Raw genomic sequence first — 42,875 nt, 5'->3', positions numbered from 1 at the left:
AATCCCGGATTTGAGGGCATCAGCTGCCAGTTCGCGCCGGGGCTTAAGTGTTCGTTCGCGCTGGTCGTTCGCGGGGCTAGCTTGGGGGCTGCGGTCAGGCGGGGAGCAGGACCATGGCCGCTGCTGCTCCGGCCAGCATGAAGGGCCCGAACGGGATGGCCGACTTGAGCGTGCCGCGGCGCAGCACCAGCAGGCCGATGCTCCAGAGTCCGCCGAGCAGGAAAGCGGCGAACGTCCCCGCGAAAACGTGCGGCCAGCCGAGGTAACCCAGGTAGAGCCCCAGGACGCCGGCGAGTTTCACGTCCCCGAACCCCATGCCCGGCGGGTACACCAGCCGCAGCACGAAGTAGAACAGCCACAGCACCGCTCCCCCGGCCGCAATCCTCAGCGCCGGCACGCCGAAAAGCCGGGCCCCGCCGTCGGGCACTCCCGACGGATCCGCAACGGCGAGGGTCAGCACCGCCCCCAGCAGCAGCACCCCGGCCACCGCATAGGAGGGGAAGACGATCCGGTTCGGCAGCAGGTGGTGGCGGACGTCGATCACAGTGAGCCGCACCGCCATCACGGCGAAATACGCGCACGACGCCAGCAGCAGCCAGAATGCGGCTGGCGCGGTTTCCCAGAGTTCCCCCAGTCGTTGGATCACCCTCGGATGCTACTCGATTGCCGGACCTGCCGCTGGGGGCCTCGCGTAAACTGTGGATATGGGGACCTGGGACGCCAAGCACCGGCAGGAACACGGCGGTGGTGCTCCGCTTGCGTCGGCTGCCTCGTTCCGGAATCTTTGCCGCTCGTCCCCGTGGAAGTGGCAGTCCCTGCGCTTTGAATACACCGAGTTTTCCGGCGCCGGCAGTACCGGCAGTCCCGGCAGCGGCACCGTCCGCGCGTGGCTGCGCCGTCCCGGTGCGCTCCGGCTGGAGTCCGGCGACGGCACGCTGCTCGGCAGCACCACGGGCATCAACGATTCGCGTGACGGCCTGTACACGAGCGCCACCCGGAAGTCGTGGCTGCTTCCTGCGCACCTGGTGACCCCGGTCTACGACGACGGCGGGCTGGTGCGGCGCCGCCCCGAGGCCGCCTACGGTGAACCCTCGTTCGGAAACGGCCGGTTCGCTGCCGCGCTGGATCCGGTGGAGCTCGCGGGCAATGCCCCGGTGCCGCTGGAGTTCCCCAATGCCAACGCCGTCGAAGTGCTGGAGCCCGTTCGGGAGGTGACCCACGAAGGCCGGGCGGCGCTGGAAACTGTGGTGTCCCCGAACCCCGGGTACCGCCCGCTGGATGCGGCAGCACCCCTCTGCGGCGCGGGCCGGACCAGGATCCGCGTCGATGCCGGCACCGGCGTCTGCGTCGCGGCAGAACCGCTCGACGCCGAGGGGCAGCTTCCCGGGCACCGCATGCGGATCCTGGCCGTGGACGAGTACATGCTGGACGATCTCTTCGTGGCCCAGCCCATGAACCTCACTGATGTGCGCGAGCACATCCAGTGGCCGCTGCGGCCCAATCCCGCCAATCCCGCCTGACGGGCCACCCCGACTGAAAGGCCACCCGCCTGACGGGCCACCCGGAATGCGGGGGTCTGCGCAGGTTTTTTCCAACCTGGCGGCTTCACACTCGTCCCATGTCAACCATGGCTCCAGACGTATCGACACCTGACACGGCCGGCACCGGCAGGACCGGCGCCCGGCGCCGAAGGAAGCTGCTGCTGATCCCGGTCTCCCTGCTCTGCGCCCTGGGACTCGTGCTGGGATACCTCTTCCTGACGGCCAAGCCCGAGGCGAGCACCCCGCTTGGCGCGAGTGCGGTGATCCCCGGCGGCACGGCGCGGGTCAACGGCATCATCCCGCTGGAAAAGGACGGCTGGCTTCCGCCGGAACGCGTCCAGGTCCTGGACGAGGGCCCGTCCGCGGGAACCCACCGGGTACGGATACTGGTGCAGTTCACCGCCCTGGAAGGTAAAGGCGTCGCGGTGGACACGTCCCAGTTCTCGGTGACAGGGCTGGGCGCCAACAGCATTCATCCGCTCTGGACGTCACCCGGGAAGACGCAGCTCAAACAGGGCGATAGCCTGGACGCCACCATGGTCTTCGAGCTTCCCAACCAGGCGGTCGCCCTGGTGCTGGAAGGGCCCGCCAACACCCGGCTGTCCCTCGGCCTGTCGCACCACACCAGCTGACGGCAGCGGTGCCGGTGTAAGCCGGGCTGCATCCCCCGCCGTCTTGACAGGACCAGCCACCTATTAGACTTCCGGCATGACCGAGCTGATCTCCGTGTGGCCTCCGTTCGCCCTCACTCTGGGCACTCCCCGGCTCACCCTGCGGCCACTGCGCGACAGCCACATCCCCGCGGCAGTTGAAGCGGCGGCCAGCGGCATCCACGAGCCGGGCCGCAATCCGTTCAGCACGCCCTGGACCGCGGTCCCCGCCGGCGAGCTGGGACCCAACATGGCCCGCTGGTACTGGCAGTGCCGCGCCGCGTCCACGCCGGAGTCCTGGACGCTGACGCTCGGCATCTGGCACGACGGAACCTTCCTCGGCTGCCAGGACATCGCCGCGCGGGACTTTGAGGTCCTGCGCACGGTCACCACCGGATCGTGGCTGCGGAAAAGCGCGCAGGGCCGGGGCTTCGGCAGGGAGATGCGGGCCGCCGTCGCGCTTTACGCCTTTGACTGGCTTGGCGCCGAAGTCTGCGAATCCGAAGCCGCCCACTGGAACGCCGCATCCCTGGGAGTCTCCCGGTCCCTCGGCTACGAACCGAACGGCGCCACGCGCATGTCCTGGGGCGGCAAACAGGAAACAGTACAGAGGGTCCGCCTCACGCCGGCAACGTTCAACCGGCCCGACTGGCACCTAGAGGTGGAAGGCCACGAACGCACGGCAAAATTCCTCCTGGGGATCGCGGGCTGAGGGGTTCGCTCCCCGCCCGACCCAAGCTCAGCCAACAGAGAAGGGCCGTGGCCAGGCGAACCGGACCGCGGCCCTTCTCAGGTAGGAGTTACGCCCCTTCGAGCAGGTCCGTGACGAGAGCCGCGATGGGCGAGCGTTCGGACCGGGTGAGGGTGATGTGGCCGAAGAGCGGGTGGCCCTTCAGGGTCTCGACGACCGCTGCGATGCCGTCGTGCCGTCCGACCCGGAGGTTGTCGCGCTGGGCAACGTCGTGGGTGAGGACGATCTTCGAGTTCTGCCCGATCCGGCTCATGACGGTCAGCAGGACGTTCTTTTCGAGCGACTGGGCCTCGTCCACGATCACGAAGGCGTCATGCAGGGAGCGTCCGCGGATGTGGGTCAGCGGCATGACCTCCAGCATGCCGCGGTCCATGACTTCCTCCACGACTTCCTGGCTCACCAGAGCGCCCAGGGTGTCGAAAACCGCCTGTGCCCAGGGGTTCATCTTCTCCGCCTCCGAGCCCGGCAGGTAGCCGAGCTCCTGGCCGCCCACCGCGAACAGCGGGCGGAACACGATCACCTTGCGGTGCTCGCGGCGTTCCAGCACCGCCTCGAGGCCGGCGCACAGGGCAAGGGCCGACTTGCCGGTGCCCGCGCGGCCGCCCATGGACACGATGCCCACCGCGGGGTCCATCAGCAGGTCGATGGCCAACCGCTGCTCAGCGGACCGCCCGTGGAGGCCGAAAACGTCGCGGTCCCCCTTGACCAGGCGGACCTGCTTGTCGGCCCCCACGCGTCCCAGGGCGGAGCCACGGCTGGAGAGCACCACAAGGCCGGTATTGACCGGCATCTCGGCTGCCGCCGGGATGAAGACCGGTTCGTGGCCGTACAGCGTGGAGATCTCCTCGTCGCTCGCATCGATCTCGGCGACGCCGGTCCACCCGGAATCCTTGACGAGCTCGTTGCGGTATTCATCGGCCAGCAGGCCCATGGCCGAGGCCTTGACCCGCATCGGCAGGTCCTTGGACACCACGGTGACGTTGCGCCCTTCGTTGGAGAGGTTCTTGGCGACGGCGAGGATGCGGCTGTCGTTGTCCCCGCCGCGGAATCCGGCCGGCAGGACTTCGGCAGAGATGTGGTTCAGCTCGATCATGAGCGTGCCGCCCGCGTCGCCCAGCGGGATGGGCCGGTTGAGCCCGCCGTGCTGGATGCGAAGGTCATCAAGGAGCCGGAGCGCCTTCCGTGCGAAGTAGCCGAGTTCGGGGTCGTGCCGCTTCCCTTCAAGTTCGGTGATCACCACGATCGGCACAATAACTTCGTGCTCCGCAAACCGCAGCAGCGCGCGGGGGTCGGAGAGCAGCACGGAGGTGTCGATGACGAAGGTGGAGACTGATGGCTGGGTTTCAGTCTGTGGGCCGGAAACAGCAAGACCGGCTGCGGCGTCTTTCGTGTCCGCACCGGTCTTTGAAATGGCTCGCTTGGCGCGAGAGGTAGCCTTCTCACCCTTGTCCGTGATGACTTCGGGCAGTTGTTCAGAAATAGCCACATCGACTCCAGCCCCGGGGCACGTGCCCGGAATTGTTATTGGTGAGGCGGCTCGGCCACGAGGCCGGATCCGGCCTCCCATACAACCGGTGCGAAGAATCGCTCCATGTACTGGCCTCCCCGATCAGCCGGCGGTTTGCCTGCTGATGGGTTTAACGTAAATCGCCCCGAACTAATTTCCAACGTCTTCGTCCGGCGATTCCTGTTGCCGGCATGTGAATTCGGAGTGAACGACGGCGGCCCATACGGCGGCCGGCGGACGACGAAAATGCTAGGAGCCGAAGCGGCGCTGACGGCCGGCATAGTCGCGCAGGGCGCGGAGGAAATCGACCTTCCGGAAGGCGGGCCAGAGGGCCTCGCAGAAGTAGAACTCGCTGTAGGCGCTTTGCCACATCAGGAAGCCCGAGAGCCTTTGCTCGCCCGAGGTCCGAATCACCAGGTCCGGATCCGGCTGGCCGCGCGTATAGAGGAAGCGCGAGATGTCCTCCACACTCAGGGAGTCGGCGAGTTCGCTGATATCCGCCTTGTGCGCCACGGCGTCGTGCAGCAGCTCGCGCACCGCGTCCACGATCTCGCGCCGGCCGCCGTAGCCGACAGCCACGTTCACGTGTAGTTTCTCGCGCACCGGCGTCCGGGCGGTGAGCTTGGTCAGGCGCTCCGCAAGGTAGTCCGGGAGCAGCTCCGGGGCGCCCATGGCATGAACCGAAATGTCGGCATCCTCGTCCAGCCGGTCAAGAGTGTTGGCGATGATGCCCATCAGGAGGTCGAGCTCCTCGCCGGAACGGCTCATGTTGTCCGTGGAGAGCATGTACAGGGTGACCACCCGGACGCCCAGCTCCTGGCACCAGCCGAGAAACTCGTGGATCTTGTCCGCGCCGGCCTGATGGCCCTGGCTGGTCGGGGCATTGAACTGCCGGGCCCAGCGCCGGTTGCCGTCCACCATGACGCCGATGTGCCTGGGGATCCGTTCCGGTTCCAGCGAGCGCAGAAGCTTGCGCTCATAGAAGCCATAGAGGAACCCGGGCCATTCCATCCGGAGATTCACCTGACTTCCTGCTGTACGACTTTTGTGCAAGTCCTAGGCTACCGCCCGGAGGCGGCCGCCGCGCGCAGGTTGCCGTCCGGTGCCCCGCCGAACGGGCCGAAAGGACCAGACAGGCAAAACGTTACCAGGGAGTAACTTACTGAACCGTAGGTTATTCTGGAAGGCATGAAGAGCAATGCCCCGGACGGCGGACCGGAGCCGTCGAAGGCTGAACCCGCCGCCGTGGACCACGCCGCGGAACGCATCGCGGAACTGCTGACGATCAAACCCAAGTGGCGGGGCTGGATCCACACCGTCACCGCGCCGTTCGCCCTGGCTGCCGGGATTGTGCTGGTTGCGGTGGCTCCCACCGCAGAGCGCAAGATTGCGTCCGCCATCTACGCCCTTACCGGCGTGCTGCTCTTCGGCGTCAGCGCGGTGTACCACCGCGGCAACTGGGCCCCCGGCGTTAAACGCGTCCTCAAGCGGCTGGACCACACCAACATCATGCTGGTGATCGCCGGCAGCTACACCCCGCTGGCGTGGAGCCTGCTGGGCAGGCCGACGGCGGAGTTCCTGCTCTGGCTGATCTGGTCCGCCGCGATCCTGGGTGTCCTCTTCCGGCTGCTCTGGACCGACGCGCCCCGCTGGCTGTACGTGCCCATCTACATCGGCCTCGGCTGCGGGTCCCTGTTCTACCTTCCCGCTTTCTTCGCGGCGAGCGTCCCGGCAGCCCTGCTCATCTGCGTCGGCGGGGCCCTGTACATCGCCGGGGCTGTGTTCTACGCCCTCAAGAAACCCAACTTCAGCTACCGGCACTTCGGCTTCCACGAGCTTTTCCACGCATTCACGGTGCTGGCCTTTGCCGCCCACTTCGCGGCCATCCTCATTGCAGTCCTGAGCTGACGCGTTCCAGCGCCTCCGCAGCGGTCGCCACCGGCCGGTCGCAGACCATGCCGCGGCACACATAGACGAGCGGCGCACCTCCGGGGCCGGCCGGCCTCTGCCGCAGCAGCGGCACCTGGGCCGGCGTCCCGCCGTCGTCCGCCTCCCCTGCCGCCACCACCAGCCCCGGGCTCGGGGACAGCAGCAGTGCACGGTGGAGCGCGTCCCGTTCGGGACCGGCAGGTCCGACGACGGCGGCCTCCACCGGCCCTGCAAGCGCGGCCTGCGCTGTGGCCAGGAGCCAGCCAGCCACGCGCGGTACCCGCACCGCGAGCGGGGGCAGGAGGGCCAGGATGTTCCCGGCCATAATCCGGTGTTCCGCGGAGCCGGACAGCGCGGCGTAGCCCAGCAGGACGCCGGCAAAGGCGGCCGCGCCACTGGGCGTGGCGTTGTCAAAGGGGTCCAGGCCCGGCTTTCCGCCCTGGGCGCTGACAACCTGCGCCGACTCCCCGGCGGAATCGGCAAGCCTTCCGCCGTCGACGAACCGGGTGCAGGCCGTCCGGATCAGCGCCTCGGCGAACATGTACCAGCGGGGATCGCCCGCCGCCGAGTACAGCGCCAGGAAGCCACCCGCGCAGAACGCATAGTCCTCGAGCAGGCCGCCGATCCCGCGGGCCGCGCCGCCATGCGACACACGGACCAGCTCCCCGGGCGCCTGCGACCCGCCCGATGCCGCCCGCCAGTGGACCCGTTCCAGATAGCCGGCGATCCGGGCGGCCGCCGCCACGAGATCCGGCCTGTCCAGGACTGCACCGGCGTCCGCGAACGCCGCCACGGCGAGCCCGTTCCAGCCCGCCACCACCTTCTCGTCCCGCCCGGGCTGCGGGCGGCATGCCCGGGCTTCCTGAAGGCGGGGCCCCACATCCTGCCAGAGCCGCGCCTCGTCTCCGTCCAGCGCCCGGCCCGGGTGCAGCGGCGAGCCGAACTCCGACACGGTGCCCCGGGAGCCGACGTTCATCATCCAGGCGACGGCCGCAGCATCCTCCGTGCCCAGCTCCCGTTCCAGATCGCCGGGGGTCCAAAGATAGCTGGCCCCCTCGTGGTGCTCCCCGTCCACCACGGAGTCTGCATCCAGCGAGGACGCCAGTCCCCCGCCTGGCAGCCCCAGCGCGGAGAGCATCCAGTCGGCGGTCCGCGACGCGACGTCCGCCGCCTCGGCTGCCGGGAACCCGGCCGTTCCGCCCAGCCGGATCCAGTGCACGTAGACGTGCAGCAGCTGGGCGTTGTCGTACAGCATCTTCTCAAAGTGCGGAACGGACCAGTCGCGGGTCACTGAATACCGGGCGAACCCGCCGTCGAGCTGGTCAAAGAGGGCCGAGCGGGCCATGGCCGCGAGGGTGCGCCCGGCCATCTCCCTGGCCTCATCGGCGGTGTCCGAGGGCACCGCGGCGTGCCGGACCAGGAATTCCAGGACGGCCGACGGCGGGAACTTGGGGGCGCTGCCAAACCCGCCGTCGTCGGGGTCTTCGGAATCTGCGAGGGAACGGACGGCGGCGGGCAACAGCCCGGCGTCGAGCAGTTCCGGCGGACGGGACACGTCCACGGCAGCGGCGAGCTGCACCTGGCCCATGTTCTGCGCGAGGGATCGGGCGTTTCCCTCCACGGCGTCGCGGCGTTCCGTCCACGCCTCGTGCACGGCCTCGAGGACCTGGCGGAAGGACGGACGGCCCCGCATGGGATGGGGCGGGAAATAGGTGCCGGCATGGAAGGCCAGGCCGCCGGGGGTCAGGAAGACGGACATGGGCCAGCCGCCCTCGCCGCTGATGGCCTGCGTGGCGGCCATATAGACGGTATCGACGTCCGGACGTTCCTCGCGGTCCACCTTGACCGCAACGAAATGGCTGTTCAGGTAGTCAGCCGTGGCCTGGTCCTCGAAGGACTCGCGTGCCATGACGTGACACCAGTGGCAGGCGGCGTAGCCGATGGACAGGAACACAGGCACGTTCCGGGCCGCGGCCCCCGCAAAGGCGGCGTCCCCGAACGGCTGCCAGTGCACCGGGTTGCCGGCGTGCTGGCGCAGGTAGGCAGAGGGTTCCGCGCCGAGGGCGTTTTGCTCCCCCGGTCCGGGCTGCTGCCCCGGTCCGGGCTGACCCGGTGAAGGCTTCCCCGATCCGGGATCAGGTGTCGGCGCGGCCTGCATTGCCGTTGGCGGCATCGTCGCGGGCAATGTCCGCCGCCTCGGCGGCAGCCTGGCGTTCCTCCTCCACCTGGGCGCGGTACCGCACGCGGCGGATGCGGCGCACCATGTCCACAATCAGCAGCGCGGTGAGCACCACGATGAAGGCGGTCAGCAGAAAGCCCAACAGGCCGGGGGTGACCTGGTCCGGGGTCAGGCCGGGGCGCAACGACGGCGAGGGTGCCGGGGACGATGCCAGGGCGATGAGCAAATGGTGCACTGTTCAAACCTTCTCAAGGCTGGGGCCGCCGTCAGCCCCGTGGGCCAACGTCCGGCCCGTTGGTACGCGCGCGGCCGCGGCCATTCCGGCCGCCACACGGACTTCTACGCGGGTCTTCTACTGGGTAGTTCTACTGCAGTTTTTCTACTGTGTTGTTCTACACGGGATAGAAAATGTCTCTTGTCTCTATCTTAGCCCCGCGAACAGGTCCTTTTCGGGCAGCTCAGAGGACACCTTCGACTGGATCAGCGTGTAGTCCTCCCAGGGCCAGACGCGCGCCTGCATCTCCGCTGACACGGCGAAGAAAAAGCCCAGCGGGTCCACCTGGGTCCGGTGCGCGCGGAGGGCGTCGTCGCGGGCTTCGAAGAAGTCGCCGCAGTCCACCTGGGTGGTGGTCTCATGCATGGGCATCGGGGGCGTGTGCCCTTCGGCGTCCGCCTCAAGCCAGGCGGCCAGGCGCTGGGCGTAGGGCGACTGGAGTCCGGCCTCCTCCAGCGCGAAGTGCAGGGCACGGAAGCGCTCCGGACTGAAGGCGCGGTCGTAGTACAGCTTGCCGGGCTCCCAGGCCTCCCCGGTGCCCGGATACCGGGCGGGGTCGCTGGCGGCTTCGAAGGCCTCCACCGCAACCCGGTGCGCCATGATGTGGTCCGGGTGCGGGTAGCCGCCGTTTTCGTCATAGCTGACCATCACGTGCGGTTTGAAGTCCCGGACCAGCCGGACGAGGGGCGCCGCCGCCCGCTCCAGGGGCTGCAGCGCGAAGCACCCGGCCGGCAGCGCCGGGAGCGGATCGCCCTCGGGCAGGCCCGAGTCCACGAAGCCCAGCCAGCGCTGCCGGATGCCCAGGATCCGGGCGGCCTCGTTCATTTCAAGGCGGCGGGCACCGGCCATGTCCCGCTTCGGATGGGGCTCGGGCTCCATGGCCGGATTCTGGATGTCGCCGCGGGAGCCGTCCGTGCAGGTCGCGACCATGACGTCCACACCGGCCGCGGCGTACATCGCCATGGTGGCTGCACCCTTGCTGGATTCGTCGTCCGGGTGGGCGTGGACTGCCAGCAGGCGAAGCGTGGACGACTGGCTGGTGGACGCTGTCATCTGGGACTGCTCCTCTTTCTCCTGGGGCTGACTGCAATGCTGACGCCGGATATTTCCCCGGTTGATCGCCACTAAACTGAAAGGGTGACTACCGAGGACAAGTCGGGCACTTCCCAGCCTGCAGACATTAGCCTAGCCAATCGCTATGGCCGTCCAAAGCGCAGGCTGTCCCGAAAGGCCCAGCGCTGGGCGGTTATCGTGGCCCTGGCAATCGGCATGGGCTTCCTGGCCTGGGTCTCCACGTCCAACGCCACGGCGGCGGTGACATACAAGGACATCGGCTACCGGACTCCGGATGCCACCCAGGCCGTGGTGGACTTCCAGGTGACCAGGGAACCCGGCACGGCCGTCAAGTGCGCCATCAAGGCGCTCGATTCCAGGTTCGCAGTGGTCGGCTGGAAAGTGGTCGACATTCCGCCGGTCGGGCAGGAGCCGCAGGACGCGCAGGGCCAGAGCACCGACGGCGGGCGCACCTTCGCCCAGCGGGTTGTCCTGCGCACCGAATCCCAGGCCGTCTCGGGCGTCGTGGACAACTGCTGGATCCCGAAGCCCGCGGTTTCCTAGGGCCGGCCCAGGGCCGGCAGGAATACCGGCAGCAGAAGAAGCCGTGTGACCCACGCCGCTTGGTTGTTGGGTTTACTCCACAGGATTGACTACAATGGATCAATACCTTTACCCCGCTGAGATGGTTACTGAGTTCCACAGGTGGCCACCGTGGCGGGGTCTTTGTTTGTATGACCGCTTGTACACCCACTAGAGGAGAAGTCCGTGTCTACCACTAACAGCGCGCCTGCAGCTTGGCTTACCCAGGAAGCTTTTGACCGCCTGAAGGCAGAGCTGGACCACCTTTCCGGCCCCGGCCGTGCGGAAATCGTCCAGAAGATCGACGCTGCCCGTCAGGAGGGAGACCTCAAGGAGAACGGCGGTTACCACGCTGCGAAGGAAGAGCAGGGCAAGATCGAGGCCCGCATCCGCCAGCTGACCGTCCTGCTGCGCGACGCCCACGTCGGCGAGGCACCGGCCGACGACGGAATCGTTGAGCCCGGCATGATCGTCGTCGCCCGCATCGCCGGCGACGAGGAAACCTTCCTGCTCGGCTCCCGCGAAATCGCCGGCGACTCCGATCTGGACGTCTTCAGTGACAAGTCCCCGCTCGGTGCCGCGATCATGGGCCACAAGGAGGGCGACAAGCTCAGCTACACCGCCCCCAACGGCAAGGACATCTCGGTGGAGATCATTTCCGCCAAGCCCTACTCGGGCTAATACCGCGTCCGTCCGCGGTCCCAGCAAACGCACGACGCCGGCCTCCCCCACTTCCGGGGACGGCCGGCGTCGTGCTTTAAGCCGCCTTGGTTATCCTTCGCCGCCAAACGCAGATTGGCGGCGGGAGGCCCGTGCCCGCAGCACGACGGCGGCCAGGACGCCGCCTGCGGCGCCGCCGAGGTGCGCCTGCCAGGACACGTAGCCTGCCACGTTCGGAATGATCCCGAAAAGGATGGAACCGTAGGCAAGGAACAGCACCACCGACAGCAGGATCTGCCACCAGCTGCGGTTGAAGAACCCGCGCACCAGGAGGAACGCGAACAGGCCGAAGACCAGCCCGGACGAGCCCACGGTGACTCCGCCGGCGCCAAACAGCCAGACGGCCAGCCCGGAGCCCAGCCAGCTGCAGGCGACGGCCGTGAGGAAGACCCGGATCCCGGACAGAAATACCAGGAACCCGAAGATGATCAGCGGCAGCGCGTTGGACAGCACGTGGTTGAGGTTGGCGTGCAGCAGCGGGAAGGTGAACACGTCCAGGATGCCGTCGGCGCTTCTGGGCCGGAGCCCGAAGACGCCGTTCAGCGAGTGCAGCAGCGCCGTGTTGAGCAGCTCGATGGCGAACAGGAGCGCCACGAAGGATCCCACCACCAGCAGTCCGCGCTTGGCGCGGGCAGCGGCCGTTTCCCGGGTGGCGGGCGCCTCGCCCTGGCTGTCCAGCATGACGGCTCCTAGTGCACCACGATCGGCTGGAAACCCTCCGCGCGCAGGGCGCCGAGGACCTGTTCGCCGTGCTCGTGGCCCTTGGTTTCAAGGTTCACTGTGATGGAGACGTCGCCCATGCTGATGGAGCCGCCCACGCGGGTGTGGTCGAGGCCGGTCACGTTGGCGTCGTTCTCGGCAATGATGCGAGCGATGGTGGCCAGCGAACCCGGGCGGTCATCGAGCATCATCCGCACGGTCATGTAGCGGCCGGCGGCGGAGAGGCCGCGCTGGATCACTTTGAGCATCAGCATGGGGTCGATGTTGCCGCCGGACAGGACGACGGCGGTGGTCCCCGGGTTCTCGATCTTGCCGTCCATGAGGGCAGCCACGCCCACCGCACCGGCGGGTTCCACCACCATCTTGGCGCGTTCCAGCAGGAAGATCAGGGCCCGCGCCAGGGAGTCTTCGCTGACGGTGACCACATCGTCAACGAGTTCGCGGATGATGCTGAAGGGCAGCTGCCCGGGGCGGCCCACGGCGATGCCGTCGGCCATGGTGGACACCTTCTTGAGCGGCACCAGGGCGTCCGCCGCCAGCGAGGGCGGGTAGGCGGCCGCGTTCTCTGCCTGCACGCCGATGATGCGGATTTCGCGGCCGAGTTCCTTGGCGCGGGCCTTGACGGCCACCGCGACGCCGGCCAGCAGCCCACCGCCGCCGACGCCCATCAGGATGGTGTCGACGTTGGGCACCTGTTCGAGGATCTCCAGGCCCAGGGTGCCCTGGCCGGCAACGACGTCCACGTTGTCGAAGGGGTGGACAAAGACGGCTCCGGTGTCGTCGGCATACCGCTGGGCTTCGGCCAGGGCCTCATCCACGTTGTGCCCGTGCAGGACCACCTCGGCGCCGTGGCTGCGGGTCGCGGCGAGTTTGGGCAGTGCCACGCCGAGGGGCATGTAGATCCGGGCCGTGATGCCCAGGCTCTTGGCGGCGACGGCGACGCCCTGGGCATGGTTACCGGCGGAGGCCGCCACCACGCCGCGCTTCTTGTCGGATTCGGAGAGCCGCGCCATCCGCACGTAGGCGCCGCGCACCTTGAAGGAGCCGGCGCGCTGCAGGTTCTCGCACTTGAAGTAGACCTCGCCGCCCACCATGCTGCCCAGGGCCCGGGAGGACTCCACCGGGGTCCGCGCAATAATCCCGTCCAGCAGCTTCTGCGCCTCAAGGACATCGTCCAGCGTGACGGGAAGGCTTTCGGGGGTGTTCACTAACTATTCTCCTTTGGGTGATTCGACGTCGGCACCGGGGGCGGCGTTGCCGCCCGGGGCGCCGTGTGCAGTGCCGGCAGGGTTGCCGTGGCTTGAATGCGAGCCCGGCAGCCGGACTTCCCTGAAGGTATTGTCCTCATCGGCAGAGGCCAGGTCTGCGGTACCCGCGGCAGCCGGCACAAGTTCATGTTCCCACGTTCTGGCAGCAATATACCGAATCGCCGAATTTGCTACGGCCAGGATGGGCACCGAGAACAGCGCCCCGGGGATGCCCGCGAGGTAGGAGCCGGCGGCGACGGACAGGATCACGGCCACCGGATGCAGGGCGACGGCCTTGCCCATGACCAGTGGCTGCAGGATGTGGCTTTCCAACTGCTGCACCAGCAGCACGATGCCCAGCATGATCAGCGCGTTGACCGGACCATTGGCCACCAGGGCGAGCAGCACCGCGATGACGCCCGTCACGAGCGCACCCACCACGGGGATGAAGGAACCGATGAACACCAGCACGCCCAGCGGCAGTGCCAGCGGGACATTGATGATCGCGGCACCGACGCCGATGCCGACGGCATCCACGAAGGCCACGAACAGCTGGATCCGCGCATAGCTGACCATGGAGGTCCACCCGCGCCGGCCGGCGCCGTCGGCGGGGATCCGCGCCCGCCGTGGCAGGAGCCGGACCAGGAAGGACCAGATGCGGCTGCCTTCCAGAAGGAAGAAGATCAGGATGAAGAGCGCCAGGACCAGTCCCGCCGCGAAGTGGCCGGCGGTGCTTCCGAAGGACAGGGCGCCGCTGAGGATGCTGCTGCTGTTGTTCTGCAGCGCGGCCGTGGCGTCCTGGACGTACTGGTCGATCTGGGTGGCCGTCAGGTGCAGCGGGCCCTCTGCCAGCCAGTTCTGCACCTGCTGGACGCCGGCCAGCGCCTCGCCCCACAGCTCCTGGAAACCGAGGGCAAGCTGCCGCCCCACGAGGGCCAGGGCACCGGCGATGAGCCCGATGAAACCCAGGACCGTGATGGCGACGGCGGCCCCGTTGGGGATGTGCGACTTCCGCAGCCACCGCACCAGGGGACTCAGCAGGCCGGCCAGCAGCGCCGCCACCATCACGGGAATGATGAGGAAGCTGACCTTGGCCAGCAGCCAGACCAGGGCGCCGGTGATCAGCAGGATCAGCCCCAGCCGCCAGGCCCATGCGGCCGCGATACGCACACCGTAGGGAATGTCCTCTTCAAGGTCACGGTCGGTCCGGATGCGCCGCGGCTCGAGACGGCCGAAGGGCCGGGCAGGGTTTGTTGTGCTTGCCCTGCCTGTGGCACTGCCCGTCCCGCTGGCACTGCCCGTCGCGCCGGCACCGCCTGTCGCGCTGGCAATCGTGTTGGCTGCGTCGTCTGGTGTGGCGTCCTTTGCTGGCGTCATAGCCCAATACTTCCCTAGCCGTCCGGCTATTGGAAACGCGCCACGGCCCGACTGGGCCGCTTTGGTCACGGGGCACTCAGGTCAGGCAGCAGTCAGGTCAGCGCGGATGCCCCAGGTGATGGTGAACGAGTTCCCGGGCGCCAGCCAGCGAAGGCTGTCCCCGGAGTTGAAGGCGTTCGCCGGCCCTGTCATTGGTTCCAGTGCCACAGCCGCTGGCCGGCCAGGATAGGTGTGGCTGACAAACACGTGGACGAACGGGCAGGTCTCGTCCTGCCACAGGCTGACGCTGCGGCCGTCCGGTGCGGTCAGCGTGTGGCGGGCGATCCCGCCGTCGAACCTCAGATCCGTCAGGGCGGCGTCGAGATCAAGGTCCCCCACCGTCTTTCCCCGCCGCAGGTCGCTGTCGCCGGATACGGGTTCGGAGTTGCGCGGGATGAGCCGCTCGTCCGCCACCAGCCGCGTTGCGGCAGCCACGGCCAGGGTGAGCTCTTCGGAGGGAACATCGCCGATCCGAAGGTATGGGTGCGCGCCGAGCACAAATGGCGCCTCGGCCTCGGAATCGTTGACCAGCGTTTGCCGCACCTCCAGGCCCAGGTCCTCGGCCAGGGAGTACTCCACGCGGTGCCGCACCAGGAACGGGTACCCGTGCTGGGGGAATACCGGCGCCTCGAGGGTCACGGCAAACTCGGACTCGGCGACAAGGGAATACGGCGCATTGCGCAGGAGCCCGTGGCTTGCGTTGTTCTTGGAAACTTCGGTGATGTCCAGCTGCTGCTTTTTGCCGTTCAGGTGCCAGACGCCGTCCTCTACCCTGTTCGCCCAGGGCGCCAGGGTGATGCCAGTAGCGCCGGGCGGGATGTCGGAATCCCCGTAGGACTCCGTCAGCTGGACATCCCCGCGGCTGTACCACCGCAGCCCGGCAGCAAGCTCGGTGACCACGGCGAGCGCGTCGCCCCGCCTGAGCTCGTACTGCCTGCCCGTGGCGTAGCGCCGCTGAGTGGTGAGGGAATCGCTGGTTTCGGAAGTCGCGCCGGAAGTCATGGACCTACCGTACAACGCACGCAGCACAACGCATGAGTGGCCTGCCAGGACAACTTTTTGTTGTCTTTTGTTAGAAAGTATTTGTTTTTGATCGGTTTGTGCCACAATGGGAACAGCCGCAAATAGTGACCGGCCCCACAAAGAACAACCGAGCCCGCACACAGCTGAGCCCATCGACGGCTGAGTCAACAGGAAGGAGGTGCAACCGTGCTCGCAACACAGCGGCAGCACCTCATCCTCCAGGAACTCGACGCCGAGGGGACCGTCCGCGTCGCAGCACTCGCGGACCTGCTCCGCGTCTCCGAGATGACTGTCCGGCGCGACATCGACGCACTCGACGCCGAGGGCCTCCTGCTCCGGGTTCACGGCGGCGCCACCCGCGCTGGCGCCTTCAGCGCCTTCGAACCGGGGTTCGGCGCCAAGTCGGCCCGCGAAGCGGACGCGAAACGGGCCATCGCCGCCGAGGCGCTCAGGCTGCTCCTCCCCGGCATGACCCTGCTGGTTTCCGGCGGCACCACCACCCACGAACTCGCGCGCCTGCTCCCCCGGGATCTCGGGCTGACGGTGGTCACCAACTCCCTCATGGTGGCCAACGCGCTGGCGGCGGGCGACGGCGGCATCCGCACCGTGGTGCTGGGCGGCCAGCGCACGCCGTCCGAGGCCCTTGTGGGTCCGGTGACGGTGCACGCCCTGGATGGCCTGCACGCCGACCTGTGCTTCATGGGCGTGCACGGCTTCGACCCGAAGGCCGGCATCACCTCGCCGAATCTCCTCGAGTCCGAGGTCAACGCCGCCATGATCGCGGCATCGGACACGCTGGCCGTGCTCGCTGACGCCACCAAGTACGGCACCGTGGGCCTCGCCGGGATCGCCCCGCTGTCCGCGGTCGGCACCCTTATCACGGACGCCAGGATCAGCACAGGCTCCGCCGGACCGGCGGCCGAAAGTCTGCTCCGGCAGTCCGTCGGCGAACTGCGGATCACCCCTCTAACCCCGGCCCTCGCACCTCCAGCCTCCCAACTGGGTAGCAGCTCAGGGGCTTCCCAGCGCTGGGAACGCCCTGATCTGCTACCCAGTTGGGTCGCCGACCCCTTTCCTGCCCGCCCCACCAGCCTCCCGGACGGCCAAATGCCGCCCGCTTCCGCGTTCAAAGGACACGACGCATGACCCATATCACCAGCACCCAGCTCGCCGACGGCCGCGAATTGCTCTACTTCGACGATGCCGGCTCAGCCCGTGCGCGGGCCGTTGAAGAGGCGCAGGACCACCGTGACCTCCCGCCCCGCGGGGAGCCCGGCGAAGTCCGGTACGACGCACTGACCGGCGAATGGGTGGCCGTGGCCGCGCACCGGCAGACGCGCACCCACCTGCCGCCCGCGGACCAGTGCCCCATCTGCCCCACCACAGACGCCAACCCGTCGGAGATCCCGGCGCCGGACTACGACGTCGTGGTGTTCGAGAACCGCTTTCCCTCCCTCGGCCCGGCCCTGGGACCCGTCCCGGCCAACCCGGGCTGGGGCACCACCGGCCCCGCCTACGGACGGTGCGAGGTTGTCACTTTCACCCCGGAGCACACGGGATCCTTCAGCGGTCTCAGCGAAACCCGCGCCCGCACCGTGGTGGAGGCGTGGGCGCACCGGACGGCCGCCCTCAGCGCGCTCCCCGGCATCAAGCAGGTTTTCCCTTTCGAGAACCGCGGCGCGGACATCGGCGTCACCCTGCACCACCCGCACGGCCAGATCTACGCCTACCCCTACGTCACCCCGCGTGCCGCCGTCCTGGGCGCCGCGGCGCGCAAGTTTTATGACGACGCCGGCGGGCAGCAGACGCTGACCGGCTCGCTGCTGCGTGCCGAACGCGAGGATGGCAGCCGGATGGTGCTGGAAAGCGACAGCTTCAGCGCGTACGTTCCCTTCGCTGCCCGGTGGCCACTGGAGATCCACCTCGTTCCGCACCGCCAGGTCCCGGACCTTGCCGGGCTGACCGGGGAGGAGAAGGACGAGCTGGCCCACGTCTACCTGGACCTGCTCAAGCGCCTCGATGCCCTCTATCCCACTCCGACGCCCTACATTTCGGCCTGGCACCAGGCCCCGGTGGATGATCTGCTGCGCCCCGCCAGCTACCTGCACCTGCAGCTGACCTCCCCGCGCCGCGCCGCGGACAAGCTCAAGTTCCTGGCCGGCTCGGAGGCGGCCATGGGCGCCTTCATCAACGACACCACCCCCGAACAGGTGGCGGAGCGGCTCCGGTCGGTGACCGTTCCGGCATCCCCGGCCGAGGCGCTCGCTCCGGCTGCCCCCGGCCTGGTCGAACAAGGCCTCATCGAAGGAGCCCACGCATGACCGCCCCCGCCACGACCGACCTCGAAGCCCGGTTCCACGCCGCATTCGGCCGCCAGCCCGACGGCGTCTGGCAGGCTCCCGGCCGGGTCAACCTGATCGGCGAACACACTGACTACAACGAGGGCTTCGTGCTGCCATTCGCCATCGACAGGACCGCCCGCGTGGCCGTGGGGGTCCGTCCGGACTCAACGATCCGGCTGCTCTCAACCTATGGCGACCAGGGAGTCACGACGGCGGACACCGCTTCGCTGGAGGCGGGAACGGCAAAGGGCTGGACCAAGTACCCGCTGGGCGTCATCTGGTCCCTGCAACAGCGCGGCATCGACGTCCCCGGCCTGGACCTGCTGCTGGATTCCGATGTGCCGCTCGGCGCCGGGCTGTCCTCCTCGCACGCCATCGAATGCGCCGTGATCTCGGCACTCAACGACCTCACCGGAGCAGGCCTCGGCCCGGAGGACATGGTGCTGGCCACCCAGCGCGCGGAGAACGACTTCGTCGGCGCCCCCACGGGCATCATGGACCAGTCCGCCTCGCTGCGCGGCTCGAAGGGCCACGCTGTGTTCCTGGACTGCCGCGATCAGAGCGTGCAGCTGGTCCCCTTCGAAGCCGAGGCGGCCGGCCTGGTCCTGCTGGTCATCGACACCAAGGTTTCCCACTCCCACGCCGACGGCGGCTACGCCTCCCGCCGGGCCTCCTGCGAGCTCGGCGCCGAAGTGCTGGGCGTCAAAGCGCTCCGGGACGTCACGCCCGGCGATCTGGAAGAGGCCAGCGGACTGCTGGACGAGGTCACGTTCCGCCGCGTCAGGCATATCGTCACCGAGAACGACCGGGTGCTGCAGACCGTGGAAGCCCTGGGGCAGCAGGGCCCATCGGCCATCGGCGCCCTGCTCGACGCCAGCCATGCATCCATGCGCGACGACTTTGAGATCTCCTGCGCCGAACTGGACCTCGCCGTCGAAGCCTCCCGGGCAAACGGCGCCATCGGCGCCCGGATGACCGGCGGAGGTTTTGGCGGCGCCGCCATCGCCCTGACTCCGGTGAGCGAGGAGCAGCAGGTGCGCACCGCCGTCGTACGCGCCTTCGCGGAGGCGGGGTTCACGGCACCGGACATCTTTACGGTCACCCCGGCGGCCGGGGCAATGCGGCTGGCGTAGCCGTTAACACACACCGCTCCGGGCGTAGGCTGGTCGCATGCCTGAAGCAGTCATTGTTTCAACCGCCCGGAGCCCGATCGGCCGCGCCTTCAAGGGCTCACTGAAGGATGAGCGGCCGGACGATCTGGCGGCGGCCATGGTCCGGGCGGCGCTGGCCAAATTGCCGGCGTTCGACCCCGCCGGGGACACCGGGCCGGGCCTGGACGACCTGTACCTCGGCTGCGCCGAACCCAGCGGCGAGGCGGGCTCCAACATGGCCCGCGTCGTGACCATCCTCACCGGGCTGGACAACGTGCCCGCCGCCACCGTCAACAGGTTCTGCGCCTCCAGCCTGCAGACCCTGCGGATGGCCTTCCATGCCATCCGCGCGGGCGAGGGCCAGGCGTTCGTGGCTGCCGGCGTCGAAGCCGTTTCGCGCTACCAGGACTGGGCCGGCGCGGGCGAGACCGGGGCCCGGAACCACAACCCCCTGTTCGAGCCGGCGCGCCAGCGCACTGCCGCCCGCGCCGAGTCGAACACGCCCTGGACGGATCCGCGGCTGGGCGGCCGGATGCCGGATATCTACATCGCCATGGGCCAGACGGCGGAGAACGTGGCGACGTCCTACGGGGTCAGCCGCGCGGACCAGGATGAATGGGCCGTGCTGAGCCAGAACCGGGCCGAGGCCGCGATCGCCTCCGGCTTCTACGCCCGCGAAATCACGCCGTACAAGCGGCGCGACGGCACCGTGGTGGACCGGGACGACTCGCCGCGGCCGGGCGTGACCCTCGACGCCGTCAGCGCCCTGCAGCCGGTTTTCCGCCGGGAGGGCACAGTGACGGCAGGCAATGCGTGCCCGCTCAACGACGGCGCCGGCGCCCTCGTCGTCATGAGCTACGACCTGGCCCGGGACCTCGGGCTGGAGCCGCTGGCCAGGATCGTCTCCACTGCGGCCACCGCACTGTCCCCCGAGCTGATGGGGATGGGACCCGTGGAAGCCTCCCGGCAGGCGCTGGCCCGCGCCCGCCTGGACATGCATGACATCGACCTCGTGGAGCTCAACGAGGCCTTCGCCGTGCAGGTGGTGGCCAGCGCCCGCGAACTGAAAATCGACCCCGCGAAGCTCAATGTGCACGGCGGCGCCATCGCCCTGGGCCACCCCTTCGGCATGACCGGCGCCCGGATGACCACCACGCTGCTCAACGGCCTGCGCGAGAAGGATGGAACGCTGGGCCTCGCCACCCTGTGCGTCGGCGGCGGACAGGGCATGGCCGTGGTGCTGGAGCGCCTCACTTAGCCCGTCCCATTGGAGTTTTTGTCCACATAATGGCCCCAAACGGCCCCGGAAGTCCCAATAAGTGGACAAAAACTCCCGTCTTAACGCAGGAGTGGGCCCCGCCGGTTGGCGGGACCCACTCTATTTAAGGGCGTACGACGGCGGGATGCCGGCTTTGTCTGTCGCGTTTAGTCGTCGCCGCGGAGGATGGCCAGCAGGCGGATGATTTCCACATACAGCCACACGAGCGTGACGGTGAGGCCGAAGGCGGCGGTCCAGGAGAAGCGCTCCGGGGCCCCGTTGCGGACGCCTTCTTCGATGTTGGTGAAGTCCATGACCAGGGAGAACGCGGCCAGGCCGATGGCCAGAACGCCGATAGCGACGCCGATGAAGCCGCTGCGCAGGCCGAACGGTTCAGTTGTCAGCCCTGTCAGCATCATGACCATGTTCACCACGGAGAACAGCGCGTACCCGACGATGGCGATCATGAAGAACTTCATGGCCTTGGGCGTGGCCCGGACCTTGCCGCTCTTGAACAGCAGCAGCGTCACGGCAAACACGGACAGCGTGCCCACCACGGCCTGCAGGCCGACTCCGGGGTACATGGTGTCCAGGACACGGGTCAGGCCGCCGAGGAACAGGCCCTCCAGCGCGGCGTAGGCCAGGATCAGTGCCGGTGACGGCTGCTTCTTGAAGGTGTTGACGAGGGCCAGCACAAATCCGCCGAGGGCGCCGACGATCATGAGCATGGATGCCAGGCCCAGGGCCACCGACAGGGTGACCGCGGCACCGACAACCACGGCGCCGAGGCAGACCGCCGTCTTGATGATGACGTCGTCAAAGGTCATCCGCCCGGTTTCGGCGGGGCCGGCCGCAGGCCGGTTGTACATCTGCTGCAGCTGGTCGTTGGTCATGTTCTGCTGCTGCGACATCCAGCCGGACTGTGCGTCCATGACCTGGCCGGGAGCGCGGCCCTGACCGTAGCTGTTCTGGCCGTACGCCTGCGGGACAGGCGGTGCCTGGGTGGCTCCACGGAAATTCTTTCCGTTGAAGATCGGGTTTCCGCCAAGTGCCATTGCGGGTGTCCTCCATGTATGGGTTGAGTGATGAATCTACTGGTCACGCTACCAATTTCCACGGACCAGCGGCGTGGAAAGTTCCTGCTGGTGGCGGGGCAATTCAGTTGTTACCGGATCGCTATCTGATGGTCAGCCCACCCCACGCGGTTTGTACTGCTTGCGCTGTACGATAAGCGGGTCAGGGTGACGGATATCACAGCTAGTCAATACCCGCTCCACCAGCAAGGATATCCGCCGCCCTCCGTTCGCAGCGGCTGCAATGAGGCAGCCGCAACCACCCCCACGTGGAGGTTTTGAATTTTGAGACGCACACCGAGAGGGCTGCCTATCCGGCGGCCGGCCGGGCTGCTGAAGGTTTGGGGGGCCATTGCCTCCGCCGTCGTGGCACTTTTGCTGGTGGCAGCACCGGCATCGCAGGCGGCCACTCCAGCTCCGACACCACCCCCGTCGAACCAGCAGTTCCAGGACACCATCAGCGGCTTCCTCCGCGACGACTCCCGGCGCCCCATCGAAGGCGTCAAGATCACCGCCAAGAGCGGGACATTCACGGGAGAGGCAAAATCGGGCGCCAACGGGTCCTGGCGCATTGGTGTCCCGCAGCAGGGCACCTACGAGATCCAGCTCGACGAATCCACGCTTCCGGAAGGGATCAAGCTCGCCGAAGGCCAGTCGAATCCCCGGACAGTCACCTTCAGCCAGACGTCAAACCTCTCGGTCATCTTCGCCTTCGGCAAGGGCATCGTGGTGCAGCAGCAGGACTTCGGCCAGAACCTGCTTAACAGGCTCGTGGCCGGGCTCAGCTTCGGCCTGCTGCTGGCACTCGCCTCGGTGGGCCTGTCCCTGATCTTCGGCACCACCGGGCTCACCAACTTCGCGCACGGTGAGATGGTGACCCTCGGCGCTGTCCTGGTTTTCGCGTTCAGCGCCATGAACCTGCCCTTCTGGCTGGCCATCATCCTGGCATTGGTCGGCGGCGGACTCTTTGGTTATGCGCAGGACGCCGGGCTTTGGCGGCCACTGCGCCGCCGCGGCACCGGCCTGGTTCCGATGATGATCGTCAGCATCGGCCTTGCCCTGGCCATCCGCTACATCATCCAGTTCTACTTCGGTGGCGCCACGCAGCAGCTGCCGTTTGCGCAGAGCGACGAAATCCAGATCGGCCCGGTCTCCATCTCCCCCAACAACCTGTGGTCCCTGGTCATCAGCGCGGTTGTGATCGCCCTCATCGGCGTCGTGCTGCTGAAAACCAGGCTGGGCAAGGCCACCCGCGCGGTGGCAGACAACCCCGCACTGGCCGCCGCCTCCGGAATCGACGTCGACGGCGTCATCCGCCTGGTCTGGATCGTCGGCGGTGTGCTGGCTTCGCTGGGAGGCATCCTCTGGGCCTACTACCGCCCCGGCGTCACCTTCGACATGGGCTCGCAGATCCTGCTGCTCATCTTCGCCGGGGTGACCCTCGGCGGCCTCGGCACAGTATTCGGCGCCCTCGTCGGCTCGGTCATCGTCGGGATTTTCGTCGAGCTGACCACCGTGTTCGGCCTCGCGGCCGACCTCAAATACGTGGGTGCACTTTTCATCATGATCGTTGTCCTCTTGTTCCGGCCCCAGGGCATCCTGGGCCGTCGCGAGCGCGTGGGTTAGGAGACAGGCATGGACTTCGGATTTATCCTTTCCAGCGCGGCTGGCGAACTTTTCAGCCCGACGACGGCGGCCTACGCCCTCGCGGCGCTCGGCCTCGCCGTTCACTTCGGCTACTCGGGCCTGCTGAACTTCGGCCAGGCCGGCTTCATGGCCGTCGGTGCCTACGGCTTCGCCATCTCGACGCTCACGTTCCGGGTGCCGTTCTTCGTGGGCCTGATCATCGCCGTCGTCTGCTCAGTGCTCTTTGCACTGGTCCTGGGCATTCCAACCCTCCGCCTGCGGGCGGACTACCTGGCCATCGTCACCATCGCGGCGGCGGAAATCGTCCGCTACGTCGTCACCACCAACCAGCTCACCTCCGTGACCGGGTCCGCCAACGGTCTCGCCGCCTTCGAGGGCGGGTTCTATTCGATGAACCCGTTCCCGGAGGGCGCCTACTTCGGCATGAACAACCGCGACTTCTTCATCCGCGTGGTGGGCTGGGGACTCGTGGCCATCGGCTGCGTCCTCGTCTGGCTCCTGATGCGCAGCCCCTGGGGCCGCGTGCTGAAGGGCATCCGCGAAGACGAGAACGCGGTGCGGTCGCTCGGCAAGAACGTCTACGCCCACAAGATGCAGTCACTGGTGATCGGCGGAACCTTCGGCGCCCTGGCCGGAATGATCTTCACGCTCCCCCGCGGCGCCGTGCAGCCCGCCAACTACGGCACCGAACTGACGTTCTTCCTCTGGACATGCCTGCTGCTGGGCGGCATGGCCACGGTCCTGGGTCCGGTGATCGGCGCCATGATCTTCTGGGTGGTCCTGTCCCTCACGCAGGGCGTCCTGTACGGCCTCATCGAATCCGGTGCGGTGACCTGGCTGACCACGGTCCAGGCCGGGCAGCTGCGCTACATCCTGGTGGGCATCGCCCTGATGCTGCTGATGATCTTCCGGCCGCAGGGCGTCTTTGGCAACAAGAAGGAGCTGGCGTTCGCATGAGCAAGCACAGCGAAGAATCCATGGAAGAGGGCGTCGACTACATGACGGACGCCCGGCCGATCGCCGTCGGGGACAACACCCCCGGCTGCAAGAAGCGGGATCCCATCGTCGTCGCCGAAAACGTCACCCGCAGCTTTGGCGGGATCAACGCCGTCGACGTCGATTACCTGGAGATCCCGCGGCACAAGATCACCGCCCTGATCGGCCCCAACGGGGCCGGCAAGACCACCCTGTTCAATCTGCTCACCGGCTTTGACACGCCGAACTCGGGCAAGTGGCAGTTCGAGGGCCAGAGCATCGCCGGGGTGTCCTCCTACAAGGTTGCGCGGATGGGCATGGTGCGCACGTTCCAGCTGACCAAGGTCATGGGCAAGCTGACGGTCATGGAAAACATGCGGCTTGGCGCGTCCAACCAGCCCGGCGAGAGGCTGTCGAAGGCCCTGTTCAAGAACATCTGGGGCGGCCGCGAAAAGGAAATCACCGAGCACGCCAACGTCCTGCTGGAGAAGTTCAAGCTCGATACCAAGAAGGACGACTACGCGGCCTCCCTGTCCGGCGGCCAGCGCAAGCTGCTGGAAATGGCCCGCTCCCTGATGGTCCGGCCCAAACTGGTGATGCTGGACGAACCGATGGCAGGGGTGAACCCGGCGCTGACGCAGTCGCTGCTGGACCACATCAAGAACCTCAAGTCTGAGGGCATGACCGTCCTCTTCGTGGAACACGACATGCACATGGTCCGGCACATCGCGGACTGGGTGGTGGTCATGGCCGAAGGAAAGATCGTGGCCGAGGGACCCCCGGGCGAGGTCATGAAGGACCCCGCCGTCATTGACGCCTACCTGGGCGCCCACCACGACGTCGATCTCGGCGACACCGAGGGCATCAGGGAGCTGGAGCAGGAACTCGCGGCGGATGAGGAATCGATCGTTGGCACGGAGAATGCAGGCATGATCGCGGTGGACGTTGCGGCGCCCACCATCAGCGAAGCCGGCCCGGACACCGGACGCACAGATGCCGGACATACAGACAGGGACAAGGAATGAGTGCCACGAGCGCGGCCCCGGCCGCAAGCAGCGCAGCCGAGGACGGCGTCGTCGTCAAAGTCACCGACCTGGTGGCCGGTTACCTCCCCGGCGTGAACATCCTCAATGGGTGCAGCATCGAAGCCCGGAAGGGCGAGCTGATCGGCATCATCGGCCCGAACGGGGCCGGCAAGTCCACGCTGCTGAAGGCCATGTTCGGGCTGGTGAAGGTGCACTCCGGATCCGTGATGGTCAGGGGCCGCGACCTCACGGGCTTGAAGGCCAACAAGCTGGTGACCCAGGGCGTCGGGTTCGTGCCGCAGACCAACAACGTGTTTGCCACACTCACCATCGAGGAAAACATGCAGATGGGCATGTTCCAGCGGCCCAAGGACTTCGCCGAGCGCTTCGACTTCGTCACCAGCCTGTTCCCGGAGCTGGGAAAACGCCGGGCTCAGCGCGCGGGCTCCCTGTCCGGCGGCGAGCGGCAGATGGTGGCGATGGGCCGGGCGCTGATGATGGAGCCGGCAGTGCTGCTGCTGGACGAACCCTCGGCAGGCCTCTCCCCCGTCAAGCAGGACGAGACGTTCCTGCGGGTGCACGAGATCAACCGTGCCGGAGTGTCCGTCATCATGGTGGAACAGAACGCCCGCCGCTGCCTGCAGATCTGTGACCGCGGCTACGTCCTGGACCAGGGCAGGGATGCGTACACCGGCACGGGCCGTGAGCTCATGAAGGACCCGAAGGTCATCCAGCTGTACCTCGGCACGCTGGCCGACGAGGACTAAGCCGGCAGGAAACCAGCACAGCAAGAAGCCCCCGTCAGATTTGACGGGGGCTTCCTGTGTGTGGGCGGGAAAGCGGCTTACAGCTTGCCGGATTCTTCGTGGGACGGCTTGTACGTGTTGTCGTCCTGGTACTCGTAGATCCCGATGGAGGCTTCCGTCGGGTCACCGGCGTCGGAGAACGTCACCGGACCGGACTCGCCGTCGTAGTCGATGTCCTTGCCGTTGCGCAGCAGCGTGACGCAGGATGGGAAGTCGGTGCACTTCTCGCCACCTTCAGACACTGCCTTCAGCTGCTTGGCGATGTCCGTGCCCTTGGTGCTCTTGGCAGCCTCGGCTGCCAGGGCAATCAGGTTGACTGCGTCGTAGGACTCACCGGCGTAGCTGTAGTCCTTCAGTGCCGGGTCGATGGCGAGGAGCTTCTTTTTGAAGTCATCCTTGGCGAAGGTGCCGGGGATGGTTCCCTGTGCGCCCTTCAGCGTGCCGGCCTTGAAGTCCTTGCTGTAATCGGATGTATTGCCGTCCACCATGAACAGCTGCGTGGGCTTGACGCCCTTGCCGGTGATCAGCGGAACGATGCTCTTGGCCTGGTCGAAGGTGATCAGGGCAATCGCGTCCGGCTTGGCAGCGATGACCTTGTCCACCTGGCTGCTGAACTGCGAGTCACCCTCGTTGAAGAGTTCCTCGGCCACAACCTGGCCGCCGGCTGCTTCAAAGGCCGCCTTGACGTTCTTCGCCAGTCCGGTGCCGTAGGCATCGTTCAGGACGATCATGCCCACCGTCTGGGCGCCACAGGTGGCCATGTAGTTGCCCAGCACCTTGCCCTGCAGCACGTCCGACGGAGCGGTCCGCCAGTACAGGCCCTTGTCGTCCCAGGTGGTGAAGTCCGGGGACGTGTTCGCGGGCGAGAACTGGATGACGCCGGCGCCGGTGATCTGGTTGATCACGGTCTTGGAGACACCCGAGGACGCGGCACCGATGATGGCGCTGACACCCTGGCCGAGAAGTGCTGTGGTGGACTGCGTGGCGATGTCCGTCTTGGTGTCGCCGGAGTCGCGGTGGATGACCTGGACCGGCTTGCCGAGCACGCCGCCGGCATCGTTGACTTCCTTGATGCCGAGGTTGACACCGGCGATTTCGGGCGGGCCAAGGAACGCCAGCGACCCCGTCGTCGGCAGGAGCGATCCAAGTTTCAGCGGTGTGGGAGTGATGGTGGTTGCGGCCGGCACGTTGCCGGTCTCTGTGGCGGTGCTGCTTGCCCCGGCCGTGGCACTGGGAGCAGGGCACGCGATGCCGCCGCCTGCCGCTGCGGAGGATGAGGTCGCGCTCGGGGTGGAGCCGCCACCACAAGCCGTGGCCAGAAGGGCGACGCCGATGCTAAGCACTGTAAGCTTAGCGACCCTTGGCGCCGTCTGGGGGAGTGAAATCATTTAGAGTCTCCTCGATCGAAAGGTGCGAACGGCCTTTGATGCGATTTGGTCAGGGGTTCCTGAGCTAAGTTCAAGCTAATCCAATTCGAGCGGGAACATAAGTGACTAAGGTCACATCCTCATAACACTCGTTGCATATTGGAACACCGGCGACGCGGCGGAGAAAAGTAGTACCCCAGGTGGGACTCGAACCCACAACACGCGGATTTTAAGTCCGCTGCCTCTGCCAATTGGGCTACTGGGGCGCCCGGTCAATCGTATCGCCTCAGACGGCGGCCAAGGGCCCCGCGTACCGGAATGTGCCGTGGACCCCGCCGGGCCACAGAGCGAGGGGCAGCAGCTGGAAATGGTCGCCCCAGCTCCTGTCCGGCGCCTCGACACCCAGCGAGGACGCCGGGACGAAGCCGAACCGCGGGTAATACACGGTGCTTCCGAGCAGCGCGATGCCCTTCTCCCCCGCGGCGTTGGCACGGGCGACGGATTCGCGCATCAGTGCCGAACCGATGCCGTGGCGCTGCAGCCGGGGCGTCACACTGATGGGCCCGAGGCCCAGCAGCTCGAGGTCCGCCACCCAGGCGCGGGTGCTGATCACGTGGCCGACGATTTCGCCATCGAGTTCCGCGACGATGCTGAACTCCGGCAGGTACTCCTCGGCGACGAACAGCTCACGGAGCACTCTGACCTCAACGGGCTCCCCCTCCACGGGCAATCCGGTGACCGGGGAAACTGCGAACGCCTCGGCGGTCAGGGCAAGGAGGGCATCGCGGTCCCCGGGCTGTTCGCTCCGCAGCACCACTTCCCGTACCGGCTCCGGACCGGGGGCGCTGGCGGCGGAAAGCTCCGTCAGGACCTCCAGGGCCCGGGCCGAGTCAGCCACCGGCACCAGCAGGTGGTCGTGGTGGAAGCCGGCCAGCACATTGCAGCTGATCCGTGCCTGGGTCAGTGCCCTGCTGACGGCCGCGGTCAGGCCCACCGCTTCCAGGGCCGAGTGGATCTCCAGGGTGATCCAGGCGGCCACGAAGTCGTACGGCAGGTCCAGCGCGTCCGCTTCGGCCCGGGGCAGGACCACGGTGAGACCCTCGGCTTCCCGGACGGCGGCTTCAACGTGCCCGGCCAGCGGCCTGCCGTGCGGCCAGAGTACATAGACGTACTCCCCTTCCCGGAGCACCGGACGCATCGAGGCAAGGAGGGTCTGAAGGTTCTTTTCACCCGTCATGGAGCCAGTCTATGTGGGCCCCTGCGGTATCCCGGGAACTGCGCGGCACCTGCAGGACCTACCCCCACCCGGGGAAACGCGAAAGCGGCCGTTCCCCCGGAAGGGAACGGCCGCCGTCGTCGTTGTTGCTACTTGGCCTCGGCCGTCACAGCATCCTTGGCGCCGCCCTGGGCAGGCGCGGCGGCCTTCTCAGCCGGAGCCGCAGCCGGAGCAGCGGCAGCGGGCTTGGGCGCCGGGGTGGCGGCGGCCACGAAGGCACCGCGCGGGTTGTCCAGGTCCAGCAGCTGGGTGGTGTCGCGGCCCGCGAAGAAGCTCAGGATCCAGTTGAAGACCACGCGGAACTTGCGCTCGAACGTCGGCATGGCCATGCCGTGGTAGCCGCGGTGTGCCAGCCACGCGAGGGGGCCCTTGAGCCCGATGCGGCCGAGCAGGTTGATGTTGGCAACACCCTTCCACTCGCCGAAGCCGGCCACAGCACCGAGGTTCTTGTGCTTGTAGTCCACCAGCGGCTTGTCCCAGCGGGAAGCCCACAGGTTCTTGGCGAGGCGCTTGGCCTGGCGCAGCGCGTGCTGGGCGTTGGGAACGCAGGTGCCGTCCGGCAGGCCGCCGCCCGAGAGGTCGGGAACCGCGGCGATGTCGCCGGCAGCCCAGGCGTTGTCGATGATGCCTTCGTCGCCGCCGATGCGCAGGTCCGGCAGGACGCGGACGCGGCCGCGGGGTTCCAGCGGGAAGTCGGTGGAGCGGACCATGGGGTTGGCCTGGACACCGGCAGTCCATACGAGGGTGTCGGTTTCGAACTCCTGCGCCGGCGTCTTGTCCGGCAGGTTGATGAGCTTGAGGGAACCCTCGGCGTTGTCCAGCGAGGTGTTCAGCAGGACCTCGATGCCGCGGCTGCGGAGGTGCTCCACGACCCACTCGGCCTGCGGTGCGGTGACCTCGGGCATGATGCGGCCCATGGCCTCGACGAGGACGAAGCGGATTTCCTCCTGCTTGACGCGCGGGTTGTTCTTTACCGCGGCGCGGGCGAGGTCTTCCATTTCGGTGATGCACTCGATGCCGGCGAAGCCGCCACCCACCACCACGAAGGTCAGCGCACGGGCGCGTTCGGCGGGGTCGGTCATGGTGGAGCCGCGCTCGATGCGGTCGAGGACCTTGTTGCGCAGCGCAACGGCTTCCTCGATGGTCTTCAGGCCGATGCCCTTGTCCGCCAGGCCCTTGATGGGGAACGTGCGGGTGATGGCGCCGGCGGAAAGCACGACGTCGAAGTACGGAATCTCAAAGTTGTCGCCACCGTCAGCCGGGGCAACCACTGCCGTGCGGTTGGCGTGGTCGATGGACAGCACGCGGCCCTGGATGAGCTCGCTCTGCTTGAGGTGCTGGCGGTGCGAGACCACTGCGTGGCGGGCCTCGATGTTTCCACCGGCAACTTCCGGCAGGAAGGGCTGGTAGGTCATGTAGGGCAGCGGATCAACGACGGTGACGATGCCGCCTGCGTTCGCGATCTTCTTCTGCAGTTTGAGGGCTACGTAGAGGCCGACGTACCCGCCGCCGACGACGAGCACACGCGGACGATCCTGGAGCTGTGGGGTGGTTGCCATGACTCCAGAGTACCGTACTTTGTGAAAATCTTCACTAACTGCTCCGGTCGGCCTGGTCCACCCTCGTCACGGCACCGGTTTCCGGTTCCTCCGCTCCCCCGCCGGAGGTCCGGTAGGCCCGCCGCAGCTGCACTGCGCCCGCCGCAATAATGGCTAGGAAAAGCCCGCCAAACCCGATGACCACAGCCGCCGGCAGCGCACTGTCCAGCTGCGACGGCGGCACGGCAACCGGCACGGTCGCCTTGGGCAGCGTCGCTTGCGCGGTGGGCGCCGGGGCCGTCGGCTCGGGAGCGGGGGTGGCGAGGTTCCCGCGTCGGTGGACGCGGATCCAGTCGGCGATGGAGCCCAGCGGGTTGGCCTTCGTTTCCGCCACATCGTCCTTGAGGGCCGCCTCCGCGTTGAGGACGCCGAAGCCGTACAGCGGGTCCTTGCCCGGCGCGCCCTCGTCCTTGGCGGTGGAGACGATCCTGTTGATGACCTGCCTGGCGCTCATCTCGGGCCACTTGGAGCGGATCAGCGCCGCAACGCCGGAGACGATGGGGGTGGCGCCGGACGTGCCGGCCCATTCAGCGTAGCTTCCGCCGGGCAGCCCGCCGGCAAGCTTCTCCGCAGGCGCTGCCACACCGATGCTGATTCCCTGGGAGGAGGAATCGGTGCTCGCCTGTCCGCTCCGGTCCAGGCCCGCAACGGTCAGAACGCCGGGGATGGTTGCCGGTGCCCCCACCTGGACGTTGCCGCCCACCCGGTTTCCGGCCGCGGCCACGATGACCACGTCCTTCTGCTCGGCGTACAGGAAGGCGGCGTCCCAGCTTTGCGGCCATTCAGGCGACGTGCTGCCCAGCGAAATGTTGATGACCTTGGCACCGTTGTCCACGGCCCAGCGCACGGCTTCCGGGATCTGGTCCTGGTCGCTCTTGCCTCCGGGGTTGGCCGACCCCAGCCAGGTGGAAACGGAGAGGATCTGCGCCTCTGGTGCCACGCCCATGATGCCGTCCGGCATGGCTTTGGAGGCCGTTGCGGTGGCGCTCGGGGAAGGCTTGGCGCTGGCCGGGGCCTTCTTCGCCGGCTGGTGTCCGCGGCCCGCCAGCATAGTGGCCACGAGCGTGCCGTGCTCGGGCTTGGCGCCGATGCTCTTCTCGCCGTCGGCGGCGCCGGCGCCGGAGACGTCATGGCCGCCGGCCACCACGCCCTTGAGGTCGGGATGGCCGCCGTCAACGCCGCTGTCAATAACAGCGACCTTCACGTTGGCGCCCTTGGAGACTTCCCAGGCCTTGGTGATGCCGGCTTCCTTGAGCCAGTACTCCTTGTCCCGCCAGGAGTCGGCCTGCGCGGCCGGGGCGGTGGCGACGGCCGACGCGGCAATGCCACCGGCAAGCACCGCGGACAGAAGAGCCGAGACCGTCCGGCTAAGCCGGGCTGTTGCTCTGGTCATTCAGGATCCAATACTCGGTTACTTTGGTGCCTCGGCACTCAGGGCAATTCCGTCCAGAATATCGTGCTCGCTGGCCGTGGCCGTAATTATGCGACCGCCGCTGAGCTCGCCCATGCGGGTAAGGATGCGCCGCCAGACCAGGGCGCCGGCGCCGATCACGTCCACCCGGCCCGGGTGCATGTAGGGCAGTTCCGCCCGCTGCGCCCGCGGCATCTGCAGCAGATCGGTGGCCGCCGCCTGCACGGCGGAGATGGACAGTTCGGCGCCGTGGATGGCTCCCGGAAGGTATTCCGGCAGTTTGAGCGCATGCGCCGTGATGGTGGTGATCGAGCCGGCAACCCCGACGACGGCGGTGCTGCGTTCCAGCGGAACGTCCAGTCCCGCTTCGGTCATGGCGGCGTCGACGTCGGCCTCCGCGGCGGCGATCTGTTCGGCAGTGGGCGGGTCCGACCTGAGGTGGCGTTCGGTCAGCCGGACACAGCCGATGTCCACGGACTTCGCGGCGATCACGCCGTTGGCGTCGCCGAGCACGAACTCGGTGCTGCCGCCGCCCAGGTCCACCACCAGCACCTTGTCCTCTGCCGAAAAGGGCAGCACGCTGCTGGCGCCGTCGAAGGACAGCGCGGCCTCCTCGTGGCCGGTGATCACCTCGGGCTCCACGCCGATGAGGTTCCGGACGCCGTCCACGAAGACCTGGCGGTTCCGGGCGTCGCGGCTGGCCGAGGTGGCCACGAAGCGGACCTTCCGGGCCTGGTACTGGCGGATCAGCGCGGCATAGTCTGCCGTGGCCGCGAAGGTGCGTTCCAGCGCCTCGGGCGCCAGTTCGCCGGTGGCGTCAACGCCCTGGCCGAGCCGCACCACGCGCATTTCACGCACGACGTCGGTGAGCTTCGTGGCGCCGTTGCCGCGGTCAATGTCGGCGATGAGCAGGCGGATGGAGTTGGTTCCGCAGTCGATAGCGGCGACCCGGGTCATGCGTCTGCCTCCGTTGCGGCTGCCTCGGCTGTGTCTGTGGCTGCGTCAGTCTTTGATTTGCGGACGGGCGCCGGCCGGCCAACGATGTCCGGCAGGCCCTGCGGGCCGTGGCGGCTGAGGTCCCGGGACGGCGCCTCGCCGGCCCTGTCCCAGGCGCCGTCGCAGTAGCAGCGGTCTGCGGTCCACCATTCGCTGATGGCCGCGATGGCTTCGTCGCCCAGCGGATTCACGCCCGGCCCGGCGGCCAGCGAGTGTCCCACCAGGACGTGCAGGCACTTGACGCGGGTGGGCATGCCGCCGGCGGAGACACCGTCGATCTCCGGGACGCCGCCGATCCCGGAGCGTGCTCCGATGTCCGCGCGGGCTGCCAGATACGCATCGTGGGCTGCCCGGTAGGAGGCCGCCAGGGACTCGTCGGCGGCAAGCCGGTCATTCATGTCGTTCATAAGGCCGGCCGCTTCAAGACGGGAAACCGCCGACGTGATGGCCGGGTGGGTCAGGTAGAACGTGGTGGGGAAAGGGGTTCCGTTGCTGAGGCGCGGTGATGTTGCCGCCACCAGCGGATTCCCGCAAATGCAGCGCGCCGGAATTTCCACAACGTCGCGCACCGGCCTTCCCAACTGGCGGCTGAGCACGTCGAGGTCCTGCGGTGATGGCTGCCTGGAGTCCCCGGGGGCGGTTGCCGAGTTGTGGTCCACTGGCGTGGCCGTCCTTCCTGCCCGGATCTGGCTGTCCCGAATTTCCGGTGGACAGTCCCGCGGCGGGCGCCGCTCCTAGTCTGTTGCCGAGCGCCTGATGGACTCCCACAGGGAATCCACCCAGGGCACGTCGGCGGGGTCTTGTGTTTCTGCTGCACTGGGCTGGCTGCCTGCTGCGCCGGCCGGCAGATCGCTGCCGAATACCCAGTAGCCGGTCTCACCCGGCATAACCATGTTAATGCGGTCCCGCGCCTGCTGCTTGACGTAGTTGGGATCCTGCCAGCGCGAGACCTGCCGTTTGAGATTGTCCTGGTCCGTCTTGCTGTCCGCGATGTCCGACTCCAGCGCCGCGATTTCAGCCCGCTTGTCGATGAAGATCTTCACAGTGGGGGCCAGCATGATGGTGATGGCTACCATCACCACGGCCAGGGCCAGCATGCGGCCGGAAAACGCCTTGGCAGGGACGGGATCGAGGTTCTCTTCCCCGGCCGCAACGGTTGACGAGCCGGACTTCCCGCGGCCGCCGCCTGCCTTTCCGGGGCCGGTCTTTGTGGCCGGACCGGCCTTCGTACCCGCGCCGGCCTTTGTGCCCGCAACCGTGGACCTTGAGTTGGTGGTGCCAGTACCGGTCCTGCTACCCGTGCCGCCCTGGGCACCAGGGCCAGTGTTCGCACCGGGCCCACTGCCCGCTGCTTTCGCCCCCGTGCCCGCGTGTCCGTGTCCGGTGCCTGTTCCGGCGCCATGGGTGGCCGGATCCGAACGCGGGCCGCCGAAGTCCGCCTGGATGACGTCTCCCCCGGCTGATCCGGTGGAGGACTGCTGTGCTGGTGGGGTCACCCTGGGAACTTTGGGACGGCGGGTAGCCATGACACTCCTGTAACGTGTGGCGCCAAAAACAAAACCGGTGGCTATGGTCTTTCCACCATAGCCACCGGTCAGCTGTTTGCTTGGCTACTAGCCCTTGAAACGCGGGAACGCGCTGCGGCCGGCGTAGCGTGCGGCGTCGTCGAGTTCCTCTTCGATGCGCAGCAGCTGGTTGTACTTGGCAACACGCTCGGAGCGGGCCGGGGCACCGGTCTTGATCTGCCCGGCGTTGGTGGCAACGGCGATGTCGGCGATCGTGGTGTCTTCGGTTTCGCCGGAGCGGTGCGACGTGATGGTGGTGTAACCGGAGCGCTGGGCCAGGGAAACGGCATCCAGGGTTTCGGTCAGCGAACCGATCTGGTTGACCTTGACCAGCAGGGAGTTGGCCGTGGCGGCGTCGATGCCCTGCTGCAGGCGCTCGGGGTTGGTGACGAACAGGTCGTCGCCCACCAGCTGGACCTTGTCACCGATGGTGTCGGTGAGGATCTTCCAGCCATCCCAGTCGTTCTCGTCCAGCGGGTCCTCGATGGAAACCAGCGGGTAGTCGGCAACGAGCTCGGCGTAGTAGGCGCTCATCTCGGCGGCGCTCAGGGCCTTGCCCTCGAACTGGTAGGCGCCATCCTTGAAGAATTCCGAGGATGCGACGTCCAGGGCCAGGGCAATGTCGGTGCCCGGGGTGTAGCCGGCGTTCTTGATGGCTTCCTGGATCAGGTCCAGGGCGGCGCGGTTGGACGGCAGGTTCGGGGCGAAGCCGCCCTCGTCGCCAAGGCCGGTGGAGAGGCCCTTCTGCTGCAGCACGGACTTGAGGTTGTGGTAGACCTCAACGCCCCAGCGCAGGCCCTCGGAGAAGGTCTCCGCGCCGATGGGGGCGATCATGAATTCCTGGATGTCCACGTCGGAATCCGCGTGCGAGCCGCCGTTGAGGATGTTCATCAGCGGAACGGGCAGGACGTGGGCGTTCGGGCCGCCCAGGTACTTGTACAGCGGCAGGTCAGCGGAGGCTGCTGCGGCGTTGGCGACGGCCAGGGAAACGCCCAGGATGGCGTTGGCGCCCAGCTTGCCCTTGTTGGCGGTGCCGTCCAGGTCGATCATGGCCTGGTCGATGCTGCGCTGGTCGGTGGCGTCAAAGCCGGTCAGGGCCGGGGCGATCTGGTCGATGACGGCGTCAACGGCCTTCTGGACACCCTTGCCGAGGTAGCGGCCCTTGTCGCCGTCGCGCAGTTCAACGGCTTCGTGCTCGCCGGTGGACGCGCCGGACGGAACGGCTGCGCGGCCGATCTGACCGTCGGAGAGGAGAACTTCAACTTCGACGGTGGGGTTGCCACGGGAATCGAGGATCTCGCGGGCGTGGATGGCATCGATAAGCGCCATGGATTTGCTCCTTGTGGGCGATTTTACGGGGTTCTTGCGGAAAAAATCTCGACGTCCTCGTCAGGGACTAGCGTAGTCGAGAGTGGTGCACGTTACGGAAATCTATCCAGAACCCGGACGTCATGATCCGGGTTCTGTCGTCTCCGGGTAGCGGTTCTGGTACCGCCGCACGGCCCCGCGGAGGGCGCGCTCGGCGTCGAACCCGCTGTTCCGGGCGGAACGGACGACGGCGAACAGCAGCTCGCCGAACTCGGCTTCGGTTTCCATTGTTTCGGTGAGCTCAACCACCGGGGTTTCGACAGTCCGGGTTTCGGCAGGCTCAACCAGCGGCGCCCGCCCGGCCCGTTCTGCCCGGTCCAGGGTTTTCCGGGCCTGGGCCAGTGCGGGGAGAGCTGCCGGGATGCCGTCGAACGGTGTGCTGCGCTGCGGGCTTTCGGCCTTTTTCACCGCATCCCACTTGTGCACGATCTCCTCCACCGTGGCGGGGAAGGAGTCCTGGAGGGATCCGTCCGGACGAAACACATGCGGGTTGCGGCGGATCATCTTTCCGGTGAGGCCGCGCGCGACGTCGCCGAAACCGAACACGCCGCGCTCCTCGGCGAGCCGGGCGTGCAGCACCACCTGCAGCAGCACATCGCCCAGCTCACCTTTCAGCTCAGCCTCATCCGCACCGGTCTCGATGGTCTCGGCCACCTCATAGGCCTCCTCCAGCAGGTACTCCACTAGCGACTCGTGGGTGAGGGCGCCCATCCAGGGGCAGTGCTCTCGCAGGGCGGCAATGACCCCCAGCAGTTCCCCCACCTCGCCGGCGGATTCAGGCTGCCGGACAGTTTCAGCCAAGGTCGCCGTACGCGTCGTTGATGTACTCCACGAGGGCTTCCTTTTCCTCCAGGGGCAGGAAGGAGGCTTCGGCGGCGTTGAGCGTGAGCTCCAGCAGGTCGTCGAGGTCGTAGTCGAAAGTCTCCACCAGCAGTTCGAACTCGTCGGTGAGCGTCACGCCGCTCATGAGCCGGTTGTCCGTGTTGATGGTGACGTTGAAGCCCAGCTGGTACAGCATGTCCAGCGGGTGGCTTTCGATGCCCTCGCCGAAGCCCGCAATGGCGCCGGTCTGCAGGTTGGAGGACGGGCAGATTTCCAGGGCGATGCCGCGGTCACGGACCCAGCTGGACAGGTTGCCCAGGGTGACCAGGCCGATGTTGTCGCTGTCCTCGTCGTCGGCGTCGTCCTCGTCGAACTCCACCATGATGTCCTCGGCGATGCGGACCCCGTGGCCCAGGCGGAGCGCGCGGCCGTCAACGAGGGCGGACTGGATGCTGTCCAGTCCGGCGGCTTCGCCGGCGTGCACGGTTGCAGGGAAGTTGTTTTCGGCCAGGTAGGTGAATGCCTCCCGGAAGCGCGAGGGCAGGAAGCCGTCTTCGGCGCCGGCGATGTCGAACCCGACGGCGCCCTTGTCGCGGTGCCGGACGGCGAGTTCGGCGATCTCCTGGCCGCGGTCAGCATGGCGCATGGCCGTGATCAGCTGGCCCACCTGGATCTCGCGGCCGGTCTCGGCTACGGTCTCCACGCCGGCTTCGAGGCCTTCCTGGACCGCTTCGACCACCTCGTCCAGCGTCAGTCCCTTCTGGAGGTGCTGCTCAGGCGCCCAGCGCACTTCGCCGTACACCACGCCGTCGTCCGCCAGATCCTCGACGAACTCCTTGGCGACGCGGAACAGGCCTTCCTTCGTCTGCATGACGGCAACAGTGTGGTCGAAGGTCTCAAGGTAGCGGACCAGCGAGCCGGAGTTGGCGGATTCGCGGAACCATTCGCCCAGCGCGGTGGGGTCGGTGGACGGGAGGGTGTGCCCCACCGCCCCGGCCAGCTCAATAATGGTGGCAGGGCGCAGGCCGCCGTCCAGGTGGTCGTGAAGGGATACCTTGGGCAGGCTCTTCAGGTCGAAGTCAAGGGCAGGGGCGGCGTCAACGATTGGCTCAGTCACGTACCAACTCTAGGGTTGGACCGGCGGCAATGCCAACGCATCCATTGCGTAACGGCGGGCGGTGGGGACGGCTGCCCAGCGGCACCGCTAAGCCACGCGGCTGCGCTCTTCCGGGAGGTTGCCCTTTTCCGGCACGGTGCTCTCCGCAGGAGCTTCGGCGGCGTCGTTGCGGCCGAGCCGTTTGTGCCACCAGCGGAGGGCATGGTCGATGATGATGCCCAGGATGATGGCGAACACGACGGCGATGCCGGCGCCCAGCAGCGGGTAGTCGTGCAGTAACGGGACCGAACTAGCCACGAGGCCGATGCCGATCGAATAGCCCACCCACGTGAAGCAGGCGAAGGCATCCAGTACGAGAAACCGGCGGTGCGGGAAGCCAGTGGTGCCGGCGACATAGTTCACGGCGACGCGCCCCCACGGGATGTAGCGGGCCGTGAAGATCAGCACGGCGCCGCGCTTCTCCAGTTCATAGCGCGCCCAGCCGAAAGCCTTCTGCACCTTGGGCCGGCGCATCCATTTCCAGCGCTCCAGGCCGATCTTTCGGCCCAGCATGTAGGCCATGTTGTCACCGGCCATCGCGCCGGTCAGGGCGGTCAGGCCGAGGATCCACAGGTTGGGCTCGCCGCTGTTGCGGGATAAGGCCGCCAGCGCCACGATGAGCGTCTCGCTGGGGACCACCATGGCGAACCCGTCAACGAAGAAGAACACGAGCAAAACGGGGTAAATCCACCACTGGCCCGCTGCATGGAGCACGGCATCATTAATAAACTCCACGCGGTGCTGCTCCTAGGGACTATAACAAGACGGGAAGTGACGCAAATCGCTCTTTAGTGTCGCATGGCGGGAGGATAGTCCGCTACGCCCTGCTTGGAAAGTCAACCTTCCTGGAACGGGTCCGGAAGACGGCCCCGCAACCGGTTGATGCCGAGATCCACCAGGATGCCCAGCACAATGGCGCAAACGATGGCAATCGCGGCCCCCAGCAGATGGTTTTGCTCGAACCACTGGCCGAAGAACAGCCCGATGGCCACGGAATACGAGGCCCACAGGGTGGCGGAAAGCACAGTCAGCCCGATGAAGCGCGCGTGGGAATAGTGGGTGGCTCCCGCGGTCAGGTTGACGGCCACCCTGCCGATGGGGACGAACCGCGCCACGAGGATCAGCGACGCCGGCCGCTTGCGCAGCTCCCGCCCGGCCCACCGGAACGCCCGCTGCATCCGCGGCCCGCGCATCCAGCCCCAGCGCTGCGTGCCCACGCCGCGGCCGATGAGGTAGGCGGCGTTGTCACCCGTGAAGGCGCCCAGTCCCGCCACCGCAGCAAGAAGCCACGGGTTGGGAACGTGCGCCGTGGCGGCGACGGCGGCGAGTCCCACCACCACCGATTCGCTGGGAATGGGCGGGAAGAAGCCGTCGATGATGCAGCAGGCAAGGACTATGAACAGAACCCAGGGCTGCCCGGCGGCCGCGAGGATGAAGTCATTGATGGCCTGCACGGTCAGGAAATGCGGTCGATGATGAGCTGCTGGGCGGGCCTTGAGCCTTCCGGCGCGATGGTGACGGCGTGTCCGAGTGCCTCCTTGGCCCGGTCAAACTTCTCCGGGGTGTCCGTCAGCAGGGTCATCAGCGGCTCACCGGCGCGCACGGCGGCGCCCGGCTTGGCGTGCAGGCGGACTCCCGCAGCTGCCTGGACCGCGTCTTCCTTGCGGGCCCGGCCGGCACCGAGGCGCCACGCGGCCACGCCCACGGCGAAGGCGTCGAGCTCCACAAGAACACCGTCGGCGGGCGCGTAGATGGTTTCCGTCTCCCTGGCCACCGGCAGCTTCGCGCGCGGGTCGCCGCCCTGCGCCTCGATCATCCGGTTCCAGATGTCCATGGCCCTGCCGTCCCGGAGCGCGGCGGCGGGATCGGCGTCGGAAACACCGGCACACCGCAGCATCTCCTCCGCGAGCCTCACGGTCAGTTCGACGACGTCTTCCGGGCCGCCGCCGGCGAGGACCTCGACGGATTCCTCGACCTCGATGGCGTTGCCCGCGGTGAGCCCCAGCGGGGTGCCCATGCTGGTCAGCAGGGCCACGGTTTCCACCCCGGCGTCCTTGCCGAGGGCCACCATGGTCTCGGCCAGTTCGCGTGCGCCGGCCTCGTCCTTCATGAACGCCCCGCTGCCCACCTTGACGTCCAGCACGAGCGAGCCCGTGCCCTCGGCGATCTTCTTGCTCATGATCGACGAGGCAAGCAGCGGGATGGACTCGACGGTGCCCGTGACGTCGCGCAGCGCGTAGAGCTTCCGGTCCGCGGGGGCGAGCCCTGCACCGGCGGCGCAAATCACCGCGCCCACCTCCTGGAGCTGGGCCAGGATTTCATCGTTTCCCAGGGCCGCGCGCCAGCCCGGAATCGACTCGAGTTTGTCCAGCGTGCCGCCTGTGAAGCCCAGTCCGCGCCCGGACAACTGCGGCACCGCCACTCCGAACACCGCGACGAGGGGCGCCAGCGGCAGGGTGATCTTGTCCCCCACCCCGCCAGTGGAGTGCTTGTCGGTGGTTACTTTCACGCCGCCGTCGGGCCGCCGCAGGCCGGAGAAGTTCATCCGCTCCCCCGAGGCGATCATTGCCGCGGTCCATTGGGAGATCTCGGCACGGTCCATGCCGTTAAGCAGGATGGCCATGTTCAGGGCCGCCATCTGCTCCTCCGCGATGACACCGCGGGTGTACGCGTCGATGGTCCAGTCGATCTGCCCGGGGCTGAGCGCGCCCTTGTCGCGCTTGGTCCGGATGATGTCGACGGCGTCGAACGGCTCGGTCCTTTGGGTCACCGGGTTCCCTCCAGGTGTTCGGGGCCAAATGCGTCGGGCAGCACCTGGTCCATAGTCCTGATCCCCTGCGTGGTCATGAGCTCCATACCAGGTGCCCGGAACTCGTAGAGCAGCTGCCGGCAGCGTCCGCAGGGCATGAGCACGTTGCCGCTGCCGTCCACGCAGTAGAAGGCCCGCAGGAGGCCGCCGCCGGTCATCTGCAGGTTCCCCACGAGGACGCACTCGGCGCACAACGTCAGGCCGTAGCTGGCATTCTCCACATTGCAGCCGCTCACAATCCGGCCGTCCGCCGTGAAGGCCGAGGCCCCCACCGGAAAGTTGGAGTAGGGCGCGTAGGCGTTCTTCATGGCTTCGAGCGCGGCACCTTCGAGGGCCGCCCAGTCGATAATGGCGCCCATTGCGTTGGCGTCGTTCTGCACGGCCGTCACCCCTTGGCGTACGGATGCCGCTGGCCGGCACCCGGGTGCGCTGAAGCGCACTCATGAGCCACTTTAGTGTCCTGCTCCGTGTCCGGCTAACACGCCCGGCGCGAACGCACACTTAAGCCCCGCGTGTCGGGTCTTAAGTGCGCGTTCGCCCTCGGGGCAGCGTCCGTTCGAGCACCGGGACTGTTGTACTGGCTAGAGGCGGACGAGCATCTTCCCGGTGTTTCCGCCGTCGAGCATGTCCATGAAGGCCCGGGGCGCGTTCTCCAGGCCGTCGACCACAGTCTCGTCGTAGCGGACGGTCCCGTCGGCGAGCCAGCCGGCCATTCGCCCGGCGAACTCGACGGCATGCTGCCGCTGGCCGCCCACGAGGAATCCGCGCAGCGTGAGCTGCTTGCCGATCGCGACGGCGAGGTTGCGGGGCGCGGCCGGCGGCTCCGTCGAGTTGTACTGGGCGATCGCACCGCACATGGCCACGCGGCCGCCGACGTTGAGGACTGACAGCGCGGCTTCGAGGTGGTCCCCGCCGACGTTGTCGAAGTACACGTCGATTCCCTCACTGCCCGCGGCTGCCTTCAGCTGGTCCAGGACGGGGGCGTCGCGGTAGTTGAACGCCGAGTCGAAGCCCAGGTCCAGCAGACGGGCAACCTTCTCCGGTGTGCCCGCGCTGCCAATCACCTTTGTGGCCCCCATCGCCTTGGCGATCTGCCCCACGAGCGAGCCCACTGCTCCGGCGGCACCCGAGACGAACACGGCGTCGCCGGGCTTGAACTCCGCGACCTTCAGCAGGCCTGCATACGCGGTGAGTCCGGTCATGCCCAGCGCACCAAGGAACGCCGAGGCCGGCGCGAGCTCTGTATCCACGGGAGTTGTCCGCTCCGCGTCCACCACCGCGTGCTCCCGCCAGCCGCGCTGATGTACGACGACGTCCCCCACCTTGCGCTCATCGGACCGGGACGCGATCACCTCACCCACCGCACCGCCGTCGAGCGCTGTGTCCAGCGCAAACGGCGCTGAATAGGATTTGGCGTCGTTCATGCGGCCGCGCATGTAGGGGTCCACCGAGATGAAGAGGTTCCGGACCAGGACCTGGCCCTCTGTGAGGGCCGGGACTGCCGTTTCGGCGAGCCTGAAGTTTTCCGGGACGGGCCGCCCGTCCGGCCGGGAGGCCAGCTGGATCTCGCGGCTGGTCACCGGCAACGCCGTTTCGGACCCTGCTGCCCCGGCGCTCACGCTGCGAACTCCACGAGCGTCAGTGCGACGTCCATGTTGCCGCGCGTCACGTTGGAGTACGGGCAGATGCTGTGCGCCTTGGCCATGAGCGCCTCGGCGGTGGTGCGGTCCAGTGCGGGGAGGGCGATTTCCAGCTCGGCGGCCAGACCGTAGCCCTCGCGGTCCTCGAGGGCGCCGAAGTGGATCTTGGCTGCGACGGCGGAGTCCGTGAGGTCTGCCCGGGCCTGCCGGCCGACCACGCGGAGGGCGGAGTGGAAGCACGCCGCATACCCGGCGGCGAACAGCTGCTCCGGGTTGGTGCCCTCGCCGTTCCCGCCCAGCTCCACCGGGCTGGCGAGGTCGACGTCGAGTTTGCCGTCCCTGGTCCGCGCGGATCCGTCGCGGCCTTCGCCGGAGGCGAGGGCCTCGGCTGTGTAGAGGGTCTTCAATGTGTTTCCTTCCGGTTGGGAGGTCAGGTGGTTTGGGGGGTTGGCATTTGCCGGGGGCTGCCTAGAGCGAACCGTGCAGGGCTGCCGTGAGCTTGCCGAGGGTTGCGCGCAGCTGATCGAGTTCCGTGGGGCTCAGGCCCGCTGCGGCAGCGAGGTGCTGCGGCACGCCGGAGGCCTTGCTGCTCAAGGCTCTGCCGGCACCGGTCAGGTGCACGGCAACCCTGCGCTCATCCTCGGCCGACCGGCGCCGCTCCACGAAGCCCAGCGTTTCGAGGCGCTTCAGGAGGGGCGAGAGCGTCCCGGAGTCGAGGCCAAGTTCCTCCCCCAGTTCGCGCACGCCGCGGGGTTCGTTCTCCCAGAGCACCAGCATGACGAGGTACTGCGGGTAGGTCAGGCCGAGCTCTTCAAGGAGCGGGCGGTAGACGGCCGTGGCAGCCCGCGAGGCGGAGTAGAGGGCAAAGCACACCTGGCGGTCGAGACGGGGAGCATCGGGCATGACCTTAACGGTAGCGCGCAATTCAGTTGTGCACAACTTACTTCCGAAAAGGAGAGCGCGAACGCACACTTAAGCCCCGGAGTCCGGGGCTTAAG

Annotated in this window: 42 protein-coding genes and 1 tRNA gene; 14 read left to right on the top strand and 29 right to left on the bottom strand. The window is 67.5% G+C overall.

Annotation, left to right across the window (positions count from 1 at the left end; genetic code table 11):
- Positions 1–94: 94 nt before the first annotated feature.
- Positions 95–646 carry a prepilin peptidase gene (locus ACFQ50_RS17965; RefSeq protein WP_377997000.1) on the bottom strand — a complete coding sequence of 184 codons (552 nt, stop codon included), beginning with the start codon at positions 644–646 and terminating at the stop codon, positions 95–97.
- A 58-nt stretch (positions 647–704) separates the two neighbouring features.
- Between ACFQ50_RS17965 and ACFQ50_RS17960 the strand changes: the two genes are divergently transcribed.
- The 3 genes from ACFQ50_RS17960 to ACFQ50_RS17950 all read left to right on the top strand — a co-directional run bounded on the left by ACFQ50_RS17960 (position 705) and on the right by ACFQ50_RS17950 (position 2,903).
- On the top strand, positions 705–1,520 hold the full coding sequence (locus tag ACFQ50_RS17960; RefSeq protein ID WP_377996999.1) for a hypothetical protein: 816 nt from the start codon (positions 705–707) through the stop codon (positions 1,518–1,520).
- 98 nt (positions 1,521–1,618) lie between these two features.
- The gene (locus tag ACFQ50_RS17955; RefSeq protein WP_377996998.1) at positions 1,619–2,173 is read left to right on the top strand and encodes a hypothetical protein; all 555 of its coding nucleotides are present in this window, start codon (positions 1,619–1,621) and stop codon (positions 2,171–2,173) included.
- 76 nt (positions 2,174–2,249) lie between these two features.
- Entirely contained in the window at positions 2,250–2,903 is a 654-nt protein-coding gene (locus ACFQ50_RS17950; RefSeq protein ID WP_377996997.1) for a GNAT family N-acetyltransferase, read from the top strand.
- Positions 2,904–2,991: 88 nt separating this feature from the next.
- On the opposite strand, the gene ACFQ50_RS17945 is transcribed toward ACFQ50_RS17950, so the two are convergent.
- Together ACFQ50_RS17945 and ACFQ50_RS17940 are read right to left on the bottom strand one after the other, a co-directional pair.
- Complete coding sequence (locus ACFQ50_RS17945; protein WP_377996996.1) at positions 2,992–4,428, bottom strand: PhoH family protein; 1,437 nt, start codon at positions 4,426–4,428, stop codon at positions 2,992–2,994.
- 270 nt (positions 4,429–4,698) lie between these two features.
- Entirely contained in the window at positions 4,699–5,460 is a 762-nt protein-coding gene (locus tag ACFQ50_RS17940) for an isoprenyl transferase (RefSeq protein WP_306926727.1), read from the bottom strand.
- Positions 5,461–5,715: 255 nt separating this feature from the next.
- Here ACFQ50_RS17940 and ACFQ50_RS17935 point away from each other — a divergent pair, with 255 nt between their 5' ends.
- Complete coding sequence (locus tag ACFQ50_RS17935) at positions 5,716–6,357, top strand: hemolysin III family protein (RefSeq protein WP_377997004.1); 642 nt, start codon at positions 5,716–5,718, stop codon at positions 6,355–6,357.
- Here the strand turns inward: ACFQ50_RS17935 and ACFQ50_RS17930 are convergent.
- From ACFQ50_RS17930 to mca, 3 genes are all read right to left on the bottom strand, one after another.
- Positions 6,338–8,536, bottom strand: a complete 2,199-nt coding sequence (locus tag ACFQ50_RS17930; protein ID WP_377996995.1) for a thioredoxin domain-containing protein — start codon at positions 8,534–8,536, stop codon at positions 6,338–6,340. The genes ACFQ50_RS17935 and ACFQ50_RS17930 overlap by 20 nt on opposite strands.
- The gene (locus ACFQ50_RS17925) at positions 8,514–8,792 is read right to left on the bottom strand and encodes a hypothetical protein (protein ID WP_377996994.1); all 279 of its coding nucleotides are present in this window, start codon (positions 8,790–8,792) and stop codon (positions 8,514–8,516) included. The genes ACFQ50_RS17930 and ACFQ50_RS17925 overlap by 23 nt, the downstream gene beginning before the upstream one ends.
- Positions 8,793–8,978: 186 nt before the next feature.
- On the bottom strand, positions 8,979–9,884 hold the full coding sequence (gene mca, locus ACFQ50_RS17920; RefSeq protein ID WP_377996993.1) for a mycothiol conjugate amidase Mca: 906 nt from the start codon (positions 9,882–9,884) through the stop codon (positions 8,979–8,981).
- A gap of 84 nt (positions 9,885–9,968) precedes the next feature.
- Between mca and ACFQ50_RS17915 the strand changes: the two genes are divergently transcribed.
- Together ACFQ50_RS17915 and greA are read left to right on the top strand one after the other, a co-directional pair.
- Entirely contained in the window at positions 9,969–10,448 is a 480-nt protein-coding gene (locus ACFQ50_RS17915) for a DUF4307 domain-containing protein (protein ID WP_377996992.1), read from the top strand.
- A gap of 204 nt (positions 10,449–10,652) precedes the next feature.
- Positions 10,653–11,147 (top strand): transcription elongation factor GreA, encoded by a 495-nt coding sequence (gene greA / locus ACFQ50_RS17910; RefSeq protein WP_236807671.1) that lies wholly within the window; start codon positions 10,653–10,655, stop codon positions 11,145–11,147.
- 90 nt (positions 11,148–11,237) lie between these two features.
- On the opposite strand, the gene ACFQ50_RS17905 is transcribed toward greA, so the two are convergent.
- The 4 genes from ACFQ50_RS17905 to ACFQ50_RS17890 form a co-directional block, all read right to left on the bottom strand.
- Positions 11,238–11,867 carry a rhomboid family intramembrane serine protease gene (locus ACFQ50_RS17905; protein WP_377996991.1) on the bottom strand — a complete coding sequence of 210 codons (630 nt, stop codon included), beginning with the start codon at positions 11,865–11,867 and terminating at the stop codon, positions 11,238–11,240.
- Positions 11,868–11,875: 8 nt separating this feature from the next.
- The gene (ilvA, locus tag ACFQ50_RS17900; protein WP_377996990.1) at positions 11,876–13,114 is read right to left on the bottom strand and encodes a threonine ammonia-lyase; all 1,239 of its coding nucleotides are present in this window, start codon (positions 13,112–13,114) and stop codon (positions 11,876–11,878) included.
- A 3-nt stretch (positions 13,115–13,117) separates the two neighbouring features.
- Complete coding sequence (locus ACFQ50_RS17895; RefSeq protein ID WP_377996989.1) at positions 13,118–14,530, bottom strand: AI-2E family transporter; 1,413 nt, start codon at positions 14,528–14,530, stop codon at positions 13,118–13,120.
- Between the two features lie 81 nt (positions 14,531–14,611).
- Positions 14,612–15,571 carry an aldose 1-epimerase family protein gene (locus ACFQ50_RS17890; protein ID WP_377996988.1) on the bottom strand — a complete coding sequence of 320 codons (960 nt, stop codon included), beginning with the start codon at positions 15,569–15,571 and terminating at the stop codon, positions 14,612–14,614.
- A 207-nt stretch (positions 15,572–15,778) separates the two neighbouring features.
- On the opposite strand from ACFQ50_RS17890, the gene ACFQ50_RS17885 reads away from it, so the two are divergent.
- From ACFQ50_RS17885 to ACFQ50_RS17870, 4 genes are read left to right on the top strand one after another with little or no spacing between them, the layout of a single operon-like run.
- On the top strand, positions 15,779–16,738 hold the full coding sequence (locus ACFQ50_RS17885) for a DeoR/GlpR family DNA-binding transcription regulator (protein ID WP_377996987.1): 960 nt from the start codon (positions 15,779–15,781) through the stop codon (positions 16,736–16,738).
- Positions 16,735–17,913 carry a galactose-1-phosphate uridylyltransferase gene (gene galT, locus ACFQ50_RS17880; RefSeq protein ID WP_377996986.1) on the top strand — a complete coding sequence of 393 codons (1,179 nt, stop codon included), beginning with the start codon at positions 16,735–16,737 and terminating at the stop codon, positions 17,911–17,913. The genes ACFQ50_RS17885 and galT overlap by 4 nt, the downstream gene beginning before the upstream one ends.
- Positions 17,910–19,067 (top strand): galactokinase, encoded by a 1,158-nt coding sequence (gene galK, locus ACFQ50_RS17875; protein WP_377996985.1) that lies wholly within the window; start codon positions 17,910–17,912, stop codon positions 19,065–19,067. The genes galT and galK overlap by 4 nt, the downstream gene beginning before the upstream one ends.
- Before the next feature lie 37 nt (positions 19,068–19,104).
- Positions 19,105–20,343, top strand: coding sequence for an acetyl-CoA C-acetyltransferase (locus tag ACFQ50_RS17870; RefSeq protein WP_377996984.1), 1,239 nt, complete (start codon positions 19,105–19,107; stop codon positions 20,341–20,343).
- 167 nt (positions 20,344–20,510) lie between these two features.
- On the opposite strand, the gene ACFQ50_RS17865 is transcribed toward ACFQ50_RS17870, so the two are convergent.
- Entirely contained in the window at positions 20,511–21,398 is an 888-nt protein-coding gene (locus ACFQ50_RS17865; protein ID WP_377996983.1) for a Bax inhibitor-1/YccA family protein, read from the bottom strand.
- Between the two features lie 348 nt (positions 21,399–21,746).
- Between ACFQ50_RS17865 and ACFQ50_RS17860 the strand changes: the two genes are divergently transcribed.
- The 4 genes from ACFQ50_RS17860 to ACFQ50_RS17845 are packed head-to-tail and all read left to right on the top strand — an operon-like array spanning position 21,747 to position 25,830.
- The gene (locus ACFQ50_RS17860; protein WP_377997003.1) at positions 21,747–23,042 is read left to right on the top strand and encodes a branched-chain amino acid ABC transporter permease; all 1,296 of its coding nucleotides are present in this window, start codon (positions 21,747–21,749) and stop codon (positions 23,040–23,042) included.
- Between the two features lie 9 nt (positions 23,043–23,051).
- Complete coding sequence (locus ACFQ50_RS17855) at positions 23,052–24,020, top strand: branched-chain amino acid ABC transporter permease (RefSeq protein ID WP_377996982.1); 969 nt, start codon at positions 23,052–23,054, stop codon at positions 24,018–24,020.
- Positions 24,017–25,063 carry an ABC transporter ATP-binding protein gene (locus ACFQ50_RS17850; protein WP_377996981.1) on the top strand — a complete coding sequence of 349 codons (1,047 nt, stop codon included), beginning with the start codon at positions 24,017–24,019 and terminating at the stop codon, positions 25,061–25,063. Before ACFQ50_RS17855 ends, ACFQ50_RS17850 begins: the two co-directional genes overlap by 4 nt.
- Complete coding sequence (locus tag ACFQ50_RS17845) at positions 25,060–25,830, top strand: ABC transporter ATP-binding protein (RefSeq protein ID WP_377996980.1); 771 nt, start codon at positions 25,060–25,062, stop codon at positions 25,828–25,830. The genes ACFQ50_RS17850 and ACFQ50_RS17845 overlap by 4 nt, the downstream gene beginning before the upstream one ends.
- 77 nt (positions 25,831–25,907) lie before the next feature.
- On the opposite strand, the gene ACFQ50_RS17840 is transcribed toward ACFQ50_RS17845, so the two are convergent.
- From ACFQ50_RS17840 to ACFQ50_RS17755, 18 genes are all read right to left on the bottom strand, one after another.
- Positions 25,908–27,257: an ABC transporter substrate-binding protein gene (locus ACFQ50_RS17840; RefSeq protein ID WP_377996979.1), complete on the bottom strand. Its 1,350-nt coding sequence runs from the start codon at positions 27,255–27,257 to the stop codon at positions 25,908–25,910.
- Between the two features lie 171 nt (positions 27,258–27,428).
- Positions 27,429–27,502, bottom strand: a tRNA-Leu gene (locus ACFQ50_RS17835).
- A 20-nt stretch (positions 27,503–27,522) separates the two neighbouring features.
- Positions 27,523–28,473 carry an N-acetyltransferase gene (locus ACFQ50_RS17830; protein ID WP_377996978.1) on the bottom strand — a complete coding sequence of 317 codons (951 nt, stop codon included), beginning with the start codon at positions 28,471–28,473 and terminating at the stop codon, positions 27,523–27,525.
- A 128-nt stretch (positions 28,474–28,601) separates the two neighbouring features.
- Positions 28,602–30,071 (bottom strand): NAD(P)/FAD-dependent oxidoreductase, encoded by a 1,470-nt coding sequence (locus tag ACFQ50_RS17825; RefSeq protein WP_377996977.1) that lies wholly within the window; start codon positions 30,069–30,071, stop codon positions 28,602–28,604.
- A gap of 34 nt (positions 30,072–30,105) precedes the next feature.
- Positions 30,106–31,503, bottom strand: coding sequence for a S8 family serine peptidase (locus tag ACFQ50_RS17820; protein WP_377996976.1), 1,398 nt, complete (start codon positions 31,501–31,503; stop codon positions 30,106–30,108).
- Between the two features lie 18 nt (positions 31,504–31,521).
- The gene (locus tag ACFQ50_RS17815) at positions 31,522–32,478 is read right to left on the bottom strand and encodes an exopolyphosphatase (RefSeq protein WP_377996975.1); all 957 of its coding nucleotides are present in this window, start codon (positions 32,476–32,478) and stop codon (positions 31,522–31,524) included.
- Positions 32,475–33,176, bottom strand: a complete 702-nt coding sequence (locus ACFQ50_RS17810; RefSeq protein WP_377996974.1) for a DUF501 domain-containing protein — start codon at positions 33,174–33,176, stop codon at positions 32,475–32,477. The genes ACFQ50_RS17815 and ACFQ50_RS17810 overlap by 4 nt, the downstream gene beginning before the upstream one ends.
- A gap of 75 nt (positions 33,177–33,251) precedes the next feature.
- Positions 33,252–34,043 (bottom strand): septum formation initiator family protein, encoded by a 792-nt coding sequence (locus tag ACFQ50_RS17805; protein ID WP_377996973.1) that lies wholly within the window; start codon positions 34,041–34,043, stop codon positions 33,252–33,254.
- An 87-nt stretch (positions 34,044–34,130) separates the two neighbouring features.
- Positions 34,131–35,411 carry a phosphopyruvate hydratase gene (eno, locus tag ACFQ50_RS17800; RefSeq protein WP_377996972.1) on the bottom strand — a complete coding sequence of 427 codons (1,281 nt, stop codon included), beginning with the start codon at positions 35,409–35,411 and terminating at the stop codon, positions 34,131–34,133.
- A gap of 120 nt (positions 35,412–35,531) precedes the next feature.
- On the bottom strand, positions 35,532–36,161 hold the full coding sequence (locus ACFQ50_RS17795; protein WP_377997002.1) for a MazG nucleotide pyrophosphohydrolase domain-containing protein: 630 nt from the start codon (positions 36,159–36,161) through the stop codon (positions 35,532–35,534).
- A gap of 82 nt (positions 36,162–36,243) precedes the next feature.
- The gene (locus ACFQ50_RS17790) at positions 36,244–37,389 is read right to left on the bottom strand and encodes an adenosine deaminase (protein ID WP_377996971.1); all 1,146 of its coding nucleotides are present in this window, start codon (positions 37,387–37,389) and stop codon (positions 36,244–36,246) included.
- An 87-nt stretch (positions 37,390–37,476) separates the two neighbouring features.
- The gene (locus tag ACFQ50_RS17785) at positions 37,477–38,163 is read right to left on the bottom strand and encodes a DedA family protein (protein ID WP_377996970.1); all 687 of its coding nucleotides are present in this window, start codon (positions 38,161–38,163) and stop codon (positions 37,477–37,479) included.
- 101 nt (positions 38,164–38,264) lie between these two features.
- On the bottom strand, positions 38,265–38,882 hold the full coding sequence (locus ACFQ50_RS17780) for a DedA family protein (RefSeq protein ID WP_377996969.1): 618 nt from the start codon (positions 38,880–38,882) through the stop codon (positions 38,265–38,267).
- Between the two features lie 2 nt (positions 38,883–38,884).
- The gene (locus ACFQ50_RS17775; RefSeq protein WP_377996968.1) at positions 38,885–40,198 is read right to left on the bottom strand and encodes a thymidine phosphorylase; all 1,314 of its coding nucleotides are present in this window, start codon (positions 40,196–40,198) and stop codon (positions 38,885–38,887) included.
- Positions 40,195–40,596, bottom strand: coding sequence for a cytidine deaminase (locus ACFQ50_RS17770; protein ID WP_377997001.1), 402 nt, complete (start codon positions 40,594–40,596; stop codon positions 40,195–40,197). Before ACFQ50_RS17770 ends, ACFQ50_RS17775 begins: the two co-directional genes overlap by 4 nt.
- A gap of 222 nt (positions 40,597–40,818) precedes the next feature.
- On the bottom strand, positions 40,819–41,856 hold the full coding sequence (locus ACFQ50_RS17765; protein WP_377996967.1) for an NADP-dependent oxidoreductase: 1,038 nt from the start codon (positions 41,854–41,856) through the stop codon (positions 40,819–40,821).
- Positions 41,853–42,284, bottom strand: coding sequence for an organic hydroperoxide resistance protein (locus tag ACFQ50_RS17760; RefSeq protein ID WP_377996966.1), 432 nt, complete (start codon positions 42,282–42,284; stop codon positions 41,853–41,855). Before ACFQ50_RS17760 ends, ACFQ50_RS17765 begins: the two co-directional genes overlap by 4 nt.
- 61 nt (positions 42,285–42,345) lie before the next feature.
- Entirely contained in the window at positions 42,346–42,780 is a 435-nt protein-coding gene (locus ACFQ50_RS17755; protein WP_377996965.1) for a MarR family winged helix-turn-helix transcriptional regulator, read from the bottom strand.
- Between the last annotated feature and the right edge of the window lie 95 nt (positions 42,781–42,875).

The sequence above is a fragment of the Arthrobacter sp. NPDC056493 genome, from assembly GCF_042795115.1.
In the GTDB taxonomy this organism is placed as follows: Bacteria; Actinomycetota; Actinomycetes; order Actinomycetales; family Micrococcaceae; genus Arthrobacter.
The sequence above is the reverse complement of the archived record's forward strand: the minus strand, read 5'-3'. Positions and strand labels throughout refer to the sequence as shown.

Bases quoted from the DNA above. Each gene is read 5' to 3' on its own strand.
- ACFQ50_RS17820 (WP_377996976.1), bottom strand. From the start codon at position 31,503: ATGACCAGAGCAACAGCCCGGCTTAGCCGGACGGTCTCGGCTCTTCTG.
- ACFQ50_RS17955 (WP_377996998.1), top strand. From the start codon at position 1,619: ATGTCAACCATGGCTCCAGACGTATCGACACCTGACACGGCCGGCACC.
- galK (WP_377996985.1), top strand. From the start codon at position 17,910: ATGACCGCCCCCGCCACGACCGACCTCGAAGCCCGGTTCCACGCCGCA.
- ACFQ50_RS17805 (WP_377996973.1), bottom strand. From the start codon at position 34,043: ATGGCTACCCGCCGTCCCAAAGTTCCCAGGGTGACCCCACCAGCACAG.
- ACFQ50_RS17850 (WP_377996981.1), top strand. From the start codon at position 24,017: ATGAGCAAGCACAGCGAAGAATCCATGGAAGAGGGCGTCGACTACATG.
- ACFQ50_RS17895 (WP_377996989.1), bottom strand. From the start codon at position 14,530: ATGACGCCAGCAAAGGACGCCACACCAGACGACGCAGCCAACACGATT.
- ACFQ50_RS17840 (WP_377996979.1), bottom strand. From the start codon at position 27,257: ATGATTTCACTCCCCCAGACGGCGCCAAGGGTCGCTAAGCTTACAGTG.
- ACFQ50_RS17940 (WP_306926727.1), bottom strand. From the start codon at position 5,460: ATGGAATGGCCCGGGTTCCTCTATGGCTTCTATGAGCGCAAGCTTCTG.
- eno (WP_377996972.1), bottom strand. From the start codon at position 35,411: ATGGCGCTTATCGATGCCATCCACGCCCGCGAGATCCTCGATTCCCGT.
- ACFQ50_RS17830 (WP_377996978.1), bottom strand. From the start codon at position 28,473: ATGACGGGTGAAAAGAACCTTCAGACCCTCCTTGCCTCGATGCGTCCG.
- ACFQ50_RS17890 (WP_377996988.1), bottom strand. From the start codon at position 15,571: ATGACTTCCGGCGCGACTTCCGAAACCAGCGATTCCCTCACCACTCAG.
- ACFQ50_RS17870 (WP_377996984.1), top strand. From the start codon at position 19,105: ATGCCTGAAGCAGTCATTGTTTCAACCGCCCGGAGCCCGATCGGCCGC.
- mca (WP_377996993.1), bottom strand. From the start codon at position 9,884: ATGACAGCGTCCACCAGCCAGTCGTCCACGCTTCGCCTGCTGGCAGTC.
- ACFQ50_RS17930 (WP_377996995.1), bottom strand. From the start codon at position 8,536: ATGCAGGCCGCGCCGACACCTGATCCCGGATCGGGGAAGCCTTCACCG.
- ACFQ50_RS17905 (WP_377996991.1), bottom strand. From the start codon at position 11,867: ATGCTGGACAGCCAGGGCGAGGCGCCCGCCACCCGGGAAACGGCCGCT.
- galT (WP_377996986.1), top strand. From the start codon at position 16,735: ATGACCCATATCACCAGCACCCAGCTCGCCGACGGCCGCGAATTGCTC.
- ACFQ50_RS17865 (WP_377996983.1), bottom strand. From the start codon at position 21,398: ATGGCACTTGGCGGAAACCCGATCTTCAACGGAAAGAATTTCCGTGGA.
- ACFQ50_RS17960 (WP_377996999.1), top strand. From the start codon at position 705: ATGGGGACCTGGGACGCCAAGCACCGGCAGGAACACGGCGGTGGTGCT.
- ACFQ50_RS17845 (WP_377996980.1), top strand. From the start codon at position 25,060: ATGAGTGCCACGAGCGCGGCCCCGGCCGCAAGCAGCGCAGCCGAGGAC.
- ACFQ50_RS17950 (WP_377996997.1), top strand. From the start codon at position 2,250: ATGACCGAGCTGATCTCCGTGTGGCCTCCGTTCGCCCTCACTCTGGGC.
- ACFQ50_RS17795 (WP_377997002.1), bottom strand. From the start codon at position 36,161: ATGGGCGCCCTCACCCACGAGTCGCTAGTGGAGTACCTGCTGGAGGAG.
- ACFQ50_RS17755 (WP_377996965.1), bottom strand. From the start codon at position 42,780: ATGCCCGATGCTCCCCGTCTCGACCGCCAGGTGTGCTTTGCCCTCTAC.
- ACFQ50_RS17815 (WP_377996975.1), bottom strand. From the start codon at position 32,478: ATGACCCGGGTCGCCGCTATCGACTGCGGAACCAACTCCATCCGCCTG.
- ACFQ50_RS17770 (WP_377997001.1), bottom strand. From the start codon at position 40,596: ATGGGCGCCATTATCGACTGGGCGGCCCTCGAAGGTGCCGCGCTCGAA.
- ACFQ50_RS17855 (WP_377996982.1), top strand. From the start codon at position 23,052: ATGGACTTCGGATTTATCCTTTCCAGCGCGGCTGGCGAACTTTTCAGC.
- ACFQ50_RS17825 (WP_377996977.1), bottom strand. From the start codon at position 30,071: ATGGCAACCACCCCACAGCTCCAGGATCGTCCGCGTGTGCTCGTCGTC.